The following is a 57,671-nucleotide window of genomic DNA, read 5'->3' as shown; positions in this document are numbered from 1 at the left end:
CAGATTTGAAGTTATCTAAAAATAAAATTAAAAATACAGAAGAAATCGAGGTTTCATTAAACGTGAAAAATTCAGGAAAAGTAGCAGGTGAAGAAGTAGTTCAGTTGTATTTGAGAGACAAAGTGGGTTCTGTAGTCAGACCAATTATTGAACTGAAAGATTTTCAAAAGATAAAACTGAATGCGGGTGAAACAAAAATAGTCAAATTTATCATTGACAAAGAAAAATTATCTTTTTACAATGCGGCATTGGAATGGATTTCTGAGCCGGGAGATTTTGATTTAATGATTGGATCATCCTCAGCAGATATTCGTTTAAAAACGACTTTCGAGTTGGTAAAATAAAAGAAACTCAATTGGTAGTATTTCTAATAATACTCTCGATAGAGTTTTAAAATAAAAAAGTATTGACGCTACACCTATTCCCTAGTGCACTTGTCGCTATGGTTGTCAGATTTCAAAATGCCATCTAGATTTCCGTCTGTGAATTTCCCTCCATATAACAAAATAATTTATTGGCACCAGTAAAGTTATCAACAAGTGACTCGTATGATGTTTATTAATTTTAAGTTTCTTAAATAATGATTCCCTTGTTAGGATTGTTTTTAAAGCTTTCGTAGATTCAATAGCTATAGTTTGTTTTAAAGGTAAAAAGCCTTGTTTTAACACTAGCACTAGCTTTTATATAATATGTTGTTTCAACAGAACGTAGAGGTGTTTTTTCTTTCTGTGTTAGTTGTCTAACTAAATGTATTTAGTATAAAACGCATCTTTTTTTGTAAGTTATTTTAACTATTTTGTGTGCGAATATGTTTTCTTGTTGAATGAATTTGTTTCTTGGAGTAAACATTTTTTGTTTAAACCAAAAGTAAATAATAGGGAACTTTCAAAATTAGGCATTTCTTTATTTTCTTTAAAAAAATGAGCTAAATTGCGTCTTTAAATAATATAACTTAATTACTAGAATAGATCACATGTTAAAAACCATTTTAGATAACAAGGAAGAATATCAACCGGGTTTATCAATAGATTGTGTGATTTTCGGATTTCATGATAATCAGCTGAAGGTATTATTAATAAAAACAAGGTACAGTGATAAATGGGCTTTGCCTGGCGGTTTTGTACCTGTAAATGAAGATATTGATGAGGCTGCGGTTACTGTTTTACATGGTAGAACAGGACTGAAAGGTATTTTTCTGAGGCAGTTTTCTACATTTGGAGCAGCTAGAAGGTGTAGTGTGGCTGTTAGCAATGCTGTTCTGGATTTTTATGGAATACCTTTAGACGAAGGAAAATGGTATGCTAGTCGTTTTGTAACGGTTGGTTATTATGCCTTAGTCGATTTTTTACAAACCGTTCCACAGCCCGAAGGTATAAATGAAATTGTGGAGTGGATTGACCATAATGCGGTACCGGAATTGATTTTGGACCACAGACAAATTCTAGAGACAGCATTGGAAACTCTTCGTATGGAGTTAAATTTAATGCCGGTAGGGTATAATTTACTTCCCGAAAAATTTACTATTCCGGAATTGCAAAAATTATATGAAACGATATTAGGTAGAAAACTCGACCGTAGAAATTTTCTGCGTAAGATAATGGCAATCGGAATCTTGACAAAGTTGGACGAGAAGAAAAGTAATGTAGCTCACAAAGCTCCAAATTTATATAGTTTCGATAAAGATAAATACGAAAAAGTTGTTAAGAACGGATTGACGCAAGGTTGGTAATCTCAAATAATACATCATAAATCTCTTTAGTATGAATAATGATAAAGTAATGAAGCCTGGTGTTGTTTTAAATGGAAATAGCAATAATACGATACGTCATTCGGTCGTTTTTAGATTTAATGAAGGAATGAATGAACTTGAAAAGCAACAATTTTTTTATGCAGTAACAAAATTAACGGCAATCAATGGCGTTGAAAAATTTGAAATACTTAAACAGGTTAGTATCAAAAATAAATTTGAATACGGAATTTCAATGGAATTTAAAAACGAAGAAGGATACCAATATTATAATAATCATCCAGATCATGTTGCCTTTGTGCAAAATATATGGTTGAGAAACGTAGAAGATTTTTTAGAGATAGATTACAAAGCGTTGGATTAAATTTCAAATTATTGAAAATCTAAAGCATAAAAAAACTCCATTATTTCTAATGGAGTTATCTGTGGGCGATGAGGGGTTCGAACCCCCGACCCCCTCGGTGTAAACGAGGTGCTCTGAACCAGCTGAGCTAATCGCCCTATACAATTTGGTCACTTTCGTTTCCGTTATTGCGTGTGCAAATATACATCACTTTTCTAGATTTGCAAGTAAAAATCAAAAAAATTATAAAATTTCTGCTACTACAAAGGTGCTTCCGCCAATGTATATAAAATCAGATTTCCCAGCGTTTTCAATTGCTCTTTTATAAGCTTCTGAAACAGAATTGTATACTTCTCCTTTTAGTTCAAAAGAGGCTGCTTTTTGTTTTAGAATTTGCACATCCAATCCGCGAGGAATATTTGGTTTGCAAAAATAATATTTGGCATTTTTAGGGAATAAAGGTAAGATTTCATTTAAATCTTTGTCGTTTACTACTCCTAAGACAATATGTAAAGCGTCAAAATCTTCTTTTTGTATTTGTTGTAAAACAATTTCCAGCCCGTTTTTGTTGTGTGCGGTGTCGCAAATAACTTTAGGAAATTCATTTATCTGTTGCCATCTGCCTTGAAGGCCAGTATTTATTACAACTCGTACGAATCCTGATTTTATATTTTCTGGAGTAATTTTAAATTTATTTTGGTTATTTAAAACAGCAATAGTCTGTAAAACTGTTTTCTTGTTGTGCATCTGATAATCCCCAATCAAATCTGAGGGATGGTTTTCTGAAATTAAATCGGAAGCAAAATAGATTTCCGAACTGCATTCTTTGGCTTTGGCCATAAAAACAGGCTTGGTCTTAGTGGTGTATTCTCCAATTACTACAGGGATATTGGGTTTTATGATACCCGCTTTTTCAAAAGCGATAGCTTCTAGTGTGTTGCCCAAAAATTGTATATGATCCAATCCTATATTGGTAATTACCGAAACTAATGGCGTAATAATATTGGTGGCGTCTAATCTTCCGCCCATTCCCACTTCTATAATGGCAATATCTACTTTTTCTTTGTAGAAATAATCGAAAGCTAGCCCCACGGTCATTTCGAAAAAACTCATATCGTTTGATTCAAAAAAGTTCTGGTGGTCCTTGATGAAATCAATGACAAATTTTTCAGAAATTTCCTTTCCGTTAATTTTCATACGTTCCCGAAAATCTTTTAAATGTGGGGAAGTGTACAATCCCACTTTATAACCGGCTTCATGAAGTATGGATGCTAACATATGTGATGTAGATCCTTTTCCATTAGTTCCCGCAACATGAATGCATTTTATTTTATCTTGTGGATTTTCAAGATGAGCTAATAATAAATGCGCGTTGGTTAAATCTTTTTTATAGGCTGAAGCGCCCTGAAGTTGGTACATCGGTAGCTGATTAAACATCCAATTTATGGTTTGCTGATAGTTCATTTTAGTAATAAAATAGGGTTGTTTAAAATATTTTTCGTTTTTTTTAGTTTAATAGTACATCGAAAAGTATCTTTAGTGCAAAATTGAAATAATTTTTAGAATTAATGATTAAAATACAATAATATTATATGTTTAGTTTTATACAATTACAGGCCGACACCATTGCCAACGCTGCTTCAAACGTAGTTATTGAAAAAATTGCTCCAAATACCGAAATATCCACTTTAGGATTTCTTTTAAAAGGTGGTGTGTGGTTAATTCCGATTGGGATACTATTATTTTATACCTTTTATCTGATTATTGAGCGGTATTTGTATATCAGTAAAGCATCGAAAATTGATACTCTTTTGATGCGTGATGTACGCGATAATCTAAATTCAGGGAATCTTGATTTGGCGCGATCTATCGCAGAAAGAAACAATACAGCTTCAGGAAATATAGTAAAAGAAGGAATTCTGGTTATCGGGAGACCTATTATTGAAATTGAATCCAATATGGATCGAGCAGCAGATATTGAAATAGGAGGTATGGAAAAGCATTTAGGACATTTGGGACTTATTGCCGGAATTGCCCCTACACTAGGATTTATTGGAACTATTTCTGGAGTTATTAAAATATTTTACAGTATTTCGGTAACTGAAAACATCAGTATTGGTAATATCTCTGGAGGATTGTATGAGAAAATGATCAGTAGTGGCGCTGGATTAATCGTTGGTATTATTGCCTATAGCGGGTATCATTTATTAAACGGTAAGATTGATAATTTTGCTTTAAAAATTCAAAAACAAATATTAGAGTTTGTAAATATTATTCAAAGATCATAATATGTCTATAAAACGAAAAAGGAGATTTCATGCCGAGGTGGCTACTTCGTCATTAAGTGATATTATGTTTTTCTTGTTGTTGTTTTTCTTGATTATATCAACGTTGGCAAATCCTAATGTGATCAAAATGACATTGCCAAAAGCAAAATCCAATGAGAAAACAAACAAGCAATATATTAGTTTATCTGTTACTGAGGATAAAAAGTTCTATATTGACAAGCAAGTAGTTTCCTTTGAAGAACTAGAGACAGCTTTGATGTCAAAAATGAATACGGAGAAGGATCAAACAGTTATTGTTCGCATTCCATTCAATTTGCAAGTACAAGATTTAGTTGACGTGTTGCAAATAGGAGTCAAAAACAATCTGAAATTTGTGATTGCTACCAGTCCAAAGTAAATGTAATTGCGGGTTTTCACGAAGCAATCGCACAGGTTAAGCTTTCTGTATTTTGATTTTAAAATAAAAAAAATGCCTCGAATAGTTCGAGGCATTTTTTATTTAGGATTGTGTAATTTAATTCAAATTGAAATTGTAAACAATTTTACCAACTTGTTTTTCCGGTGCATCGCTGCTGGCATCCCATCTCGTGTTCATAGCGGCAATTCGAGCTTGGTCTAATAAGCATTTTGCAGTATTAGTTGTTCCCTTAACTCCAGCAACGGCGTTTACAGTTCTTCCTGTTCTGTCTACCGATACTTCAACAACAACTTTACCTTGTTCATTACACGTGTATTTTGGTGCGGGTTTAGAAACTGCTTTTCTGTTTCCTAACGAATATCCAATGCCACCACCCGAACCGCTTCCTGTTCCGCCACCGCTTCCAGAACCATAGCCACTGCCAGTACCTATTCCGGTTCCAGTGCCATTTCCACCACCTGTTCCGCCTCCGGAACCTCCCGTTCCATAATAACCGCTAGAACTCAAGCTTCCATTAGTCTTTCCTTTATTTCCGGCGGTTTTATCATCGCCATCGCCACCTTTATTAGAACCTCTTAGAATACTGGATAAGGCATCATTGGTATTATTAGAAACTTTAGGTTTTACAACCACAGGTTTCGTTACTTCTTTTATGACCACTATTGGTTTTTTAGTTTTTTCTTTTGTCGGAATCACAACACTTTCTTCAGTACTGTTTTCTTGAGATAAAATAGCTTCGTCTGGAGTTGATTTTAACGGAGTTTGTTTGGTTTGGTTTTTTACCTCTAAAACTTCGCTTTTGTAATTAACTCCAGAACCTAGATCGCTGTCGCCAAAATTAACCGTAACGCCACCTCCGCCTCCAGCAAGTTCATCCATGTTTGCAGGTGGCCAAAATCGGATAAAAAATAAAATCAACAACATTGTCGCGTACAAAAGAATGGATAGTGCTAAGGATTTCTTTTGATCTGATGAAATGGTGGAACTCATTTGTATTTTAAATTTTAAAAAGTGTATTACTAAAAAACGTTGAAAAGTACTAAAAATTGTTAAGAGTAAAAAGCCACTGCTGGAATATAAATAAGAATACTGCACCTAGAACAGAAATGATAAAAGGGATTAAACAGATTATAAAATCTGCTTAATCCCAGTTCCGATAAATAGAAAGAATACTATTTTATTTTAAGTAAGCTGCTTCAGTGCAATTTCAAAAGCAGTGGCACTGATATTTGTTTTGCTTGGATTTAAAGCGTGTGCTTTTTCAATTGCTTTTTTAATAATTTCCGATGTGTCTTGGAAAATAGCTTCATCCGTCATTTGCACTTTCTTTTCCATAAAGTAAGCAAAAACACGAGCCATCCCACAATTAGAGATAAAGTCAGGAATCAAACTTACTTTATGATCTACATCTTCCATAATAGGTCCAAAAAAGATTGCTGCATCAGCAAAAGGTACATTCGCACCACAAGAAATTACTTCAAGACCATTGGCAATCAAGCTGTCAATTTGAGATTGAGTTACCAATCGAGAAGCGGCACATGGAGTGAATATTTCAGCGCCAATTGTCCATATTTTTTGATTGATTTCTTCAAAAGGAATCATGTTTTCGGCCACCAGTTTGTTTCCGTCTTTGGCAAGAAACAAGGCTCTTATTTCTTCAAAAGTGAATCCTTCTTCATTAATTAATCCTCCGTCTCTGTCGATAATACCAATTACTTTAGCACCCATTTCGGCTAAGTAAAATGCGGCAGCAGAACCTACATTCCCAAAACCTTGTACAATGGCTTTCTTACCTTTTACATCACCACCATAAATCGTGTAATAATTGCGAACGGCTTCGGCAACACCATAACCGGTTATCATGTCAGCAACAGTATATTTTCTAGAAACATCAGGAGAGAATCTTGGGTTTTCGATCACTTTAACGACACCTTGGCGTAATTGCCCAATTCTATTGATTTTATCCGCTTCGGTAGGTTTGAAATGACCGTTAAAAACACCTTCTTGTGGGTGCCATACACCACATTCTTCCGTCATAGGAATAACTTCGTGAATTTCATCCACATTCAAATCACCACCAGTTCCGTAGTAGCTTTTCAATAATGGAGAAACGGCTTTATACCAACGTTGTAAAACGCCTTTTTTTCTTGGATCACTCGGGTCAAAATTAATACCAGATTTAGCACCGCCAATGGCAGGCCCTGAAACCGAAAATTTTACTTCCATAGTTTTTGCTAGCGACAAAACTTCATTCATATCTAACCCTTTTCTCATGCGAGTACCACCACCGGCAGCACCACCGCGTAGCGAATTGATGACTGTCCATCCTTCAGCTTCTGTTTCTGCATCTTTCCAATGGAAAACTATTTCAGGTTCTTTATTTTCGAATTTCTTTAATAAATCTTTCATTTGTTGCGATATGTTTAATTTTGGCAAATATAAAAAATAGAATAATGTGAATTATCTATTTTTAATTTTATTTTGGTGAATAAATAATTCCGGAACTATGATCTTTCTTTGCGCCTGTAACACTACTCAAAACATTGATTTCTCCGCGTAATTTTAAAACACCAAGCAATGCAAAAATCAATGCTTCTTTGAATTCCAAAATTTTAGTTGATGGAATAATAATTTTCATTTCCAGTAAATGATATTGGATGCGCTCTATCAGAAAATCATTATATGCGCCACCGCCAGTTATAAGTATACTGCCTTTTTTTATAGGTAATGCCAGCGCAATTTGAATAGCTATATGTTCAGTAAAAGTGTGTAATTTGTCTTCAATGGGAATAGAATATTTTTCGATAATAGGTAAAACAGTTTCTTTTACAAACTCAAAACCCAATGATTTAGGGTGTTTCTTTTGGTAGAAATCCAAAGCATTTAATTCATTTAATAAATCTTCGTTACAACTTCCAGTTCTTGAAATACTACCTCTGTCATCATAATCCAATCCCAATTGATTGGCGTAAAAATTTAAAACAGTATTTACAGGCGAAATGTCAAAGGCGATTCGTTTCTTTTCTTGCTCAAACGAAACATTCGAAAAACCGCCTAAATTCATGCAGTACTCATATTCAGAAAATAATATTTTGTCGCCAACAGGGACTAAAGGGGCACCCTGACCACCAAGTTGTACATCTTGAACTCTAAAATCACAAACGACAGTTTGGTTAATTAAAGAAGCGATTTCGGGTAGATTACCAATTTGAAGTGTCAATCCGTTTTGTGGTTGATGTAAAATAGTATGTCCGTGGGAACAAACGGCATCAAGGTTTTTTATTTTGTGCTTTTCGATAAAGTTAGAGATAATAACAGCTAGGAGTTGCGTGTAGTCTTGGTTTAATTTTTCGAGTTTATCTTGAGAAAAATCAACTGCTTTTTTTAATTTGTTTAACCAATCAACAGCATAAGATATGGTTTCGGATTCCAGAATTTGGAAGTCCCATTTGTTGTTTTTGACAGTAAAGACAATATGTGCTAAATCTACTCCGTCTAGAGAAGTTCCAGACATGATTCCTATTATAATATACTTTTCTTTAAACATTGGCTAAATTTACGAAATCGTTTGAAAACTAGTTTTTAATAATTACTTTTGTCCTCAAATTTAAGAACATTTAATTTACTATAAAAATATGGATTTTAATCTAACCGAAGAGCACTTAATGATTCAACAGGCAGCACGTGATTTTGCAAATGCCGAATTGTTAGCAGGAGTTATTGAAAGAGATGAACATTCGAAGTTTCCAACTGAACAAGTGAAGATGATGGCCGAATTGGGTTTCATGGGGATGATGGTGGATCCAAAATATGGTGGATCAGGTTTAGATAGTATTTCGTATGTTTTAGCCATGACAGAAATTTCAAAAGTGGATGCATCTGCTGCGGTAATTATGTCAGTAAATAATTCATTAGTTTGTGCGGGGATTGAAAAATATTGTAATGAAGAACAAAAAATGAAGTATTTGGTTCCTCTTGCAAAAGGAGAGGTAATTGGTGCTTTTTGTTTATCAGAACCAGAAGCGGGTTCCGATGCAACTTCTCAAAAAACAACGGCTCTGGATAAAGGAGATCATTATTTATTGAATGGGACTAAAAACTGGATAACCAATGGTTCTTCGGCATCTACCTATATTATAATCGCTCAAACAGATATTGAAAAAGGACACAAAGGAATCAATGCTTTCATCGTTGAAAAAGGATGGGCTGGATTTGATATAGGCCCCAAAGAAAAGAAAATGGGAATTCGGGGTTCAGATACGCATTCATTAATGTTTACGGACGTTAAAGTTCCTAAAGAAAACCGAATTGGAGAAGATGGTTTTGGGTTTAATTTTGCGATGTCAGTTTTGAACGGCGGACGAATAGGTATCGCTTCTCAAGCATTAGGAATAGCAACCGGTGCGTATGAATTGGCGTTGAAATATTCTCAAGAAAGAAAAGCTTTTGGAAAAGAAATTTTTAAACACCAAGCGATCGCTTTTAAATTAGCAGATATGGCCACTCAAATTATGGCTGCAAAAATGCTAGTTCTCAAAGCAGCATCTGAAAAAGATGAAGGGAAAGATATCTCACAATCGGGTGCTATGGCTAAGTTATTTGCTTCACAAACGGCTATGGATACTACAATTGAAGCTGTTCAAATTCACGGTGGGAATGGATATGTGGCTGAATATCATGTAGAGCGTATGATGCGTGATGCTAAAATTACTCAAATTTATGAAGGAACTTCTGAAATACAAAGAATTGTAATTTCAAGAACATTGGTTTCATAAATATATTATATAATATTTTACAAACCCTTTCAAGTTCTGATTTGAAAGGGTTTTGTTTTTTTACTCGTTTTTTCAATACATTTACGAAAAGAATTTTATGTACGAGGATTTAAAATATTGGTATTTGCGCGATCACAAATTATTTAGGACGTTGAGTTTTGGACAAATAAGACAATTGTGCATTATTACTGGTTTTAAAAAAGCACAGAAAGGCGAAATTATCTATTTTTCTACGTCGGATTTGCCGAGAATTTTTCTTTTAAAAAAAGGGAATATAAAAATTGTTGCGGTCGATGAAGATGGAAATGAAACGATTAAAGACATTATTCAAAAAGGAGATTTGTTTGGAGAGTTAGCTTTAGATGTTGATAATCAATCTAATGAATATGCAAAAGTGCTATCCGATGATGTAGCTATTTGTAGTTTTTTGATGTCAGATTTTGAAGATTTATTGTTACGAAATCCAAGTCTGGCGTTGTCCTACACTAAGTTCGTAGGCTTAAAGATGAAACGCATTAAGAACAGTTATTCTAATTTGATTTCTAAAGACGCCAGAACCAGATTGTTTCAGTTCCTAAAAGATTGGGCTGAAAAAGAAGGCAAACAAGTAGCGAATAAAGTTGTAATTGAAAACTACTTAACCCAAAATGATATTGCACAAATTATCTGTACTTCGAGACAAACGGCAACACAATTGATCAATGAAATGGAAACGAATGGTACTATTATTTACAGCAGGAAAGAAATTGTCATACCGGATGTTAGTAAATTATAGTTATTTTAGTTAAACTGTAACATAGCCGACATATCATCTCGATATTACACAGTAGCTTTACAACTTAAAAATGTAACACCATGAAAAAAATAATTTATTTGGCTTTATTAGCTTTGGGAATATCAGTAAATGCTCAAAATAATTTGCCAAAATCAGCTTCAGAAATTGCACCATTACTTATTGGTGAAAAAATTCCGGATGTTATTTTAAAATCTGTTGAAAATAAAGAGGTGAATTTAACCGAATTAATTGCAAAAAAAAGAACCATTTTAGTTTTTTATCGTGGTGGTTGGTGCCCGTATTGTAACATTCATTTAGCTGCGCTGGCAGAAGCCGAAAAAGAATTATTAGATTTAGGATATCAAATTATTGCTATAAGTCCGGATGCTCCAAAAAGTCTGAAAGTAACAGATGATAAAGAGAAATTAAATTATTTGTTATTATCGGATAGTAAAGGCGAATTAGCCAGGGGTGTAGGAATTGCTTTTCAAGCACCAGAAAATTATAAGGCTGTCATAGCAAAAGGTTCTGAAGGTGCAAATAATTCTTTTTTACCTGTTCCTGCAGTGTTAATTTTAAATGTGAACGCTGAAATAGAGTTTGAACACATTACTCCAAATTATAAAAACAGGATATCAAACGAATTGTTAATTGCCGTGGCTAAATCTTTAAATAAGTAACAATGAAAAAAATGTTGTTGATTTTATTTCTATTAGTTACTTTTTCAGGCTTTTCGCAAAAGGACAATAAACGAGTGATTCATTTCAACCTTGAAAAAAACGAGGCTATTCAAGGATATGATCCTGTGGCTTATTTTAAACAGGGAAAAGCAGTTAAGGGAAAGAAAGATATATCAGTATTGTATGAAGGGGTGGTGTATTATTTTTCATTGCAAGTAAATAAAGAATACTTTTTGAAGAATCCTTCAAAATATGAGCCTCAATATGGGGGTTGGTGTGCGTTTGCAATGGGCGATTCTAATGAGAAGGTTCCCATAAATCCGGAGACCTTTAAAATCAGTAATGGAAAATTGTATTTGTTTTACAATGCTTATTTTAATAACACTTTGAAAAGTTGGAATAAAAATGAATCTGGATTGATGAGTAAAGCAGATGTTAACTGGAATAAAAGAGTTAAAGTAAAAGCAGTATCATGAAAACATTTTTGTTTTTCTGGATAATGAGACTCACAGTTGCGGTAATTTTAGTGCAAACGTTGTATTTCAAATTTACGGCTAGTGACGAATCCGTATTTATTTTTGCTGCTTTGGGAATTGAACCTTACGGAAGAATTGGTACCGGAATAGTGGAATTAATGACAGTGATTTTTATTTTAATACCAAGTACTAGGCTGTTTGGGGCTATATTGGGTTGCGGCGTTATGCTTGGTGCGATTTTTGCTCATTTGTTCGTCCTTGGTATTGCAGTGAAAAATGATGGTGGCACACTTTTTATTTTAGCACTAATTACCTTTCTTTGTTGTGTTACTTTAGTTTATAAAGATAAAACGAGAGTAATGAATTTCTTGAATTAAAACTTAAATATGCTACTACCTTCTATAAATAATAGTTTAAATGAATTAATTGATTTGCTGAATCAATTGTCGCAAAAAGAATATTCAAATTCTTGCGTAGAATTAAGTGATGCAACTATTGGAGAGCATACCAGACATATTATAGAGATGTTTCAGTGTTTAGAAAATCAATATGATTTAGGTATTGTAAATTATGATAAAAGAGAACGAAACATTCGAATTCAAACAGATACTGCTTTTGCTATTGAAAACATTGTAACGGTTCAACAGAATTTAGATAAAAAAAATAAAAGTATTGAATTGCTTCAAGTCATTGATGGAGAGGAAATTCGTATTGAAAGCAATTATTTCCGAGAATTACTCTATAATTTAGAACATTGTATTCATCATCAAGCGCTTATAAAAGTAGCTATTTTACAATGTGAAACAGTTACAATTGATCCTAATTTTGGAGTTGCCCGGTCTACAATAGAATATAGAAATCAATGTGCACAGTAAGTTTTGTAGCAACGAATGGTAAAATTATCATTACTTCCAATCGGGATGAAAAAACAATAAGGCCGAGTGCAATACCCCCTAAAAATTATACTGTAAACGGGAAAAATCTTATTTTCCCAAAGGACCCAAAAGCAGGAGGAACTTGGTTTGTAGCTAATGCAGACGGAACCATTTTGGTGCTGTTAAATGGAGCTGACGAAAAGCACGAAGTCAAACTTCCGTATCGAAAAAGCCGAGGTTTGATTGTCTTAGAGATGATCAGCAGTATTTCACCGAAGGATTTCTGGACAGAAATTGATTTGGAAAACATTGAACCTTTTACGTTAGTTTTATTTCAAAACAATGCTCTTTTTCAATTGCGATGGAACGGAAAAGAGAAAACAACAATATTATTAGACGTTCATCAAAACCATATTTGGTCATCATCAACGTTATATCCATCAGCGATTCGTGAAAAACGTGTAAACTGGTTTCATACTTTCATGGATGACAATTTTCAAGTTTCTGAATCAAAGATGTACGATTTTCATCGCTATACTGAAAAAGGAAATGATGAAAATGGTTTAGTGATCAATAGAAATGACGAGATGAAAACATTAAGTATTACTCAATCGGTAATTGAAAAAAATAAAGTAGCTATATTGCATTATGATTTGATTGCTCAACAGGAATATACTACTTCCTTTATTACTCTTTAATACGCACACATTGACCCTACTTATGACGAACAGGCGAATTAAACTATTTTATTATAAAATTACACATTGGGAATATTGGCCTTTCCAGATTGTTTATATTCCTATTTATTTTTTATGGTCCTATTATTCTATTAAAGCAAAGTCAATTTTCTTCTTCAATGCTTCTAATCCCACCATAAAAAATGGAGGATTTATGATGGAATCTAAAAAAGAAATTTACAATTTGATACCGCAACACTATTATCCAAAAACGGAATTAATAAAAGCGGGAACGGCTCTTGAAGATATTTTAGATAGTATTGACAAAGCAAAAATAAAATATCCTTTTATTGCAAAACCTGATGTTGGACTGCGAGGATCAGGAGTTAAGAAAATTAATACCGTGACCGATTTAAAAGGATATGTAAAAAAAGCTAATTTTAATTTTGTAGTCCAGGATTTAATTCCGTATCAGAATGAAGTTGGAATATTTTATGTTCGCTATCCGCATGAAAAAGCTGGTAGAATTACTGGAATTGTTTCTAAAGAATTTCTGATTATTACTGGAAACGGATTCTCGACTGTAGAAGAATTGATTAAAAAAAATCCTCGATACGAACTACAATTAAAAGTCTTGAAAGCGGAATACGGACATGAACTATTTAATATTCTTCCAAAAGGAGAAAAGTTGAATTTGGTGCCCTATGGAAACCATGCTCGCGGTGCAAAATTTATTGATGGAAGTCATTGGATAACGCCAAAATTGACACAAACAATTAACGAAATGTGTTTACAAATCCCAGGTTTCTACTTTGGGAGAATGGATGTCATGTACAATACCATGGAAGAATTGGAACACGGTTTGAATTTTTCAGTTGTGGAGTTGAATGGCGCTGCAAGTGAGCCAACACACATTTATGACCCCAAACACTCTTTGTTTTTTGCTTGGAAAGAACTAGCCCGTCACATAACTTATATGTATGAAATAAGTGTGGCAAATCATAAAAATGGAGTGCCATATTTACGGCATAAAGACGGTATGAAAGAATACAGAATGCATCTCGAACAAAGCAATAAAATTGTAAATTTTTAAGAAGATGAGGGCATTAAAGAATTTTTTTGTTGGTTTTTTAGTGAGTTTTGTCGGATCAATTCCGTTGGGGTATTTAAACGTTGTTGGTTTTGAAATTTATTCAAAACTAGGAATAAACTGTTTGATATTTTTTCTATTAGGAGTTCTATTTGTGGAAATGTTTGTGATTTATTTTACTTTAATTTTTGCAAAGCAATTGGTCAACAATAAAAAATTAATGAGGATTATTGATTTTTTTGCTGTTTTCTTTTTGTTGCTTTTAGGATATTCTTTTTATGCTAATTCTAATCTTACAATGGGGCAACAAGGTATTTTAGAGAAATACGCATTGTACTCTCCTTTCCTTATTGGTGTGATTTTGAATGGTATCAATTTTATTCAATTGCCATTTTGGACTGGTTGGAATCTCTATTTGATGAATGGGAATTATATTTCTATTGGAAATAATACAAAACAATATTATATTGCAGGGACTTTATTAGGTACATTTTTTGGGATGCTAACTTTGATTTTAATTTTAAACACGTTGTCTAGAAATACTACAAGCTTTTCAAAATATGTAATGCCGGTATTAATTCCCTGTTTTTTTGTGATTTTAGCTGTTGTTCAAATGGGTAAAGTTTACAAGAACTATTATCGGAATAAGCCAAAATTATAAATGTCTAATATATTTTTAAGCTAAATAAATCTCAATAATCATGAAAAAAATATTTTTATCTCTTTCTTTGATTGTCATTAGTTGTTTATCAACTTCAACAATCATTGCTCAAACAGCTAATGTAGCACCATTAAAAATCGGAACTGTAACATATAAGGTTAAAGAAAATGATGTTGCTGAAACATTGAAATATTTAGCTTCGGATGAGTTAGAAGGTAGAGAGACAGGAAAAGCAGGAATGGTTAAGGCCGCGGATTACTTGGAACAGTTTTTCAAAAATAACAATGTAAAGCCCTATTTTAAATCGTATCGGGATACGTTGTCAACTTTCAAAGAACCCGCTTTCAATATTGTAGGTTTTATTGAAGGGAATGATCCAATACTTAAAAATGAATTTATTATTCTAAGCGCTCATTACGATCATATTGGCTTGGATAAAAAAGGGGTGAGTGGTGACTTCATAAACAACGGCGCCAATGATGATGCATCAGGAACAACTGCAGTTGCTGAGATGGCGAAATATTTTAGTTTAACTGAAAATAACAAACGGAGCATTCTTTTCGTGTTTTTTGCCGGAGAGGAAAAAGGGTTGTTAGGGTCTAAACATTTGGCCAAAAAACTGAAAGCACAAGATTTTAAATTGTACGCCCAGCTCAATATTGAAATGATTGGTGTGCCAATGAAAAGAGAATATTTAGCATATATTACTGGTTTTGACAAATCCAATATGGCGGGTAAAATCAATCAATATACTGGGAAAAACACGATAGGTTTTCTTCCAAAAGAAGCTGAATATAAATTGTTTTACAGATCAGATAACTTCTCCTTTTATGATGTTTTTAAGGTGCCCTGCCAATCAGTGAGTACCTTTGATTTTGAAAATTTTGAATTTTACCATCATGTTTACGATGATTTCAAAGCGATGGATATTTCGCACATGACATCCTTTATTCAGGAATTATTACCTGCTGTAACACAAATGGCAAACACGCCAACACAAGAAATTACAATGGTTAAATAGTCTAAGGAACGGCCTGAGTCATGTCATAAGCCAAAATATAATAGTCATTAGAATTGAATTGAAAATCACCAATAATGATCCATTTTAGTTTTTCAGTATGAGCTTTCGCTGACGGAATATTAATTTTATTGATGAAAGTTAAGCCTAATGGATATTTGTGGATCATGTTCGTTCTCATAAACTCAAAAAGGGAGGATATTAATCCTTTTCCTCTATATTCTTTGTGAATGCAAATGGGACCATATTGAAAACTCTTGGTTGTGGTAATTTCAAAATCTAAGAAAGTTAAATCGGGAAACAAGGAGCTCATATAATTAAAAATGGGCCATTGTTTGAAAAAATCCCAACTTCCTGTAAAAATGTAAGCAATGATTTTATTGTTGTCTTTTGCAAGAAATAATTCATCTTTTTGAATAACTTGGGTTAGTTGTTCTGACGTAAATGGAGTAGTAACAAATCCGGATATTTTTTCTTCTTCTGATAAATTAATAACAAGATACAATTCCTGCAACGCTAACACTCCTTTAATATCAATTAAATTTGCGATTTCAAATTGTATGTTTTCTGTCATTTTCTGGTCATTTAACTTTTCATTTTCTGTGCCAAAAATAAGTAAAATTATTATATTGTTTGTTTTTAATATTACAAATAATCCTTAGTCTAAAGCATTTTTCCTTTATGATTTTTGTTTATTTTTGTTTCATGAAAAATATCATTATCACAGGAACGAGTCGAGGGATTGGATTTGAGTTGGCATTGCAATTTGCCGAAGCAGGACATCAAGTATTAGCCATTTCCAGAAAAATTCCACAAGCTTTATTGGGTAATAAAAACATTAGCTGTCTTTCAGTTGATCTATCAAATGAATCAGAATTAGACAAAGTCAGCGGTTTTCTTTCCAAGTCTTGGAAACAAATAGATGCCATCATTCATAACGCAGGCAGTTTATTGCTAAAACCTTTTTCTGAGACGACTCAGGAAGATTTTGAAAGTATCTATAAAGTAAATGTGTTTGGAGTTGCTAATTTAACCCGAATTTGTTTGCCTTATTTACAAAAAGGAAGTCACGTAGTAACGATAAGTTCTATGGGCGGAATTCAGGGAAGTTTGAAATTTGCTGGATTGGCGGCTTATAGTTCGAGTAAAGGAGCCGTGATTACGTTGTCAGAATTATTAGCAGAAGAATATAAGGAGCGTGGTATTTCGTTTAATGTTTTAGCTTTGGGTTCAGTCCAAACAGAAATGCTGGCAGAAGCTTTTCCGGGCTATCAAGCACCAATATCAGCAGGTGAAATGGCCAATTATATTTGTGATTTTACGTTGACTGGAAATAAATATTTCAACGGCAAAGTCTTGCAAGTTTCTTCTACCAATCCTTAACTCATAACTACTTTGAGCGAAACCTTATCCAGATACATCCCTGAACATGCGGTTAAACCGGTTTTTGAACTTATTGTTGCACATCATGTGCATCTTAAGATTGTTAACGAGCGGCAGACGCGTCATGGGGATTATCGAAAAGGATTGAGCGGAAAGCATGAAATCACAGTGAATTCAAATCTGAATAAATACAAGTTTTTGATTACGTTGATTCATGAAATTTCGCATTTGGTCGCTTTCGAAAAATTTGGAAGAAATATTAAGCCACATGGAAACGAATGGAAATATTCTTTTCAACGGCTTATGATTCCATACATCCGGCCAGAAATTTTTCCGAATCACTTGTTGCCGTTGTTAGCTCGACATTTCAAAAATCCAACCGCAAGTAGCGATACCGATGCAACTTTAGCATTAGCTTTGAAACAATTTGACCAGCAAAACGATAAGAATTATGTATTCGAAATTCCGTACGGTAGTGTTTTTCGAATCCAAAACGGAAAGATTTTCAAGAAAATAGCCGTCAGAACCAAGCGTTTTGAATGCCTTGAAATGAGTTCAGGGAAAACGTATTTATTTAATCCAAATGCAGAGGTAGAGCTGTTGAAATCAAGTTAGTCTTTACTCTTTCAGATACGCTTCTCGTACTTTTTTGAATAAATTAGAAGAATACACAAAAGCGACTACTGCTTCATTGTCAGTTCTGAAAATTTCATCTTTACTTCCTTCCCAAGCTTTTAAACCATCTTTTAAGAATAAAATCTTCTCTCCTATCTCCATCACTGAATTCATATCATGTGTATTTATTACGGTCGTGATATTGTATTCTTCTGTGATCTCTTTAATAAGATTATCGATTAATATGGCCGTATTAGGATCTAAGCCAGAATTCGGTTCATCACAAAACAAGTATTTTGGATTGTTTACAATTGCGCGGGCAATAGCGACCCTTTTTTGCATTCCTCCTGAAATTTCTGAAGGTAGTTTTTTATGTGCATCTGTAAGGTTTACTCTTTTTAACACGAAATCTACACGTTGCTGGATTTTTGAATTATTGTCTTTAGTGAACATTTTTAAAGGGAAACCCACGTTCTCGGCAACAGTCATTGAATCAAACAGTGCGCTTCCTTGAAAAACCATTCCTATTTCAGTTCGCAAATCGCGTTTTTCATCCGGATTTAATTCAGAATAAATTCGCCCGTCAAAGGAGATTGTTCCAGACTCAGGAGTATGAATTCCTAAAAGACTTTTAAGTAAAACGGTTTTTCCAGATCCGCTTTGACCAATAATTAAATTTGTTTTTCCGGTTTCAAAAACCGTCGAGATGCCTTTAAGAATTTTGATACCACCGAATGATTTTTCTACGTTTTTTACTTCTATCATGATCCTAGTAACAACTGTGTTAATATATAATTGAAAAGTATTATCGAAACTGATGTCCATACAAAGGACACCGTACTGGCTTTACCCACCTCAAGCGCGCCACCTTTCATGTAATATCCGTGAAAAGAAGGGATAGTTGCTAATAACATGGCGAAAATCAATGTTTTTATAAAAGCATACACTATGTGAAACGGAATGAAATCCATTTGAGTGCCATTGATAAATTCCGCGCTAGAGATAAAACCGCCGTAAACGCCAGCCATCCAGCCACCTAAAACTCCCAGAAACATTGCAATACCAATCAGGAATGGGTATAATAACAAAGCAATTATTTTTGGAAAAACCAGGTAATTTAAGGAATTAACGCCCATTACTTCCAGCGCATCTATTTGTTCTGTCACCCTCATTGTGCCTATACTTGACGTGATAAAAGAGCCCATTTTTCCAGCCATAATCACAGAAATGAAAGTGGGAGCAAATTCTAGTATTACTGATTGTCGTGTGGCGAAACCAATAAGATATTTTGGAATTAAAGGGTTTGTCAGGTTAAGTGCGGTTTGAATGGCTACAACACCTCCAACAAAGAAGGAAATGAACGCCACAATACCTAGAGAGCTAATAACTAAATCATCAATTTCTTTGAAAATTAGTTTTTTCATTACAGACCATTTTGTCTGTTTGTTGAAAATTTCTTTTAGCATTAAAAAGTATCTTCCAATTTGCGTGATATAGCGAATGAGCATCATAGTTTTGTGAATAAGGGCTAAATTACAAAAATAGTTATCAGTTATGCCTTTTGACTCCGCAGTTTTTTGATTATCGGAGCTAAAAAAGCTTTTTTTTCATTTTCTTTAAACGGTATTGACGAATGAATTTTGCTTGTTCGGTGTTTACTAATAAAGGAATATTAGCAGCTTTAGCCTTCCAAAAACCCTTGATGTAATCTATGAAAAGTAACGGTTTTTTTTTCATCATTGCCAGTTTTGCCGAAGCTATTGTGGTAATTAAAAGTCCGTATCCTAAAGTATAAAAAGCCTCTCCTTGTTTGTAACGGGCTGTTTTGTTGTAATTTGCTCCAGTGGGTTTCAAATGTTTTACGATTAATGAAGCATCAGTAACGACCTTCCATCCATAAAATTTTGAGAGTAATTCATCAAGGGTATCCCAACCCATAGCTGGTTTTAAATTGCCTATTTGTTGGAAACATGCTTTTCTGTATGCTTTAAATGCACCCCGAATATGGTCTTTGTCGGTTAAGTTTTCTAGAATCCATTCGCCGTTTTTTTCGATATAGGCAAACCCACCGGCCATGCCTATCATAGGATCTCTCTCAAAGAGACTTAGAATAGTTTCGAAATAATTGTGAGGTAGAATTAAGTCAGCATCTAATTTTACAATAACATCATACTCTTCATCTAGTGTTTCGAAGCCTTTATGAAATGCTTGAATCACTTTGCTTCCTGGCAGATGTATCGCGCTAGAAGTTTTGTTTACTAAAGAGATAAAAGGATTATCTTTAGCGAAAGCTATTACTATCTGGGCCGTTTTGTCTGTTGAATTATCATTAACGACAACTACTTTTTTAGGTTGAACAGTTTGCGAAATTAAGGATTGTAAAGTCAAAGCAATAAAGGCTTCTTCGTTGTGAGCGGGAATGACAATGTAATACTCCATTATTTTATTTTTTCAGCGTAAACGATGTAGTATCTTGGGGTAAATTTTCTAAGTAAAGGTCGAATACCAAATTTCCTTACGGGATTGGTCCATTTTTGTTTGTCTATTATTTCCCAACCCGTTTTTTCTAAAAGCCAATCAAGTTGCCAATCTTCAAATTCATGATAATGCCTGTCCCACATATCGGTTTTGCTGCGGTATGCAGGTGAAAACCACAACCGTAGTGGAATGGATATGAAAAGTTTATCTGATTTTATTTCGCTTAAAATGGTATAAGGATTTAATAAATGTTCAAAAATCTCGAAAGCGGTTACTATATCTTTTTTCTCATTTAAAAATACGGATTGGTCTTTGTCTAAATCTTCACCAGTTGTGTTAGTAACGGTAAATCCTTCTGATTTCATGATTTTAGTGAAAGGATTTTCAACACCTAAATCTAATATGGTTTCTGAAGTTGAGATGTGTTTTTTTAAAAATTCTAGGGTATGTTTGAATCTTTTATTGGGAAACGTTTTTTCGTACATGTTTTTTTGATTTTACCACAAGGGACCAAGGCACAAATATAGTGATAAATGTTTTTTTGTTCCTTGTTTTTTAGCCCGGAAGGAAGTGGAACTAGTGGAGCTTCAAAAAAGTTGTTTTTCAAGGTGAAAAAAGCGACCAAAAGAAGCTTTCTGGCACCTTGAAGAACAAGTTTTGTAATGAGGAATTGTTATGAACAGCCTTATTTAGCTATTGATTGCTTAATTCCTTGAATTGATTAATACCGGTATACAAAAGCGTTTATATTCATTCCTGCTCCAACCGAAGCGAAAATCATAACATCTCCTTTGTGTATCTCTTGATTCTCGATTTGACCACGGACTAATAAATCAAAAAGGGTAGGCACGGTTGCTACGCTGCTGTTTCCCAACTCATGAATACTCATAGGCATAATGTCTTTAGGGACAGATCTGTCATATAACTTGTAGAAACGGTGAATTATCGCTTCGTCCATTTTCTCGTTGGCTTGATGTATAAGAATTTTTTTGACATCGTCAATGCCCAGTCCGCTTTTGTCTAAACAGCTTTTCATAGCAGCAGGAACTTGATTTAATGCGAATTCATATATTTTGCGCCCGTACATTTTTATGTAGCGTGTGTCAGGATCTAAATCAGGGTTGTAGGATTTTCCAAAGAATAAATAGTTGGCTTCGTCATTGGCATATGTTGCACTTTCATAGGATAATAATCCTGTTTCATCGTTTGAAGCTTCAATAATAGAAGCACCAGCACCATCCGAATAGATCATGGAATCTCTGTCATGCGCATCAACTACTCTTGAAAGTGTTTCGGAACCAATCACTAGACATTTTTTTGCCATACCTGATTTAATGAAAGCATTGGCTTGAAGAACACCTTCTATCCATCCTGGACATCCAAAAAGAATATCGTAGGCTACACATTTAGGGTTTTTTATTTGTAGTTTGTTTTTAACTCGTGTTGCTAAGCTTGGTAGCATATCTGATTGAGTTGTTCCGTACTTCACATCACCAAAGTTATGAGCGAAAATGATATAATCAATTGTTTCCGGATCGATTCCAGCATTATTTATTGCTTTTTGAGAGGCAAAAAAAGCCAAGTCAGAGGAGGTTAAATGGTCTTCTGCGTAGCGCCTGTGTTCGATACCGGTAATGCTTTTAAATTTTGTAATGACTACTTCGTTTGGATACCCAAAGGCGGTGCCATCTTCATTTAAAAAAACATGTGAGCCAAAATCAGTATTGCTAATTTTTTTTTCAGGAATATAACTTCCTATTCCAGTTATTTTTATTTTCATTGCGTTAATTTCCAAATTTGGGGCTAATTTAAACATTATAAAATTACTACACTCACAATATTTACTATGCATGCATATAATTGTGGAATAGTAGTTTATTGGCAAAAATATTGATTATTTCTATATAAATTTAAAGTTTTGTTATGAATTTTATTTCATAATTATTGAAATAAGAAATAAAAAATATTGATTTTATATTTTTTGATTAAAACTTTCTATAGGTATCTTTTTTTTATTGTAAAAAAAATGTCCCGATTTCTCGAGACATTTTGGAGTGATTTAACTTTCCATGTAAGCTTCAATAGGAGCACAGGAACAGACTAAGTTTCTGTCGCCATAGGCTTCATCTGCTCTGCGAACGGTGGGCCAGAATTTATTTTCAGCAATGTATTCTAAAGGAAAGGCAGCTTGTTCACGAGTGTATGGGAAATTCCAACCATCTGCAGTGACCATCATCAACGTATGCGGAGCATTTTTCAATACATTATTTGGATTGTCTAAAGTGGCAGTTTCAATTTCTTTTCGGATCGCTATCATAGCGTCACAAAAACGATCTAACTCTTCTAGGTTTTCACTTTCTGTAGGTTCAATCATTAGAGTTCCTGCTACTGGGAACGAAACGGTAGGAGCATGAAATCCATAATCCATCAAACGTTTTGCAATATCAGTTACTTCAATCCCTTTTTCTTTAAATGGACGGCATTCTAAGATCATTTCGTGTGCAGCACGTCCCATTTCTCCGGAATATAACGTATCGAAATGACCGCTTAGTTTCTCCTTAATGTAGTTGGCGTTTAAAATTGCATATTCAGTGGATTTTTTCACACCTTCAGCACCAAGCATACAGATGTAGCCATAGGATATCAAGCAAACTAATGCAGATCCCCATGGTGCAGCAGAAATAGCTGTTATGGCAGTTGTACCTCCAGTTTGGATTACAGGATTAGTAGGTAAAAATGGTACTAATTGTGGTGCAACACATATTGGTCCTACACCTGGTCCACCACCTCCATGAGGAATAGCAAATGTTTTATGTAAGTTCAAGTGACAAACATCTGCACCAATAGTTGCCGGATTTGTTAGTCCAACTTGTGCATTCATATTTGCACCATCCATATATACTTGCCCGCCGTTATCGTGAATCAATTGTGTGATTTCTTTAATCGCACTTTCAAAAACGCCATGCGTTGAAGGGTATGTTACCATCAAACAAGAAAGATTGTCTTTGTGTAAAATAGCTTTTTCACGTAAATCGTCCACGTCAATATTTCCATTTTCTAATGTTTTAGTAACCACAACTTTCATTCCAGCCATTGCTGCTGAAGCTGGATTTGTTCCGTGAGCCGATGATGGAATTAACGCAATGTTTCTGTGGTGGTCTCCTCTTGAATGGTGGTACGCACGAATAACCATTAATCCTGCATATTCTCCTTGTGCTCCAGAATTAGGTTGTAATGTTGTTCCTGCAAAGCCTGTAATAACATTTAATTGTTGTTCTAATTTAGCCAACATTTCTTGGTATCCTTGCGCTTGATCTAATGGGGCAAACGGGTGAATGTTGTTCCATTGCGGCATACTCAAAGGTAGCATTTCTGAAGCGGCGTTTAGTTTCATCGTACAGGATCCAAGAGAGATCATTGAGTGATTCAAAGCCAAATCTTTTCGTTCTAACATTTTGATGTAACGCATCAATGCGGTTTCTGAATGGTACTTATTGAAAACATCATGTTGCAAGAATGGTGATGTTCTGTTTAAGTGTTCCGGGAAATGGTTGGTTTCTGATAAACTTTCAATGGTGTTTACGGGAGTACCATTTGCAGAAGCGAAAACAGCAATAATTTTATTTAAATCGGTAATACTTGTTGTTTCGTTTATAGAAATTGAAATCGTATTGTCATCAATATAATAAAAGTTAATTTCGTTTTCTTCAGCAATCGCTTTTACTTTTTTGGCATCAGCCTTTACTACAATAGTGTCAAAGAAAGCCGTGTTCGTTTGTTGCAAACCTGATTTTTCTAATGCGTTTGCCAATGTAACTGCCGAAGCATGTACTTTATTAGCGATATATTGTAATCCCTTTGGTCCGTGATACACACTGTACATTCCAGCCATAACTGACAACAATACTTGTGCAGTACAGATATTTGAAGTGGCTTTGTCCCGTTTAATGTGTTGCTCACGGGTTTGTAACGCCATGCGCAAGGCACGGTTTCCGTCTGTATCAACAGTAACACCGATGATTCTTCCCGGCATGCTTCTTTTGTATTCGTCTTTTGTAGCAAAATAAGCAGCGTGTGGACCGCCATAACCTAACGGAATTCCAAAACGTTGTGTCGTTCCAAGAACAACTGCAGCGCCCATTTCTCCAGGAGGAGTCAGTTTTACTAAACTCATAATATCAGCTGCGACAGCTACTTTTATTTCGTTTTCAGCTGCTTTCGCAATAAATGCGGCATAATCATGAACTTGTCCAAATTTCCCCGGATATTGAAGTATTGCTCCATAATATTCCGAAGAAAAATCGAATTCTTCATGGTTTCCAATTACTAATTCAACTCCAATTGGTGTAGAACGTGTTTGTAAAACAGATAATGTTTGGGGTAATATTTCTTCGGAAACGAAGAATTTATTGGTGTTGTTTTTCTTTTGATCCCGGGAGCGTACATCAAAAAGTAATGCCATTGCTTCAGCCGCAGCAGTTCCTTCGTCTAATAAGGATGCGTTAGCAATTTCCATTCCGGTTAATTCGATAACCATCGTTTGAAAATTCAAAATCGCTTCTAACCGACCTTGCGCAATTTCGGCTTGATACGGTGTGTAGGCAGTGTACCATCCCGGGTTTTCAAATACATTTCTTTGGATAACCGCAGGGATAATGGCCGCATTATACCCTAGGCCAATATACGATTGAAAAACTTTATTTTTATTTCCTAATTTTTGGATGTGATTTGCAAACTCATATTCCGTCATTGCAGGTTCTAAATCTAAATCAGATTTTAAACGAATGTCACTTGGAATAGTTTCATCAATCAATTGATCCAGCGATCCAGCGCCAATTGTCTTCAACATGTGTTCTAAATCATCTTCTCTTGGGCCAATGTGTCTTAATGCAAATGCGTCTGTTTTCATTGTATATAAAATGGGTTGTGTGTTTCTTGTTTTGAGGCTGTAAAATTAAATATTAATATGCTATTAATTGCCTTTTTTAACTTGATTTTCTGTGAATTTTTCAACTAAAAGCCTTTCTTATTAACACTTTGATTAATTTTGTCTAATGAAGTTTTTTAAGCTAATATTCAATTTTTATATAAATAGCAGTATTCACGTGGGTTTGTCTTGTTATGCCTTAGTGAGAATGACACACTACATGTTCCACATTCCTTATGAGGGATCTATAGCAAGCTTTGCGTTTTTTGGGACCATTGTAGGCTATAATTTTGTGAAATATGATGCTTTAGCACGAGCACAAAAGACACAAATGCGGAAAGAACTGATGGCGATTTCTTTATTAAGTTGTTGCTCTCTTATTTTGGTTGGCTATTATTTTTTTCTGCTCGAGCGAATAACTCAAAGTCTAGCAGTGGTTTTTTTGAGTATTACGATGCTGTATACACTTCCCTTTTTTCCCAACAGGAGAAACGCCAGAAATTGGGCCGGTGTAAAAATTTATATTGTGGCTTCGTGTTGGGTAGGAGTGACTTTGGTATTACCACTCTTAAATGCGGGTATTCCTCTTACTTCCGACTTCTATTTGAAATGCATGCAACGCTTTCTCTTGATTTTTATTTTGGTACTAATTTTTGAAATCATTGATTTTGCAGAAGACGACCCACATTTGCAAACCGTGCCACAGCAAATAGGAGTAAAGCGAACAAAAATAGTAGGGTTATTACTTTTGCTGCCATTTTATTTTTTAGAGTTTTTCAAAAGCAATTTTGATAAAAAGCAATTGATTGTCAACTTGATTTTAGTGATTATTATTTCTTTATTTCTGCTTTTTGCCAATAAAAAAAGGACAAAATATTACACCTCTTTTTGGGTAGAAAGCATTCCGATAATTTGGTGGATACTACTTCTTGCTTTAAGATGAAGCTTTCCAAATTATATTTCCTTCAAGAATAAAAGGAATCAGGTGATTTTTGGAAACAAAAATAATAATAAACCAAAGATGTCGTAAGGTAGTTTATAATGAATTTTTATCGTTCATAACGATTTATTACTTTTTTGTATAAAACAAATGGTTGTTTCTTAATGGATTGAATTTTGCTTACTCTATTTAATCTGCAAAATAAATAGACTGTTCATTATAGTTATATGGTTTTTGAGCGTCTGATAAAAATCAAATATTTTCCATGTCATGTTCTCGTTTTATTATAAGTGACCAATCCCTTTGTTGTTCTTTCAATTGCAATTGTAGTGCTTATAGATTGTTGCTGTTCGCTAACCTTTCATGATACATCAAAAACGGTTTGTAGCGGAGCATTTATTTGTATCCGTATTTTTTTTTCGGGTCATTAAATTATATTTTTCTTTTGTCTTCGATGGTTATTTTTGAGCCAACAGCCAGAAAGACGGAGGTAGGTTCTAAATCTTTAATAAAAGCAAATTCTTTACCGTAAACCCCTTCAAAATCAATTACTGATTTGTTCTTGATGACTTCATATTGTTGCCATCTGGGATGCGTAACTTGGTATTCAAAAGTTTCGTTTTTATTGATTTTGGTGTACCCAAAATAATGTTCTGTGATAAATTCTGCTTCAGAATTCGGTTCAATTGCTATGGGTTTTTTATTGGTTTCTACATGAATAGTGTTCCAGTTGTTATTTACTTTCCATTGGTAAATAAATTTGCGAGAATGTTCTAGTACTTCAAGCGTATGTTTCATCGGTAAGGTCTGGTAATGTTCGTTGTAGAACTTATTTGCAATGAACGAAATAGCGTATTTAGGGACAATTTCACTAATAAAAACAGCGCCTCTTTTCCACACTCCATTTTCAAAACGCCTTACGTAAAACCGAAGATTAACTTCCTCGAAATCAGAATGAAATGGAATTTTCATTCCTAAAACACGTACTTTTTCGAAAAGGAATCCAATAAAGCTGACATAACATTTGCCATTCCAGTAATCTATTTCGGTTCCTTTTGGAACATGTTTTTCTAAAATTTCAGGATTGACTTCATAATTAATCATGGCTAAATTATTCCATTCGGCTTTTAAAAAACTCATCGTTGTTTTGGGTTTTAACTTGTGTGAAATATTAAAAGTGTATTGCAAACCAAGAGGGGTTACACTTCTGGTTTGCAATACTTGTGTTTTAAACCAATCCGGCTCTTTTTAATAGCGCTTCTGGTTTGGGTTCTTGTCCTCTAAAGCGTTTGTATAAAATCATTGGATGTTCCGTACCACCTTTAGAAAGTACATTTTCTTTAAATTTGGTAGCCACTTCTTTATTAAAAATTCCTTTTTCCTGAAAATATTCAAAAGCATCAGCATCCAGTACTTCTGCCCATTTGTAGCTGTAATATCCAGAAGAATAACCACCTTGAAAGATATGGGAAAAGGAAGTGCTCATCGCATTCTCTTTTACTTCTGGATACAATTGTGTAGCTGCAAATTGTTCTGTTTCAAAAGCTTTGATGTCTTTGATATTGGAAGGATCTTGTGCATGCCAGCCCATATCTAACAACCCAAAACTCAATTGGCGCATTGTTGCCATGCCTTCTTGAAAACTAGCACTTTCTTTAATTTTATGAACCAATTCCATCGGAATCATTTCGCCAGTTTCATAATGATACGCAAATAAAGCGAGTGCTTCCGGTTCGTAACACCAGTTTTCGAGAATCTGACTTGGTAATTCTACGAAATCCCAATAGACAGAAGTTCCTGAGAGACTTGGATATGTTGTATTGGCTAATATTCCATGTAACGCATGCCCAAATTCATGGAATAAAGTTGTTACTTCGTTGAAAGTTAATAGCGATGGTTTTGTTTCGGTGGGTTTTGTGAAATTGCACACAATAGAAATATGCGGTCTTTCGTTGCTCTCTTTTTTGATGTATTGCGATTTAAATGACGTCATCCAAGCACCGTTGCGTTTGCCTTTTCTTGGAAAGAAATCAGTATAAAACACAGCGACAAGTTGGTTCTCTTCGTCTTTAACTGCGTATGTTTTTACTTCTTCATGGTATTTGTCCACTTCGAAAATTTCTTCGAAAGTGATTCCATATAATTTTTGGGCTACTGCAAAAGCACCGTCTAAGACTTTTTCCAATTGAAAATACGGTTTTAATATTTCATCGTCCAAATTGAATAATTGTTGCTTCAATTTCTCCGAGTAATAGGCGCCATCCCATTTTTCCAGTTGTTCAATACCGTCTAGCGCTGTAGCGAAAGCAGTTAATTGCGCAAATTCTTTTAAAGCTGCTGGTTTGGCTTTCTCCAATAAATCATTCGAAAATGTTTTTACTCTTTCCGGACTTTCTGCCATTCTTTCTTCGAGAACAAAATGAGCGTGTGTAGCATAACCCAAAACCTGCGCTCTTTCAAAACGCAATTGGGCAATTTTAAGCACAATTTGCTGATTGTCAAATTCATTGTTTTGAAAACCTTTGGCGCCAAAAGCAATGGCCATTTTTTGACGCAATTCCCGATTGTCAGCATAGGTAACAAAGGGAACATAACTGGGATAATCCAGCGTGAAAATCCAACCTTCTTTTTCTTGGCTTTTGGCCAAAGAGCGAGCGGCTTCGATTGTACCTTCCGGTAAACCGGCTAAATCCGATTCATTGGTAATGTGTAATTGATAGGCTTGCGTTTCGGCCAAAACATTTTCGCCAAACTGCAAACTCAATTGCGATAATTCTTTGTCAATTTCTCGCAATTGATTTTTTTTGTCTTCTGGCAAATTGGCTCCGTTTCTGGAGAAGCTTTTGTATTTTTTATCCAAAAGCGTGGTTTGCTCTGGATTTAAATTTAGTTTTTCTCGTTGCTCATAAACCGTTTTTACTCGGGCGAATAAATCAGGGTTAAGGCGCACATCATTTCCAAATTCAGATAATAATGGAGAAACTTCCTGAGCTATTTTTTGAATCTCATCATTCGTTTCCGCTGAATTCAAGTTGAAAAATATACTGGAGATTCTGTCCAAAACATCACCGCTGAAAGCCAATGCTTCAATCGTGTTTTCAAAAGTTGGTTTTATAGGGTTTCGTACAATAGCTTCAATTTCAGCTTTTGCTAATTCGATTCCTTTTTGAAAAGCAGGAAGAAAATCTTCGTTTTTAATTTTCGAAAAAGGCGCTGTGTTATAGGGAGTATTGAAATGGTGGGTTAGGATGCTCATTTGTGTTTTTTAGTAAAAAGAATTCAGTGTTTAAAGATATCAAAGGTACGGATTTAATAAAAAAATGTGTTAGTCTAATTAATTGATTTGGTAAAAAATAGCACATTCAATACTGTTATTTAAATGTTATTTATTTCTTCTCACCGGAATAAAGTCTTAAATTGTAAAAAAAGATTGGTTTTTGAAGAAACGAATTAAAAACACACCGTAAAATTAAATAAAAGATGAACTACCAAATTACAATAAATAGGGCGACTACTGTAGATGAAATTGAAGGATACTGGACTGACGAAGATTACATAAAGTTATTGGAGAAATTCGATTACCCAGATGCTTCAGATGCTGATACAGCTAGTTTAAGAGAGTTGTTGTTTATGGCAATTTCTGATTTCGAGCCTAAAGATGCTGCTGCAATCGTATTAGAATATAAATTATCCGAAGATTTGAATGAAGGTCAGATTCAGCAAATTTCGAACGATATGCTTTTAGACAAAGTATGTGAAGAATATCCTGAAATAGGATTACATTCCACTTTATTCCATATTAATCAATTGCTTTTTAAAGCTTACAATGGTAAATTTCCCAATGCAAAAGCTACTATTATTGAATGTAGTTTTACACCAATAGCAGGAGAAAATGAAAACGAATTGACTAAAGAAAATATTTTAAAATTATTAAATAACGGATTGTCGGACAGTACTCTTATCAAAAGATTGTTTGATCTTCCTATGAAGGAAAACGTACCTTTCCCGGAAGCAGAGGATATTCTTTGGGACGCAGAGACTAAAGATAGGTTGAATTATACGCTTACAACCTCTGAATACTGGTTGAGTAAAGATGATATTATTGCTTCAGAATTTGAAGGAGTTCTGGAGATTGTAGTTGAAGCGGAATAAATTAGTGCAAGATTTAAAGTAATAAAAAAAGCTCCATCATGGAGCTTTTTTTATTTTTGTAGACTTTCTGAGGCGATGTTTACCGCTTCTTTTAATCCTGTTTTGTAATGTATCATTTTGTCCATCACACTTTTGTTGTGGCTTCCGAGAATTTGAACTGCCAGAATTCCTGCGTTTTTAGCGCCGTTTAATGCAACAGTTGCTACGGGTACACCTCCAGGCATTTGTAAAATGGATAAGACGCTATCCCATCCATCAATTGAATTGCTTGATTTTATAGGAACGCCAATTACTGGAAGTGGAGACATTGATGCGACCATTCCAGGCAAATGCGCCGCACCTCCTGCTCCGGCGATAACTACCGATATGCCTCGAGTGTGTGCGTTTTTGCTGAAATCAAATAGTTTTTCGGGAGTTCTATGTGCTGAAACAATGTCGACTTCAATTTCTATATCAAATGCTTTTAAAATATCAATTGCTTCTTGCATGATTGGCATATCTGAAATGCTTCCCATTATTACGGCTACTTTCATTTTTTGTTTTTATTTAAAGATTTGAGTATTTAAAGATTTTTTGAGAAATTCAATTTAGTTTGTGTCCTGAATTTTTCAATCTTTTAATTTTTTCAATTAACTTATTACTCTGATTGTATTCTTGACATCTTCGGCAATTCTTCGGGCTTCATTAATATCTTTGTTTACGATAGTGACATGTCCCATTTTTCTAAATGGACGTGTTTGTTTTTTTCCGTAAATGTGCGGGGTAACACCATTCCATCCTAATATTTTCTCAATATTTTCATAAACCACCTCACCTGAAAATCCTTCGGCTCCCACTAAATTTACCATAATTCCGGCTACTTTACTGTCAGTATTTCCTAATGGCAAATCAAGGATGGCGCGCAAATGGTTTTCGAATTGTGAAGTATAACTGGCTTCAATTGAATAGTGTCCTGAATTATGTGGGCGGGGAGCTACTTCGTTCACAAGGATTTCATCGTCTTCAGTTTGAAACATTTCTACCGCTAGCAATCCCACATGGTTGAATTTTTCTGAAACATTCAATGCGATTGCTCTTGCTTTTTCGGCTACTTTATCATCAATTCGAGCCGGACAAATCACATATTCTACTTGGTTTGCTTCTGGATGGAATTCCATTTCTACTACAGGATAGGTTTTTATTTTGCCTGACGGATTGCGGCAAACGATAACAGCCAATTCGTTTTTGAACGGAACCATTTCTTCAGCAATACATTCAACATTGGCTAAATTGTCTAAATCTGAAATTTGTCGTATGACTTTTACGCCGTTTCCATCATAACCAAATTCCGTACATTTCCATACAAATGGCAATTTTAATTTAGAATCCAGAATGTCAACAATTAGGCTTTTTAGGTTGTTGAATCGTTTGTAATTGGCTGTTGGAATGGCATGTTGCGTGTAAAAATCTTTCTGAATTCCTTTGTTTTGAATCAATTTCAATGTTTTTGGCGAAGGATATACTTTTAATCCTTCTTTTTCGAGTTGCAACAAAGCTTCCAGATTTACCAACTCAATTTCGAAAGTCAAAACGTCTACTTTTTTGCCAAAGTTATAAACCGTTTCAAAGTCCATCAAATCGCCTTTGATGAATTGGTCACAGGCAATTTTGCAAGGTGCTTCGTCACTTGGATCCAGAACATAGGTTTGTATGTCAAATTTTCGGGTATCAAACAACAGCATTTTGCCCAGTTGTCCGCCGCCGAGAATTCCTAATTTGAAATCAGAAGAAAAATAATTCATTATCTAGTTGTATGTTTAAGCAAAGATACTTTATAATGATTGAATCCGAAAATGGTATTTTATTTTCTTCGGAATTTCTATTGTATCATTTGTCGCATTCCCTACATTTTAAATTCTTTTTTTGTGAATTTTACTAATAAATACAAATTAATGCCCATTTATCAATTCTCAAACCCGAATTCAGTATCTTTGCACATTATTTTAAATACGAAAATAATGATACAACTTCACGATAAACAATTTGTTCCGTTTATTTCTGCTAAGGAAATAGAATTTGCCTTAACCAAAATGGTTGCCCAAATAGGGGATGATTTTGCTGATGAAACGCCAATATTTATAGGTGTTTTGAATGGCGCATTTATGGTTGTTTCAGATTTTATGAAACTGTATAAAAAACCATGTGAAGTATCTTTCATAAAAATGGCTTCTTATGAAGGAATTTCTTCAACAAACCAAGTGAAACAATTGATAGGATTGAACCAAGATTTGACAGGACGATCAGTTATTATAATAGAGGATATTGTAGATACAGGAAATACTTTGGTAGCATTGAAAGAATTATTCAAACAACAAAACGTAAAACATTTTAAGATAGCCACTCTGTTTTTTAAACCGGAAGCATACACTAAAGACATCAAAATAGATTATATTGGGATTCGAATTCCAAATAAATTCATTGTGGGTTATGGCTTGGACTACAATGGTTTAGGTAGGAATTTACCGGAAGTATATAAATTAAAAGAATAATTACACAACAACATGACTAACATTGTTTTATTTGGAAAACCAGGAGCTGGTAAAGGGACTCAAGCAGAGTTTTTGAAAGAAAAATACAAATTAACACATATATCCACTGGTGATGTATTTCGTTTTAATTTAAAAAACGATACTGAACTTGGTAAGCAAGCAAGAGTATACATGGATGCGGGTGATTTAGTACCGGATGAATTGACTACAAAAATGCTTATTGATGAGGTGAACAAACATCCTGAGACGAATGGAGTTTTATTTGACGGCTATCCAAGAACAATATCGCAAGCTGAAGATTTAGATCGATTTCTAACTTCAATTGGGTCTAAAGTTGCCGCGACAATTGCCCTTGAAGCCGATGATGAAGTTTTAGTTCAACGGTTGTTAGAAAGAGGGAAAACAAGCGGTAGAATAGACGATCAAGATGAAGAGAAAATTAGAAATCGCTATCAGGAATACAACGAAAAAACAGCACCATTAATGGAGTATTATCAAACTCAAGGTAAATTCTATACTGTTAATGGAATAGGTTCCATTGCAGAGATTACCAAAAGAGTTAGTGAAGTGATTGATAATTTATAACAATAAATTCCAGTAGTTCTTACGAGTCCTGGATGGTAAGTGGTTTTTTCAATAAAATTTTACTGCTTTCGGAACTACAGAATAGAAACTACAAACTACCGATTTCAAAAAAAAATTAGAAATCACATTTTAATACATAAACGAATCAACTAAGAAATTGGAAATACTAATAATATTTTTTCTAATACTATTAAATGGGGTTTTCTCGATGTCAGAAATCGCATTGATTTCTGCACGAAAAAACAGATTAGAGACTGCAGCAAAAAAAGGAAATAAAAGTGCAAAAATTGCTTTAGACCTGGCGAATTCGCCAAATAAATTTTTGTCAACTGTACAAATCGGGATTACCTTAATAGGTATTCTTACGGGGATCTATAGTGGGGATAAAATAACCAAAGATGTTGAGGTATTTATAAAAGGATTCGAAGTACTAACTCCTTATGCACATCCTGTGGCAGTAGGATTAGTTGTGGTTGTGCTTACTTTTTTCTCTCTAGTGTTAGGGGAATTATTGCCAAAAAGACTAGGATTGAATCATCCAGAAGCAATAGCAAAAGCTGTAGCTTTACCGATGAAAGTAGTTTCAATCATAACCGCACCATTCATTTGGTTGCTAACACATTCAACTGATTTTTTACTGAATATTTTACAAATTAAGCCAACGGCAGACGGAAAAGTAACCGAAGAGGAAATAAAGGCGATTATTAAAGAAGGTACTGAAGGTGGTGAAGTTCAGGAAATAGAGCAAGATATTGTGGAACGTGTTTTTCACATTGGAGATAGAAAGATAAATTCATTGATGACACATAGGAAATCAGTGGTCTTTTTACCTTTTCATTCGGATAAAGAGCAGGTCAAAGATTTTATGCTCAAAGAGTTGCATTCTATTTATCCGGTTTATGGGGAAAATTATGACGATATTGTAGGAGTTGTTAATTTAAAAAATATTTTTGCTCATTTTGAGAATGAAAATTTTAATTTGGCTGATATAATGACCGAAGCTCCTTTTATGATGGAGCAAACCACGGCTTATATTGCTTTGGAAAATTTCAAAAAAACAGGTATACATTATGCATTTGTATCAGATGAATATGGTGTTTTCCAAGGAATAATTACATTGAATGATATTTTGGAAGCCTTGGTAGGAGATGCGTCTGATTTTTACAAGGATGATTTTCAACTGATAGAAAGAGAGGATGGTACGTGGTTAGTTGACGGGCATTATTCGTTACACGATTTCTTGACTTATTTTGAATTGGATGAATTAATCAATGATTATGAAGTCACTACGGTAAGTGGATTAATAATGACCGAGCTTTCTCATATTCCAAAACAAGGCGAGAAATTAATTTGGCAAAAATTTGAGTTAGAAGTCATAGATATGGATGGCGTGAAGATTGATAAAGTGATGGTGAAAGCACTTAAATAATAATACAAGCTTTTGGAGATAGGATTTGGGATTTAAGTACATGGGTGCTGATGCTAAATACTGCGACTGAATGCTGAATACTAAAAAAAATGACAGAAGGGAATTTTGTAGATTACGTTAAAATATATGTTTCTTCCGGCAAAGGAGGAAAAGGATCTACGCACTTGCATAGAGAAAAATTTATTGAAAAAGGTGGTCCTGATGGTGGTGATGGTGGTCGTGGTGGTCATGTTTTTTTGGTTGGTAACAAAGGTCTTTGGACATTGTTTCATCTTAAATTTGCACGTCATATCAAAGCTGGTAATGGTGGTGATGGGAGCGGAGATAGAAGTACGGGTGCTGATGGAGACGATAAATTTATCGAAGTTCCATTAGGAACGGTAGTAAAAGATAAAGAAACAGGAGAAATACTATTTGAAATTACCGAAGACGGTGAAAAACAAATTCTTTCTCGTGGAGGTAAAGGAGGGTTAGGAAACTGGCATTTTAGAAGTTCAACGAATCAGACACCAAGATATTCACAGCCTGGTTTACCAGGAGCAGAAATGGATGTGATTTTAGAACTTAAAGTATTGGCTGATGTCGGTTTAGTGGGTTTTCCTAACGCAGGTAAGTCAACATTGTTGTCAGTACTTACTTCAGCTAAACCCAAAATTGCAGATTATCCGTTTACTACCTTAAAGCCAAATCTTGGAATCGTTGCCTACAGAGATTTTCAATCTTTTGTAATCGCTGATATTCCCGGAATTATTGAAGGTGCTGCCGAAGGGAAAGGTTTAGGACATTATTTCTTGCGTCATATTGAACGTAATTCAACTTTATTATTTCTAGTTCCCGTGGATACGACAGATATTAAAGCCGAGTATGATATTTTAGTTAACGAATTGACAAAATACAATCCAGAGATGTTGGATAAAGAGCGTTTGTTAGTAATTTCAAAATGCGATATGCTCGATGATGAATTGAGAGCGGAACTTAAAGTAGAATTAGATGTCGCTTTCAAAGATATTCCGTACATGTTTATTTCTTCTGTTGCTCAACAAGGTTTAACAGAATTAAAAGACAAGTTGTGGAAAATGTTGAACGACTAATTTTCTTAAATTTCATAAAAAAAGGTGTTCTAAAAGAACACTTTTTTTGTTGCTATAATTTGAATTAATTGCTATTATAGGTGTCAAATAAGAACTGTAATGTTTCAGGGACTGTATTAGCTTTTATGTTGGGAATAGGAGTATCCGTATTAAGCCAGTTTTCTATAATCAACTCAAAATTATCACCTACTTCGTAAACTACTGGAACCCCCATTTTTTTTAGTGCTGCGGCATTACACTCTTGCTCGTAATGATTTCGTATAGGGATGCTAAGTATTTTTTTTCTAAGATACAATGCTTCTGCGGGTGTTTCAAATCCACCACCAGTTATGATGCCATGACAGTTGATTAAGCTTTGATTGAACTGTTTTTGATTCACAGGATAATAGGTGATGTTGCCAATGGTATGTTTGAGTTTCACATCATTCAAAAACCAGTGAAAATTAATCTCGGTGCGTTTATTAAAAGCCTTTTCTAAACAGTCTTTTTGGAAAGAAGGCAGATAAACAGTTATGTGTTTTAGATCTTTTGGTTCGGCTTCTATAATTTCATCTTTAATAATTGGAGGGAGAATGAAAGAATCATATTTCTCAAAATGCAATCCAATATACTGGGGAGAAGGGGCATAATGTTTTAAAATTATTTCTCCCATAAGGCTTTTTTTTTCTGGTCTGGGGGTTGAGTCTGAAGCAAAACTGGCTTGATGTCCAAGTTGTACGGAATGTACTTTCTGTAATTTACACGCAAGAGAAGTAATGGAATCAAAATCATTAATTACTACATCATAATTTTTTAAAGGCAGGGATTTCGCATCTTTAAACATCTGTAGTGGTCTAATATTTCTAGCAATATCTAAATAATTTAACCCACCACATTTACTATAGTGCAAGCTACACCCGTCGCTTTTGTATTTTATTGGTAAATCAATTTTTAGACTAGCATTATTTCCACTCATGAAAAAATCTACAGTGCCAAATTTTTGTAAATATGGGTAAAGTTGCATAGCCCTACTGATATGACCGTTGCCAGTTGCTTGAATTGCATAAAATATTTTCATGTGCTTTATTTAAATTGGATTAAATAGTAGTTTTTTTAAATTGATCTTTAAAATGAAATAGATTTTTATAAAGTAGCTGAATTAATTAGGACAGAATTTTGGTTACAATGTCATTCATAATTAATTCTTCTTTGTTATCATGGTGTATATAGTCCGTTTTATTGTATTGATAAATACTCCATTTTTCTTTTTTGTATTCCAATGCGGTAAGGTTTTCGACCCAGTCACCACTGTTTAAATACATAACTTTTCCATATTCGTTTTCTACTTCCCTCATTTGTGGTTTGTGTATGTGTCCGCAAACTACATAACTGTATTTTTTTTGGATGGCAATTTCGGCGGCTGTAGTTTCAAAATTTGACACAAAAGAAACGGCTTTCTTTACACTGTCCTTAATCATTTTAGAATAGCTTCTTTTTTCTTTTCCTAAAAGGACTAAAACCCAATTGATAAAACTATTTATCAAAATCAATAAATCATAGCCTTTTCCGCCAAGTTTGGCCAATATTTTTGCATAGCCTTTTGTAGAAGAATCGAAAACATCTCCGTGAAAAATCCAGGTTTTTTTTCCGTCTAAGTCCAGAATTAATTTATCTGCCAATTCAAAATTCCCTAAAATAAAATCGGAATATTTTCTTAAAGCTTCATCATGATTTCCAGTAATATAAATAACCCGGGTTCCTTGATTGGACATTTTTATGATTTGTCGCAATACATTCATGTGTGAAGCGGGAAAATATCTTTTGCTAAAACTCCACATATCAATGATGTCTCCATTTAAAACCAGCATTTTTGGCTGAATCGATTTCAAATATTGCAGTAATTCGTTGGCTTGACAGCCATATGTTCCTAAGTGTACATCGCTTAATACGACTAAAGGAATTTTTCTCTTTCTTTTCATAATTTGTTTTGACGAAATTAATTACTCTGTGTTATGGTAATGTTTCTTATGTATTATTATTACACGTTACACATATTGATTTGTTAACTTTTTTTAAGATTAAAAAAGCTGTTTAATACTTTAAATTTTCCTTATTTTTGAAGAATGAAACATTTTATACTAGTCTTTTTATTATTCCCTATTATGATTTGGTCCCAATCCAATTTTGAAAAAGCGGAAAAACTCTTCAAAGAGGAAAAGTATGAGCAGGCGCAAACCATATTTGAATCGGTTCTAAAAACGAATCCATCGGATCTGAAAACGATAGAGTATTTAGGAGATATTGCAGGCTTTTATAATTCTTGGGATAAAGCAATTGTTTATTATAAAAAGTTAAAAATAGTGAAGCCATCTGAAGCCAATTATTATTATAAATATGGAGGTGCGATGGGAATGAGAGCTAAAGAGAGCAGTAAATTTAAGGCGCTTGGGATGATTGCTGAAGTCAAAGCATCTTTTGAAAAGGCTATAAGTCTTAATCCAAAACATATAGACGCGCGCTGGGCTTTAATAGAATTGTATATTCAATTACCAGGTATTATTGGTGGGAGTGAAACTAAGGCGGTGAAATATTCTAATGAATTATTGCGATTATCTCCTGTTGATGGTTATTTGTCCAGAGGACATATTGAGGAATATTTCAAACGATATAAAGGTGCGGAACAGCAGTATAAAAAAGCAATCCTTGCCGGAGGTTCGAAAATAAGTTACCAAAAGCTGGCTAGCTTGTATAAGAATAAAATGAATGAAACTGAAAAGGCAAAATCTCTTTTAGAATCCTATAATAACAAAAAAGTTCAAAGTAATTTTTAATTCACTTGGACTATAAAACCTTAAATTAAAACAATTAATGCGTACACATTTTATAGCTATCGGAGGAAGCGCCATGCACAATCTGGCTTTAGCATTACACAACAAAGGATATCAAGTTACGGGAAGTGACGACGCCATTTTTGAACCATCAAAATCAAGATTAGCTAAAAAAGGAATCTTGCCTTTAGAGTTGGGTTGGTTTGCTGAAAATATTACACAAGATATCGGAGCTGTTATTCTAGGAATGCATGCTAAAGCCGATAATCCAGAATTGCTGAAAGCACAACAACTAGGATTAAAAATATATTCTTATCCAGAATTTTTATACGAGCAATCCAAAAATAAAACTCGTGTCGTAATTGGTGGTTCTCATGGGAAAACAACCATAACCTCAATGATTTTGCATGTGATGCATTACCATGGTATAGCCGTAGATTACATGGTAGGAGCCCAACTGGAAGGATTTGATACGATGGTACATCTTACCGAGGAAAATGATTTTATCGTTCTAGAAGGGGATGAATATTTGTCTTCGCCGATAGACAGAAGGCCAAAGTTCCATTTGTATCAACCTAATATTGCTTTGATTTCTGGAATTGCTTGGGATCATATTAATGTTTTCCCTACCTATGAAAATTACGTAGAACAATTTGAAATTTTTATTGGTAAAATTACTAATGGAGGAATTCTCGTTTACAATGAAGATGATGCTGAAGTAAAACGTGTTTCCGAATCGGCTACGAATCCAATACGTAAATTAGCGTATCATACCCCAAAGTATTCTGTAAGTGATGGAATCACACTCCTTGAAACACCAGAGGGCGATATGCCAATTGAAGTTTTTGGGGCACATAATCTTAATAATTTAGCTGGAGCCAAATGGATTTGCCAGAATATGGGCGTTGATGAAGCTGACTTTTACGAAGCGATTGCTAGTTTTAAAGGCGCATCAAAACGATTGGAAAAAATTGCGGAGAGTAAAACAAAAGTTGCCTACAAAGATTTTGCACATTCCCCAAGTAAAGTAGCAGCAACTACCAAAGCGGTTAAAGAACAATATCCAAACCGTACCTTAGTTGCTTGTTTAGAACTCCATACCTATAGTAGTTTGAATGCGGAATTCTTGAAAGAATATGAAGGCGCATTGGAGTTTGCTGATACCGCAGTGGTTTTTTATTCACCGGATGCAGTAAAAATTAAGCAATTGGAAGAAGTTTCGTATGAACAAATTGCAACGGCTTTCAATAGAAAAGATTTAATAATTTATACTAATCCCAAAGATTTCAAAGATTATTTATTTCATTTAAATTTAGAGAATTCAGCTTTATTGTTGATGAGTTCCGGGAATTATGGCGGGCTGAATTTTGATGAGGTTAAGGTATTGATACAATAATGAATTTATGAAGGACACCCTAAAAATTTTTAAAACCACCAGTGAAAATCCAGATTTTGTCAATTTGATAGCTAAATTAGACAAGAGCTTATGGGACCGATATCCAGAATTAAAAGTGGATTATTGGGGTAATAATATTTTGGAATTAAATCCAAATGTTATTGTTGTTTATGTCAAGGACAAGCCTGTAGCCTGCGGTTGTTTTAAGAAGTACGATAAAAGTTCAATTGAAATAAAACGGATGTTTGTTTCTCCAGAAGTGCGAGGAAAAGGTTTGGCTCAAGCTATTTTGAAAGAGTTAGAACTTTGGGCACAAGATTTTGGGTATTCGTTTTCTGTTTTGGAAACGTTATACAAACAAGAAGAAGCTATTGCGCTGTATCTAAAGGTCGGGTATGCTATAGTTGATAATTACGAACCCTATGTAGGTTTAAAAAACAGTATTTGTATGCGTAAACAATTTTAAACACTAAATGAATGGCCGAAAATCCCTTTTTTCCTATTACGAATTGGTCCGAAGAGGATAAGCCACGGGAGAAACTCATGCTAAAAGGCAAAAGTGTTTTGAGTGATGCGGAACTTATTGCCATCTTGATAGGTTCAGGAAGTAGGAACGAATCGGCGGTGGATTTAAGTAAACGCATTTTAGCAAGTGTCGATAATAACTTGAATGCACTGGGTAAATTATCCCTTTCACAATTGATGAGTTTTAAAGGAATAGGGGAAGCAAAGGCAATTTCTATCCTAGCAGCTATGGAATTAGGTAGGCGAAGGCGTTCGGAAGGAGTAGTAGAATTAAAGAAAATTACTTCTAGTAAAATAATTTTTGATATTATGCAGCCTATTATTGGGGAACTGCCACATGAGGAATTTTGGATTATCTATTTAAATAATTCCAATAAAGTGATTTCAAAATCACAATTAAGTAAAGGTGGAATTACGGGAACATTAGTTGATGTTAGGATAGTTTTCAAAACGGCACTCGAAATGGGGGCCACAGCATTGGTATTGTGTCACAATCATCCTTCAGGAAGTTTAATTCCCAGTGATGCAGACAAGCATATTACAAGAAAGTTGAAGTTAGCAGGCGATAGTTTAGAAATAAAAGTATTGGATCATCTTATTATTACTGAAAACAGTTATTTCAGCTTTGCGGATGAAGGAATATTTTAAAATAAAAAAATGAAACACACACACATAAAAGACGTTTTTTTCGATTTAGATCATACGCTTTGGGACTTTGATAAAAATTCAGAGTTGACATTTGAAACGATTTTCAATAGTAAGCATCCAACCATTGAGACCAAAGAATTTATTGATAAATATGTGCCTATAAATCAAGCGTGTTGGAAATTATACCAATACGATAAGATAACGCATGAAGAGTTGCGCTACAACCGATTGAAGTACTCTTTTGATGCAATGGATTATTCTATTTCTGATGAGGATATAGAAACGATTGCCACAGATTATATTCGTTTTTTACCGGATAATAATCATCTTTTTGATGGGACAATTGAAGTATTAGAGTATTTGAAACCGAAATATAACTTGCACATTATTACAAATGGTTTTGCAGAGGTTCAATTTAGAAAATTGAATAATTCAAAAATCGGAACTTATTTTCAGACTATAACTAATTCTGAAATGGCAGGAGTAAAAAAACCAAACCCTATTATATTTGATTACGCTTTAGATTTGGCTAATGCCCAAAAAGCCAATAGTATCATGATAGGAGATAGTTTAGACGCGGATGTTCAAGGCGCACTTGATGCGGGATTGGATGCTATTTATTTTAATGAGAGTAAAATGCTGGTTGAAGATCACATCAAACAAATTAATCATTTATTAGAACTTAAAAAATATTTGTAAATATGAAAAAGTTATTTATTACCCTATTAGTATTCGTTATTAATTATTCTTATGCTCAATCAGTGAATGAGTATAAAGCTTTAATTGTTCCTTTAAAGTATGATTTTCTAAAAGGGGAGAATCAATATCGTTTGAATACATTAACCAAGTTTAATTTGAATAAAGCCGGTTTTAATTCGTTTTATAATAATGAGATAATTCCAACTGAATTTAATGATAGATGTAGTTTGTTATATGTGGATGTGGTAAAGGAAAAGTCTTTTTTAACAACAAAACTGTATATTACTTTCAAGGATTGTAATGGTAAAATGATTTTTCAATCAGGAACTGGTATGAGCAAAGAAAAAGAATACCAAGCTGCTTATACTGAGGCATTAAATAAAGCGTTTCAATCAGTCAATGATTTACAATATACATATACTGGAACTGCAGTTACAAAAATTCAGCCAAAGGCGTTGCAAGAAGCAAGTACAACCGTAACGGCTTCACTTGCTGAGATTGAAAAAACGTTACGAACGGGGACTAATGTAATAAATAAGACAGATGTTAACGTGCTTTATGCGCAACCTACTACTACCGGCTATCAATTAATAGACAGTACGCCAAAAGTTATTATGAAAGTATTTAACACTTCTAATAAAGAATGTTACATCGCATACAAAGGAAATATTCAGGGAGTTTTAGTCAGTAAAAATAGCCAGTGGTATTTTGAATATTTTCAAAACGATAAATTATGGTCTGAAAGTGTCACCATAAAGTTTTAGAGTTGAAACGTTAAATAATTAAAATTTATAGAAAGAAATTGTATTGATTTCCCCCATGATTTCTTTTGAATTATTAATATCCATATTTATTTTTCCAGCGATTTTTAAGAAATTCTCGTATTGTATTTTCTCTGGAATTAGTGCCGGGAGTATATATTGGTTTATTAGTTAATCCTTCAGGCAGGAATTCCTGCTCTGCAAAATTATTGTTATAATCATGTGCGTATTTGTATTCTTCGCCATATCCTAATTCCTTCATTAATTTAGTTGGCGCATTTCGAAGGTGAATAGGGACAGGTAAATCTCCAGTTTGTTTTACGAGTTGTTGTGCGGTTCCAATGGCTAAATAAGAGGTATTGCTTTTAGGAGATGTCGCTAAGTATATGGCACATTGACTCAATATAATTCTACTTTCAGGATAACCAATAATTGCAACGGCCTGAAATGTATTGTTGGCCATAATAAAAGCAGTAGGATTTGCATTTCCAATATCTTCACTGCTAAGAATAAGCATTCTTCGGGCAATAAATTTTACATCTTCGCCACCTTCAATCATTCTGGCAAGCCAATATATAGCGCCGTTAGGGTCACTACCGCGAATCGATTTTATAAAAGCAGATACAATGTCATAATGTTGTTCGCCTGTTTTGTCATATAAAACTGTGTTTTGTTGTACTAAAGCAAAAACTAGATCGTTAGTGATTACAATTTCGTCTTCATCAGATGCATTTACCACAAGTTCGAAAATATTTAATAGCTTACGTCCATCTCCACCGGAAAGTCGTAATAAGGCTTCTGTTTCGTTCAGTTTAATGTTTTTTCTCAACAAATAGGGGTCTGTTTTCATAGCTCGGTCAAGCAATAATTCTAAGTCTTTTTTGGTAAAAGCATTTAAAACATAAACTTGACAACGGGAAAGTAAAGCAGGAATAACTTCAAAACTTGGGTTTTCTGTAGTGGCACCGATAAGTGTAATCCACCCTTTTTCAACGGCTGCTAGCAGTGAATCTTGTTGTGATTTGCTGAAACGATGAATCTCATCGATGAATAAAATAGGATTTTTAGCGGTAAATAAACCACCGCTTTGCTTGGCTTTTTCAATCACATCACGAATATCTTTAACCCCGGAATTGATAGCACTTAAAATATAAAACGGTCGCTTTGATTCCTGTGCGATAATTTGTGCCAAAGTTGTTTTCCCCGTTCCTGGTGGCCCCCAAAAAATTAAAGACGGAATGATTCCTTTTGCAATTTGTTGTGTCAAAGAGCCATTTGGTCCTACCAAGTGAGATTGACTGATGTAGTCTTCTAATTTTTGTGGTCGTATGCGTTCTGCAAGTGGTGCTTCCATGGCGTAAAATTACTATTTTTCAAACTGAACTTGTTTTAGTTTCTAATTTTTTTTGCAGCTATTTCCAGCTGTTCACTATATCTTTTTATCTCGTTAAAAAAAAACGAGATAAAAAGGATGTCGTTTCCATCTGGGCTAGGCATACTAATTTAAAAATATTTTTTTAATTTTAGTATGACAAAAATAGCTTTAGATTACTTTTGGAGAAGTTTCTAATTTTAATTAAGCTAGAACACGAAATCTAACACTTATAATGGATAATCATTTCAAATTTACTAATTCAGTTATCGGACTTCCGCTGTTTTTTGTGGTGTTGCTGTGGTTTGTTTTTTGGCTGGAAATCCGATTCGATTTTGACTTTGTGCAAAATGGTATTTATCCAAGAACTTTTTCAGGTTTACAAGGTGTTTTTCTAAGCCCATTTATTCATGCTGATATGGAGCATCTGTATAATAATTCAATTCCGTTATTAATTTTATTGGCTGCAGTACAATTTTTTTATGCAAATCTGTCTGTTAGGATCATTGTTTTTGGAATTTTATTTTCAGGAATGATAACTTGGGTTGTTGGTAGGGAAAATTTCCATATTGGTGCTAGCGGTTTGGTTTATGTTTTGGTGAGTTTTATTTTTTTTAAAGGCATTCAAACAAAATATTATCGCTTGGTTGCTTTATCGCTATCAGTGATTGTAATTTATGGTGGTTTAATTTGGTATGCTTTTCCGGAAGTAGATGATAAAGTTTCTTGGGAAGGTCACTTAGCTGGATTGATTACGGGTTTTTGTCTTTCTTTAATTTATAAAACACCAGAGTACAAAAAGATAATCAAATACGATTGGGAAAAAGCAGAATACAATCCATGCGAAGATAAATTCATGCAGCGATTTGATGCCAATGGAAACTTTGTTAATTTACCAAAAGTTGAAGATGTTGACGAACAGCAGGGATTGTAAACATAATATATTTCAATTTTAGATAAATTACCAAGTTGATGCAAAAAAAATGAACCATAACCGAAGTCATAATTCATTTTATAAGAAGTTAATGTAATAAAATTCTAAGCTCGCTGTCTGACCGCTTCATATAAAAAAGCGCCACAAGCCACTGATACATTTAAGGAGCCAATGGTTCCAAACATAGGAAGTTTTGCTTTTTCATCCACAATTTTAAGAACGGAAGGATTTACACCGCGATCTTCAGATCCCATAATTATCGCTACAGGTTCATTTAATGAAATGTCATATATAGTTTGATCTGTTTTTTCCGTTGCAGCTACAGTTTTTATACCACTAGCTTGTAAAAGAAAAATAGCATCTTTGATGTGTTCTACTTTGCAAATAGGAATGTTGAATACGGCGCCTGCGGATGTTTTTACAGTATCGCCATTGACAGGAGCTGATCCTGCTTTTTGAACAATGATTCCATTTACTCCAGTACATTCGGCTGTTCGAATTATTGCACCAAAATTACGGGCATCCGATATTTGATCCAAAATTAAAAACAATGGTTTCTTTCCATTCTCTATTACGGATTCAATCAAAGATTCTAAATCAAAAAAGGAAATTGGCGAGATAGTCGCCACCGCACCTTGGTGATTATTTGGGGTTAATCTATTTAGTTTTTCAACAGGAACATACGAAAAGTTAATATTGCCACGCTTCATTACTTTCATCAAGTCTTTCATTAGCTCGCTGCTCGCTTCCTTTTGAATATAGACTTTATCCACTGTTGCGCCTGCTTGAATAGCTTCAATAATTGCTCTAATCCCGAATATTTGATGTTCTTTTTCCATGCTGCAAATATATAAAAAAAAACCACCCCAAAAAATGGGATGGTTTTTAATAACAGAATTCTGAAATTAATTATGTACAGGCGTTTTCGTGATAATAGAAGGTAAAGGTTTCGGAGTATTTGGATTCGCATTGACTTCTACTTGAGGGTATAAGAAACGTTCTGGTGTTCCCGTATTACCCGTTTTTAATTGAATTTGAGCCAAATTATTGGATCTTCCAAAATCATTATAACTTTCATAATTAGCCATAAAATAAATGTATCTTTCTTGGAATATTTCTCTTAATAATGCATTTTGAGCAGTAAGAGTTCCGGAAGTATTCTCTATGCCTGTAGGAGCAAAATCAAGTGCTGTGTAAGGTGCGTAGCTAAATCCTTCGCCGTCATAGCCATCATTAGCTACCCCAATTGAATAACCGGTGTTTAGTAAAGTTCTATAATTATTATAGGAAACTAATCCAGTCACAAAGGATGTTCTTGCGTCAACTTCAGCAATTATTAGTAGCATTTCTCCATAGGTTACCATAGGTAATGGAGAGTCACTTCCGAATTTTCCGTTAGTTCCTCCATAATCTGAACCATAGATATTTAAGCCATATGGATCGAAGTATTCTTGATTGTATGTAAATGCATATCTTGCTGATTCATCAGTTTTTGCATTACCTCTATATAAAGACGAAGAAGGATCTAATATTCTAGCAGCATAACTGTCTCCAGACATATAATCATCTCTGTCGTAAACTAGGAAGGAATAGAATGGGTTAAAATTTTGAGCATATGAATTTCCAAATATAGCTTTGAAATCATCACTAGCAGTATTGATACCTAAAAGTGCATTTGCTTTAGCTTTTGCATAATCTTTTACGTGAATATAGTATCTGGCCTTTAGTGAATAGGCTAATCGCAACCATTTTGATGCATTTCCAGCGTAATAGATATCTTTTGCAGTAGGAATTCCCTTTCCTTTAGTTGAACTAAGATTAGTTATAGCGTTATCTAATAAAGTTTGGATATTACTATAAATAGCAGCTTGCGAATCGTATTTTGGGGTTAAATTATTTCCTGTAATGTCCAGTTCAGAATACGGGACGTCACCCCATAAGGCAGTTACGGTTCCTATACAATGTGCTTCTATTACCTGGGCGGCCCCTTTTAGTTTGGGATTCAATTCTTTGTCCGCTTTAGCTACAGTTATTTTTGCTTGAGTGATGCAATTTACATATGCATTATTCCAAGTGTCATCAAATGCAGATGCAGTGGTATTATTCCAGTTATTTAGAGCAATATATTGTCTGTTTTCTCCTTTAGCTTGGTTTAACCAAATCATTACTTCTCTGGTACTTGAACTGGTTTGAAAAAATTGATTGGCTAAAAGTACTCCTTGAAATAAGTTTGTAGCGTCACTATCAGACAAGTTATCTGGATCTACATTAATGTTGTCTACGTAATCAGTACAACTAAATATAGTTGTAATTAGTACGCATAGACTTGCTGTTTTTAAAAATATATTTTTCATTTTTTTAGAATTTTAAGTTTACGCTAAATAACAATGACTTAGAGTTTGGACTATTGAAATATTGTAATCCTCTTCCGTTTGAACCTCCTGTAAGATTAGTTTCCGGATCTTGGCCTAGGTCTTTTGCTTCTGTCCATAACCATAAATTTCTACCTGTTCCAGAGAAAGTAATACTTTCAACTCCTATTTTAGTGTCTTTAAATTTCAATAAATAAGATAAAGTTAATTCCCTCCATTTTACCCAAGATGCCGATTTGATAAATTGTTCAGAAACGGGACCAAAACCACCTCCAACACTCTGATACCAGGTTTGATCAAGGAAAACGGGTCCTGCTCCAAAATCACGGATATTTCCCCTTACTGTACCTATAGGTATAGTAGCCCCATTGTAGTTTACCAATGGAGTTGTTAAAGTAGACTCGTTTGCGGTTTCCCAAGTTCTACCAAAGTTGTTTAAGGCACCATTAGTTCCGTCCCATAATTCTCCTCCAATTGAAGCATCAAATAAGGTGCTCAATTTAAAGTTTTTGTATGATACTGAAGTTCCAATTGCTCCTCTCCAATTTGGGTTAGGATCTCCTATTACACCTTCAGATAAAGCAACTGTTGGGAAACCATTGGCGTCTAATATCATAGTTCCATTTGTGTCTCTGTCAAATTTCCCGCCCCAAAGCACACCAAGGGGTTGTCCTAATACGGCACGAGAAGAGGATCCTGTAAAACCATTTAAAAACAATGATTCAGTACCTTCTAGTTGTGTTACTTCATTCCTATTCATACTCCAGTTACCAAAAATATTCCATTTTACAGCTGAATTAGAAGACAGGATATTAGCATCAAAATCAATTTCAATTCCTTTGTTTTGGATTGTTGCAAAATTACCATACAGCGTGCTAAAAGTTGAACTACCATTCAAAGGAACGTCTACGAGTAAATCTTTAGTTTCATTTGTATAATAGGTTGCGTTTAATTTAATTCTATTAAAGAATTCTAAATCGGTACCAATTTCAAATTCTGTTTTTATTTCAGGTTTTAAGTTCGGATTTCCTCCTGTAGCAGATCTTTGAAAAGAACCGTTGTATACTCCTGAGTCATAAGCGGGTCCATATCCTTCAGCTCCAACAGCAGAGTTGAAATAAGTTATTCCTGCATATGGTCTTGGTATAGATGCTATTTGTCCAAATGTTAAACGAAGTTTTCCATCGGTAAGTACTTTGTTTTCTAAATTTTTTGTGAATTTATATCCAAATTCTGCTGTAGGATAAAAATAAACTTTCAAATTTGGGTCATAACTAGAAGAGGTTTCAAAACGTCCACCTAAAGTTAAGAATAGATAATCCTTATAATCAAAGGCTGCAGAAAAATAAGCACCACTAAGTTTTGAGTATGTTCTATCTAAAAATGTTGTTTTGTCATTAATCAGTGCGTTGTCGTATGAAAACGTATTGGTGTCAATTAAAAAGTTTTTGTATGTTCCGCCTCTTTGATCATATTTCGTTTCAGCAAAATTAATTCCAGCTAAGTAGTTAAGGCCTACATTGTCATTCACTTTTAAGTCTCCTAACGCCATAAAGTCCACATTGTATTGTTGGAAATCAGTAACACTTTCGCTAGCGCTACCATTTCCTGCATTTTCAGAGGAGTTCATTGGAAACATGGTAATTCTTTTGTCGCTATACCCATCTAAACCAACCCTTGCTAGTAAAGATAACCAGTCTTTAACCTCATGCTTTAATTCGAATCCTGCTATGTAGCGATCAACAGTATTTGGATTTTTTTGTATATCCGTTGTCCAAAGTGGATTGTTATAACTAGGATTTAAATCCGTGTCAAAAGTTCCCGTATCTTGTCGATAGGCTCTTTGGCTGTTAAATGATGGAACTCCAGTAGCACTAAAATTAGTCCCTATAAAATCCCTATTGTCAAAATCAGCAGGGGTTCTGTATAGTCCTAAATATAGCCCACTTAAATTAGAACCTGTTTGAATTCTATTCGAATTGGAAGACGAATAACCAAATTTACTTTTAAACGTAGTTTTGTCTCCAATTTTAGACTCACTTGTAAAATCTATACTTGTTCTTTCATAATCAGAATTTCTAACGATACCATCTTGTTTGGTACTTCCTACTCCTAGGTAAAAGTTAGTGTTCTCTCCACCACCACTAATTCCTATGTGATTGTCTATAGAAAATCCATCTCCAATAACTGAATCCATGTTGGAGTCATTAAAGTTGGCAGTACTTCTTTTACCACCTGAAGCTATTGGATAAATAGTATTTCCATTATTAGAAAGAAAAGAGCGTGCTGTAGTATTAAATACATCAAGTCCACCTGCTCTTGCAGAAATTTTGTCCCCAAAAGAGTTGGCATTGTTTCTCGTCCAAGCACCATTTGTACCTTGTCCAAAACGATCTTGAAGGCTCATTCGGATGTTAACTTTATCAAAAGAAACAGTTGAATTTACATTTACAGATATTTTCCCTTTTTTTCCTTTTTTAGTTTTAATAAGCACTACGCCATTGGCTGCTCTATATCCCCAGAGTGCTGCTGCAGAAGCACCTTTTAGTACTTCCACTGATTCTACATCATTTGGGTTGATATCGTTCATCCTACTTTGTTGTCCTACACCATCTACCGTACTTCCTATTTCGTCACTTGAAATCGGTATACCATCGATAACGAATAAAGGTTGTGTTGAACCAGTTATGGAATTTTGTCCTCTAATTTGGATATAAGCTCCAGATCCTGGATCACCAGAATTAGAAACAATACTGACACTAGATGCTTTAGCCGATAATCCTTTTAAAAGTGAGGTTTCACCAGAATTTGTTAAGGCAGTACCTTTTACTTTTGAGTAGGCAGATGCAGATTGATTTTTCTTTACTTCCACTCCTAAAGCATTGATAACAACACCTTCTAGTTCTACTGAATCATCTGCCATCTTTACATTCATCGTAGCTGAACTAGCTGTCATTTCTTGGGTTTTCATCCCAATGTAGCTGAAGATTAAAACTTGGGAAGAGGTTGCTTTGATAGAATATTTTCCGTCAAAATCAGTTTGTGTCCCAGATTTAGTCCCTTTTACTAATACACTCACACCTGGTAAAGGCATTCCTGCATTGTCAGAAACAACACCTGAAACAGATCTTTCTTGCGCAAAAGTTAATTGCACAATCAGTACTAAAAGAAGTACTAGGAATCCATTGAACTTTAGTTTCATTTTGTATAATTTTTGATTAGTTGTATCAAAAATCATAATTAATTGTTAATATTCCTAATGTTTCAGTAATTATTACTTAATGTTTAAACTTTTAACATAATTTTTTTTAAATAAAACTGTATTTCTAATTTAAACTTCTATTCAAATTAAATATTTTTAATACTATCTCAATTAAAAATGGATAAAAAAAAACAGTAGTAAACTTTTGTTTACTACTGTCTGTATTTTTAAGAATCTATCTCAATTTTTTAAGTACTGAGAAGTGATTTAATGATAATTAGAATTTATCCCAGAAGATTTTTGATGTTAATTTATCTCCACCTGTAACGGTTGCAGCAGCAGCATTTAAATTGGTTGCATTAACTGTTGCTTCACCAGCAGGATAAGTTAATCTTGTAGGAACAGATTTTATATCGTTGTAAGTTGTTGCTGGAACTACTAATACTGGAAAATCTAATCTTCTCCATGAATTCCATGCTTCAAAGCCTCTGTTGTATAAAGCAATCCATGCTTGCTCTCCAATACTTTTTTTCCAAGCTGCAGTTGATGTGCCGTTATACGGATTAGCTATTAAATAAGCTGTAGCATCAGTAGAGGTGACACCCCAGCTATTCATAGAAGCTGAAACAGCGTTATTGTAATGCGCTGCGGCTACTCCAGCGGCAGCAATACCTCTTGCAGCTGCTTCTGCTAACAAAAATTCTTGTTCACTGTATGCAAGTATAGTTCCTGGGAATGTTGGTGCTAAAAGCGTATTGTTCACTGTAGAAAAGTTAGTATAGCTATTAGATGATCCGTATATTCCTCCTTTATATATAGTTGTACCTGGAGCAAATGTGAAATATTTAGCTCTTCTAGGATCAGATAATGCTTCTAATTTATTAACAAAAGTATCGGCAATAACAAAATCTTTTCTTCCACTTGCAACTAAATCAACAAATAATGGATTTGCATTAGGTTGCGCTCCTAAATAAACCAAATTAGCATCATCACTATTACTTATCATAACTCCAGCATTAATAGCAGCTGTAGCTTGTGTAGATGCATAAGTAGCATCTACATCAGACATGTTTACAGCAAGTCTTAATCTTAGCGTATTTGCAAATTTTTTCCATTTTGAAGTATTACCTCCATATATTAGATCTGCAGAACCAAAGCTACCTTCTGAGGTGTTTAATAAAGCCTGAGCAGCAGTTAATCTAACAATAAGATCTTTGTATATAGTTTGTGCATCATCGTACTTAGGTAATGGATGCCCTTCTATGTCTAGAGCTTCTGTGTACGGAACATTTCCAAAACTATCTACTAGCACACTAAAAGTGTAAGCATTCATAATTTCAATGATAGCTTTTTTATTGGCTAAAACAGCTCCTTCACTTGGTCCAGCAGTAACAACCTTATTAAGTAGTACAGTCGACTCTTTAAAATCTCTTAGTACATCTCTATATAATGCTGTAAAGTGAGTATCAGGAATAGGTCTGGTAGTCAAATTATACTGACTTTCGTCTGGATAAGTAGTCTCTGTCCATTGTTGAACTAACATTCTGAAAACATTTCTGTTTACAGAAGCGTTTACCATTTGGTCTACTAAAGCCTTTTGTGCATTTGTAAATAAATACTCGGGTTTAGCAGTTGTTGGATTTTTCGTGTCTGTATTTAGACCAGTTATATCATCAGTACATGATACGGTTAGTGCTAAAAACGTGAATAATAAAACTATTTTTTTCATGATTTAAAATTTAAATGTTACGTTAACACCAACGTTTCTTGTTGTTGGTAATGAACCTACGGAGTATCCAGAAGATGAAGCATTTGCACTTAATCCACTTTCAGGGTCAGCGTATGGAAGGTTTTTGTCTATTATCCACAAATTTGAACCTACAATACTAAACTTCATTTCTTGAAGATTCATTCTTGTAACTAGAGTAGTTGGTAATGAATAAGTAATATTTACTTCTCTTAACTTGATGAACGAAGCATCATATACGAAAGCTTTGTTTGGAGCTCTTCTATATCCTGATACGTTACCGTACTGGTCCGGAGAAGGAGTGCGTGTAGTATTTATAGAACCATCTGCTTTCACACCTGGTAAGATAACCCCACCACCATTGGCAATCGTATTTCTAATCGGGTTGCCCAGTTCGTTATTACCTGCGGTAACATCATATAAACCTGTAGCTAAACCATAAGATTGGTCAAGCGAGAAAATATCGCCTCCTTTTTTCATGTCGATTAAGAATCCAAATGATAAGTTTTTGTAAGTAAACTTATTACGGATTCCACCTAACCAATCAGGATTTACATCTCCAATAACATTGTTTGCAGATGCATTTAAGACATATCTACCATTTGCACCTACAATTCTTTCTCCGTTTAAATAAGTGAAGTCAGTTCCTTTAAGTACACCATATGGTTGTCCAATAGAAGCATTTAGAGTTACCCCACCTTGGAAAATGTTCAATCTTAAATTTTCAATCCCTTCAGCTAACTTAGTAACCTCATTTTTATTTTTAGACCAGTTTACAAAAACATCCCAAGCGAAATCTTTTGTCTTAATTGGAGTAGCATTAAATTGAACCTCTAAACCTTTGTTCTCTACAGTAGCTGCATTAATATATCTTGCACTATTACCCGTTGCAGTAGAAAAAGGTACTTGAAAAGCTTCTCCGTTATTTACGTTTTTGTACGCACTTACTTCAAATCCAACTCTTCTGTTTAAAAATTGCATTTCTAAACCAATTTCTTGAGTATTAGTTTTTACTGCTTGTAAGTTTGGATTGTTTTTGGTTCCAGAAACAGAATATTGTTGATTAGATCCAAAAGGGTCATTCTTAACATAGGTATCTACTAAAGATAAATTTGGAGTACCTAATGGGCTTTCAGAATATCCAGCTCTAATTTTACCAAAACTTAACCATGGTTGGTTAATATGGTTGGTAAATACATAACTCCCAGAAGCAGAATAACTCCAAATTGCATTTTTTCCAGCAGGTAAGCTCGAAAATGCGTCTCTTCTGGCCGTTGCATCTACGAAAAAGTAATCTTTGTATCCTAAAGAAGCCGATCCATAATAACTATTAATTCCTTGATTAACTTCTGATTCTAAAGGAAAAGGAACAGTTTGAACTGAATTTGATAAGCTGAATAAGTCTGGTACAATTAAGCCACCTTGAGTAGAGTTTAAAGTTGATATAACCCTAGTTCTTACTGCTGTACCTCCAGCTAAACCACTAAAACTAATGCTTTCAGAAATATCTTTTTTAAAGGTTAAAATGAAATCATAATTTTGTTCAGAAAAAGATCTTTGGTATTTTTGATATCCAGAAGTTTCATCCAATCTATTTATGCCAAAAAGACCAGCAATAGATCCAAATGCTCTTCTTTCTTCACGTAATTCACTATATGAATCAGTTGATATCTTCGCTGTTGCAGTTAACCAATCAGCAACTTTATAATCCAATTTCGAGTACCCGATAAAACGGTTTCTTTCATCAGATTGAAAGTTTTTGTTTCTTATAAAATAAGGATTATCCCAGTATATCTGTCTTAAGTCAGAAGGGTCAGTATAATTCCAATTGATATTTTGTCCTCCAGATCTTTCGTACACTTGTTTTAATTCTTGAACGTCAACGTTAGTCTGCCACCACTGACGAAAATTTGACATAATATTTTCATTATATCCAGTTGAATTTCTACCTACTGTGTTTTGAGCATTGTAATTTGCAAAAACACTAGCAGTTAATTTATCAGTAAATTGATGATTAATTTTAGCACTTACGCTATTTTTTTTCATTGAACTGTTTGGAAGGATACCTGTTTGTTTTGAATTAGTGTAATTTAATACAAAATTTGTTTTATCATTACCATCTTCAATAGAAACGGAGTTGTTAAAAGAAGTACCTGTTTCAAAGAATGTCGTTGGGTCATTCTTAGCAGCTGTCCATGGAGTAGCCTTTTGATAATTGTCAGACCAAGGAGTAAATGCATTCCAGTTATAAACCATTAAATTAGGGTCAAATGCAGCGCCATAAGATGCATCTTCTGAAGTAGGTACAACTAAGTCTTCTACACCATCTCCATTTACATCTCTAGATAAGAAAAAACCTGAAGCATCTTCATAAAAAGGACCATAACCTGCTCCATATTTATCTTGGTATTTAACAAATGTAGATTTGTCAATAGTACTTCCGACAAACTCAGAAGATACGGTTATACCCATTCCTTTTTTTGCTCTACCTTTTTTAGTAGTGATCATTACTACACCATTACCACCTAAGTAACCATACAATGCAGATGCTGCCGCACCTTTTAGAATATTTACACTTTCAATATCTTCAGGATTGATGTCCATTGCGGTATTACCATAATCATATGTCCCACCTGCTCCACCTGCTTGGTTTCCTGTACCACCAGTTACTAAAGAGTTGTTGATAGGCATTCCGTCAATTACAATAAGCATTTCATTGCTACCTGTTAAACTTTTAACCCCTCTAGATACAATACTAGATGAACCACCAAAATTATTGTTTCTTTTGATGTTAACACCTGCTACTTTTCCAGAAAGTTCATTAATAAAGTTTCCACTTCCTGCTCCTGAATTTAAGTCCTCGGCTTTTACCTCTTGAGTAGCATACCCTAGAGATTTTTTTTCTCTTTTAATCCCTAAAGCCGTTACAACAACACCTTCAAGTTCTAAAGCATCACCTGCTAATTTAACACTTACAGTTGATGAACTAGCTGCTATTTCTTTGGTTTTCATACCAATGTAGCTAAATACCAAGACTTGGCTTGGAGTTGCTCGGATAGAATATTTTCCGTCAAAATCAGTTTGAGTTCCAGTTTGAGTTCCTTTAACTAACACACTCACACCTGGTAAAGGCAGTCCTGCATTGTCAGAAACAACTCCTGTAACAGCTCTTTCTTGCGCAAAGGTAATCTGCGCCACAAGTACTACTAATAGTACTAAGAATCCATTAAACTTTAGTTTCATTTTTTAATATTTTGAATTAGTTTCGCAAACTTCTTAATAATTTGTTAACTTTCCTAATATATAAAACGCTATTTTATAGTCGATTTAAAATTTAACATTGTAGCTTATGTGGATAATAGTATTGTAAATCTCAAATTGTTGTTTTTTTGTGTTGCCGTTTGCTACCGCTAGTTTTAACAGCCCATTTTTAGTCTGCAATCCTATTCCTAATCCTACACCTATTAAGTTAACCGTCGTGTCAGCTTTTTCTACTCCACTTTTGTGTTTAAATAAACAATAATCTAGAATCGAGTGCATGTACAGATCAGGAGAGAGAGAGTAGCGGTATTCCGTGAGTATTGAAGTTGTAAAATAGGCTTGAAGGCTATTTTCAGTAAAACCTCTTATGCTATTGAAGCCTCCAAAACGAAATAATTCATTGGTAACATAAGTTTTACTTTTTAAATAATAATTTTGGCTATTTATGTTAATCGAATTTTTTTTATTTAAATAAAAATTATGCATTGCATCTATGGTAACTGCTAGCTGATTGTTTTTTGAGTCTGAACTTATCTTGTTAATAATTCTTTTGCCTATTCCTAAAGAAGCGAAAATTTTTGTTTTTATTGGAAAAGTATAATTAATTGGATCTGATTTTGAGTGCTCAAAACTGGATGTTAAGAAGGAATTGTTGAAATCGCTCAGAGAAGTACTGTTTTGATTTTGAATGTCACTAGATGTTGTTGCTTGGTATCCCAAATAGAATCGAGTATTATAATTTGAAAAATAGCTCAAATCAATAGCAGTTTTTGTGTTTTGAAAAGTAGTGTCTTGTCTGAAAAGATGCAGTTGGGCTTTTAGACCTATTGGACTTTTTAATAAATATGGAAGTTCAAGACTTGTTTTAAATATTTTCTGGTCATTCCCATCGCTTTTCCATTGTATCAAAAACTGTTCGCCAGTGCCTAAAATATTTTCTAACTTTAGGTTTAAATATCCTGTTAGTGCTATTTTCTCTTTTTCATTAGTATAAAACCCTATAAAACCGTCAAAGGTATTTGCGTTTCTCTTTTCCAAGTATACGTATACTTTCGTGGTGTCTCTAGTGAATAAAATTTCAGGATATTTTATTTGAGTGACAAATCCGAATTTTTCAAAATCATTATGAATTTGATCTACAATTTTTTGATTAAAAATAGTGTTTTTGTATTTTCTGTTAATTTGTGCTAAATGGCCAAGAGGGAATTTATTTGACTTGGGGTTTTTTGCGTAATTTATTATAATAGAATTTAATATTCTTTTTTTGTCTGATTCTAATTGTAAATCAGCGTAAATTACGGTGTTCATTCTTTTAATGTTTGTTAGCTTCAATCGTGATAATGCAAATCCGTTTTGCTCTAATCTTTGTATGGTTTGTTTTAAAAAAGAATCAATTTCTGAATAAGGCAGTACTAAAGTGTCTTTTTTATTGTCTAAGTCTAACAAGTCGTCAAATAAATTATTCCTACCTATATATATATGTATTGATTTTATTTTTCTTCCAAGTGTAAAAGAGGTCACATAGGTAGAATCATTTTTTTTAATGAAGTCAAATGTGGTATTGTCAATGTATCCCATTTGGGATAGTTTGTTTGTTATTTTGTTAATCTCTTCGGTAATTGATTTTGTGTTTTTGTGTTCGGTATTGTATTTTAGAGAATCTATCGTTTTTGTTTCTATTGTACTACTTCCAGTTAGTAATAACTTGAAATTTTGCGCAGAACAAGTAAGGCAAAAAAATAAAAACAATATTAAAATAATAGAAGATTTCAAAAAGGTAAATTTTTTAATAAATGTAACGCAAATATCTATCGTTTTGAATAAAAATCAAATGATAAAATAATCTTATTGAAAATTAATAGATTAACGTTTGTAGAGTAAAAAATATTTTCTACATTTGCAACCCCGTAAAAAGCGGGAATTTAATATAATAAGAAATTTTTAGTATTAATTATGCCAACAATTCAACAATTAGTAAGAACAGGAAGAACTCAGA

At 34.1% G+C, this 57,671-nt stretch carries 55 protein-coding genes and 1 tRNA gene (2 of these 56 only partly in view); 31 read left to right on the top strand and 25 right to left on the bottom strand.

Annotation, left to right across the window (positions count from 1 at the left end; genetic code table 11):
• From ACNQF9_RS13025 to ACNQF9_RS13015, 3 genes are all read left to right on the top strand, one after another.
• A protein-coding gene (locus tag ACNQF9_RS13025) for a glycoside hydrolase family 3 N-terminal domain-containing protein (RefSeq protein ID WP_417990345.1) crosses the window boundary here: on the top strand, nt 1-344 show its final stretch. Its footprint begins 1,882 nt before the window's first position; 344 of the gene's 2,226 nt are visible here — the last part of the coding sequence; the start codon falls outside the window, past its left edge; the stop codon is at nt 342-344.
• Between the two features lie 629 nt (nt 345-973).
• Nucleotides 974-1,729, top strand: a complete 756-nt coding sequence (locus ACNQF9_RS13020) for an NUDIX hydrolase (RefSeq protein WP_417961202.1) — start codon at nt 974-976, stop codon at nt 1,727-1,729.
• A gap of 31 nt (nt 1,730-1,760) precedes the next feature.
• Nucleotides 1,761-2,111 (top strand): Dabb family protein, encoded by a 351-nt coding sequence (locus ACNQF9_RS13015; RefSeq protein WP_417990344.1) that lies wholly within the window; start codon nt 1,761-1,763, stop codon nt 2,109-2,111.
• Nucleotides 2,112-2,173: 62 nt separating this feature from the next.
• Here ACNQF9_RS13015 and ACNQF9_RS13010 read toward each other — a convergent pair.
• Nucleotides 2,174-2,248 (bottom strand) — tRNA-Val (locus tag ACNQF9_RS13010).
• Nucleotides 2,249-2,333: 85 nt separating this feature from the next.
• The gene (locus ACNQF9_RS13005; protein ID WP_417990343.1) at nt 2,334-3,554 is read right to left on the bottom strand and encodes a bifunctional folylpolyglutamate synthase/dihydrofolate synthase; all 1,221 of its coding nucleotides are present in this window, start codon (nt 3,552-3,554) and stop codon (nt 2,334-2,336) included.
• Between the two features lie 128 nt (nt 3,555-3,682).
• On the opposite strand from ACNQF9_RS13005, the gene ACNQF9_RS13000 reads away from it, so the two are divergent.
• Together ACNQF9_RS13000 and ACNQF9_RS12995 are read left to right on the top strand one after the other, a co-directional pair.
• Nucleotides 3,683-4,378: a MotA/TolQ/ExbB proton channel family protein gene (locus ACNQF9_RS13000; protein ID WP_417961198.1), complete on the top strand. Its 696-nt coding sequence runs from the start codon at nt 3,683-3,685 to the stop codon at nt 4,376-4,378.
• Nucleotide 4,379: 1 nt separating this feature from the next.
• On the top strand, nt 4,380-4,775 hold the full coding sequence (locus ACNQF9_RS12995) for an ExbD/TolR family protein (protein WP_417961196.1): 396 nt from the start codon (nt 4,380-4,382) through the stop codon (nt 4,773-4,775).
• A 117-nt stretch (nt 4,776-4,892) separates the two neighbouring features.
• Here ACNQF9_RS12995 and ACNQF9_RS12990 read toward each other — a convergent pair whose 3' ends face one another.
• From ACNQF9_RS12990 to ACNQF9_RS12980, 3 genes are all read right to left on the bottom strand, one after another.
• A complete protein-coding gene (locus tag ACNQF9_RS12990; RefSeq protein WP_417990342.1) occupies nt 4,893-5,786 on the bottom strand; it encodes an energy transducer TonB in 894 nt (297 codons plus the stop codon).
• 192 nt (nt 5,787-5,978) lie between these two features.
• Nucleotides 5,979-7,205 (bottom strand): Glu/Leu/Phe/Val dehydrogenase dimerization domain-containing protein, encoded by a 1,227-nt coding sequence (locus ACNQF9_RS12985; protein WP_417961192.1) that lies wholly within the window; start codon nt 7,203-7,205, stop codon nt 5,979-5,981.
• Between the two features lie 67 nt (nt 7,206-7,272).
• The gene (locus ACNQF9_RS12980; RefSeq protein WP_417990341.1) at nt 7,273-8,343 is read right to left on the bottom strand and encodes an anhydro-N-acetylmuramic acid kinase; all 1,071 of its coding nucleotides are present in this window, start codon (nt 8,341-8,343) and stop codon (nt 7,273-7,275) included.
• Between the two features lie 88 nt (nt 8,344-8,431).
• On the opposite strand from ACNQF9_RS12980, the gene ACNQF9_RS12975 reads away from it, so the two are divergent.
• The 10 genes from ACNQF9_RS12975 to ACNQF9_RS12930 all read left to right on the top strand — a co-directional run bounded on the left by ACNQF9_RS12975 (nt 8,432) and on the right by ACNQF9_RS12930 (nt 15,826).
• A complete protein-coding gene (locus ACNQF9_RS12975; protein ID WP_417961188.1) occupies nt 8,432-9,571 on the top strand; it encodes an acyl-CoA dehydrogenase family protein in 1,140 nt (379 codons plus the stop codon).
• Nucleotides 9,572-9,668: 97 nt separating this feature from the next.
• Nucleotides 9,669-10,346, top strand: coding sequence for a Crp/Fnr family transcriptional regulator (locus ACNQF9_RS12970; RefSeq protein ID WP_417990340.1), 678 nt, complete (start codon nt 9,669-9,671; stop codon nt 10,344-10,346).
• A gap of 80 nt (nt 10,347-10,426) precedes the next feature.
• On the top strand, nt 10,427-11,026 hold the full coding sequence (locus ACNQF9_RS12965) for a peroxiredoxin-like family protein (protein ID WP_417961184.1): 600 nt from the start codon (nt 10,427-10,429) through the stop codon (nt 11,024-11,026).
• A gap of 2 nt (nt 11,027-11,028) precedes the next feature.
• The gene (locus tag ACNQF9_RS12960) at nt 11,029-11,502 is read left to right on the top strand and encodes a YHS domain-containing (seleno)protein (protein ID WP_417990339.1); all 474 of its coding nucleotides are present in this window, start codon (nt 11,029-11,031) and stop codon (nt 11,500-11,502) included.
• Nucleotides 11,499-11,879, top strand: a complete 381-nt coding sequence (locus ACNQF9_RS12955) for a DoxX family protein (RefSeq protein ID WP_417961180.1) — start codon at nt 11,499-11,501, stop codon at nt 11,877-11,879. The genes ACNQF9_RS12960 and ACNQF9_RS12955 overlap by 4 nt, the downstream gene beginning before the upstream one ends.
• A gap of 9 nt (nt 11,880-11,888) precedes the next feature.
• Nucleotides 11,889-12,377, top strand: coding sequence for a DinB family protein (locus tag ACNQF9_RS12950; RefSeq protein WP_417961178.1), 489 nt, complete (start codon nt 11,889-11,891; stop codon nt 12,375-12,377).
• A complete protein-coding gene (locus tag ACNQF9_RS12945) occupies nt 12,365-13,075 on the top strand; it encodes an NRDE family protein (protein ID WP_417990338.1) in 711 nt (236 codons plus the stop codon). Before ACNQF9_RS12950 ends, ACNQF9_RS12945 begins: the two co-directional genes overlap by 13 nt.
• Before the next feature lie 22 nt (nt 13,076-13,097).
• Nucleotides 13,098-14,147 carry an ATP-grasp domain-containing protein gene (locus ACNQF9_RS12940; RefSeq protein WP_417990337.1) on the top strand — a complete coding sequence of 350 codons (1,050 nt, stop codon included), beginning with the start codon at nt 13,098-13,100 and terminating at the stop codon, nt 14,145-14,147.
• A 4-nt stretch (nt 14,148-14,151) separates the two neighbouring features.
• Nucleotides 14,152-14,805: a hypothetical protein gene (locus ACNQF9_RS12935; protein ID WP_417961172.1), complete on the top strand. Its 654-nt coding sequence runs from the start codon at nt 14,152-14,154 to the stop codon at nt 14,803-14,805.
• Nucleotides 14,806-14,845: 40 nt separating this feature from the next.
• Nucleotides 14,846-15,826 carry a M28 family peptidase gene (locus tag ACNQF9_RS12930; protein ID WP_417961170.1) on the top strand — a complete coding sequence of 327 codons (981 nt, stop codon included), beginning with the start codon at nt 14,846-14,848 and terminating at the stop codon, nt 15,824-15,826.
• A 1-nt stretch (nt 15,827) separates the two neighbouring features.
• Here ACNQF9_RS12930 and ACNQF9_RS12925 read toward each other — a convergent pair whose 3' ends face one another.
• Nucleotides 15,828-16,397: a GNAT family acetyltransferase gene (locus ACNQF9_RS12925; protein WP_417961168.1), complete on the bottom strand. Its 570-nt coding sequence runs from the start codon at nt 16,395-16,397 to the stop codon at nt 15,828-15,830.
• Nucleotides 16,398-16,528: 131 nt separating this feature from the next.
• Here ACNQF9_RS12925 and ACNQF9_RS12920 point away from each other — a divergent pair, with 131 nt between their 5' ends.
• Together ACNQF9_RS12920 and ACNQF9_RS12915 are read left to right on the top strand one after the other, a co-directional pair.
• Nucleotides 16,529-17,206, top strand: a complete 678-nt coding sequence (locus ACNQF9_RS12920) for an SDR family NAD(P)-dependent oxidoreductase (protein WP_417961166.1) — start codon at nt 16,529-16,531, stop codon at nt 17,204-17,206.
• Between the two features lie 12 nt (nt 17,207-17,218).
• The gene (locus ACNQF9_RS12915) at nt 17,219-17,821 is read left to right on the top strand and encodes a SprT-like domain-containing protein (RefSeq protein WP_417961164.1); all 603 of its coding nucleotides are present in this window, start codon (nt 17,219-17,221) and stop codon (nt 17,819-17,821) included.
• A 3-nt stretch (nt 17,822-17,824) separates the two neighbouring features.
• On the opposite strand, the gene ACNQF9_RS12910 is transcribed toward ACNQF9_RS12915, so the two are convergent.
• The 6 genes from ACNQF9_RS12910 to gcvP all read right to left on the bottom strand — a co-directional run bounded on the left by ACNQF9_RS12910 (nt 17,825) and on the right by gcvP (nt 25,208).
• Nucleotides 17,825-18,586, bottom strand: a complete 762-nt coding sequence (locus ACNQF9_RS12910; protein WP_417961162.1) for an ABC transporter ATP-binding protein — start codon at nt 18,584-18,586, stop codon at nt 17,825-17,827.
• The gene (locus ACNQF9_RS12905) at nt 18,583-19,332 is read right to left on the bottom strand and encodes an MlaE family ABC transporter permease (protein ID WP_417961160.1); all 750 of its coding nucleotides are present in this window, start codon (nt 19,330-19,332) and stop codon (nt 18,583-18,585) included. Before ACNQF9_RS12905 ends, ACNQF9_RS12910 begins: the two co-directional genes overlap by 4 nt.
• Nucleotides 19,333-19,411: 79 nt before the next feature.
• Nucleotides 19,412-20,260 carry a glycosyltransferase family 2 protein gene (locus ACNQF9_RS12900; protein ID WP_417961158.1) on the bottom strand — a complete coding sequence of 283 codons (849 nt, stop codon included), beginning with the start codon at nt 20,258-20,260 and terminating at the stop codon, nt 19,412-19,414.
• A complete protein-coding gene (locus ACNQF9_RS12895; RefSeq protein ID WP_417961156.1) occupies nt 20,260-20,784 on the bottom strand; it encodes a class I SAM-dependent methyltransferase in 525 nt (174 codons plus the stop codon). The genes ACNQF9_RS12900 and ACNQF9_RS12895 overlap by 1 nt, the downstream gene beginning before the upstream one ends.
• A 236-nt stretch (nt 20,785-21,020) precedes the next feature.
• On the bottom strand, nt 21,021-22,079 hold the full coding sequence (locus ACNQF9_RS12890; protein ID WP_417961154.1) for a 3-oxoacyl-ACP synthase III family protein: 1,059 nt from the start codon (nt 22,077-22,079) through the stop codon (nt 21,021-21,023).
• A gap of 279 nt (nt 22,080-22,358) precedes the next feature.
• A complete protein-coding gene (gcvP, locus tag ACNQF9_RS12885; RefSeq protein ID WP_417990336.1) occupies nt 22,359-25,208 on the bottom strand; it encodes an aminomethyl-transferring glycine dehydrogenase in 2,850 nt (949 codons plus the stop codon).
• Nucleotides 25,209-25,353: 145 nt separating this feature from the next.
• Between gcvP and ACNQF9_RS12880 the strand changes: the two genes are divergently transcribed.
• Entirely contained in the window at nt 25,354-26,169 is an 816-nt protein-coding gene (locus tag ACNQF9_RS12880) for a hypothetical protein (protein WP_417990335.1), read from the top strand.
• 429 nt (nt 26,170-26,598) lie between these two features.
• Here ACNQF9_RS12880 and ACNQF9_RS12875 read toward each other — a convergent pair whose 3' ends face one another.
• Together ACNQF9_RS12875 and ACNQF9_RS12870 are read right to left on the bottom strand one after the other, a co-directional pair.
• A complete protein-coding gene (locus ACNQF9_RS12875) occupies nt 26,599-27,306 on the bottom strand; it encodes a YqjF family protein (RefSeq protein ID WP_417990334.1) in 708 nt (235 codons plus the stop codon).
• A gap of 88 nt (nt 27,307-27,394) precedes the next feature.
• On the bottom strand, nt 27,395-29,422 hold the full coding sequence (locus tag ACNQF9_RS12870) for a M3 family metallopeptidase (protein WP_417990333.1): 2,028 nt from the start codon (nt 29,420-29,422) through the stop codon (nt 27,395-27,397).
• A 224-nt stretch (nt 29,423-29,646) separates the two neighbouring features.
• Between ACNQF9_RS12870 and ACNQF9_RS12865 the strand changes: the two genes are divergently transcribed.
• Nucleotides 29,647-30,318: a hypothetical protein gene (locus ACNQF9_RS12865; RefSeq protein WP_417990332.1), complete on the top strand. Its 672-nt coding sequence runs from the start codon at nt 29,647-29,649 to the stop codon at nt 30,316-30,318.
• A gap of 50 nt (nt 30,319-30,368) precedes the next feature.
• On the opposite strand, the gene purE is transcribed toward ACNQF9_RS12865, so the two are convergent.
• Complete coding sequence (gene purE / locus ACNQF9_RS12860) at nt 30,369-30,851, bottom strand: 5-(carboxyamino)imidazole ribonucleotide mutase (RefSeq protein ID WP_417961143.1); 483 nt, start codon at nt 30,849-30,851, stop codon at nt 30,369-30,371.
• A gap of 96 nt (nt 30,852-30,947) precedes the next feature.
• Nucleotides 30,948-32,099 (bottom strand): 5-(carboxyamino)imidazole ribonucleotide synthase, encoded by a 1,152-nt coding sequence (locus ACNQF9_RS12855; protein WP_417990331.1) that lies wholly within the window; start codon nt 32,097-32,099, stop codon nt 30,948-30,950.
• Nucleotides 32,100-32,315: 216 nt separating this feature from the next.
• On the opposite strand from ACNQF9_RS12855, the gene hpt reads away from it, so the two are divergent.
• From hpt to obgE, 4 genes are all read left to right on the top strand, one after another.
• Entirely contained in the window at nt 32,316-32,846 is a 531-nt protein-coding gene (gene hpt / locus ACNQF9_RS12850; protein WP_417990330.1) for a hypoxanthine phosphoribosyltransferase, read from the top strand.
• Nucleotides 32,847-32,858: 12 nt separating this feature from the next.
• The gene (locus ACNQF9_RS12845; RefSeq protein ID WP_417990329.1) at nt 32,859-33,431 is read left to right on the top strand and encodes an adenylate kinase; all 573 of its coding nucleotides are present in this window, start codon (nt 32,859-32,861) and stop codon (nt 33,429-33,431) included.
• 157 nt (nt 33,432-33,588) lie between these two features.
• Complete coding sequence (locus tag ACNQF9_RS12840) at nt 33,589-34,860, top strand: hemolysin family protein (RefSeq protein ID WP_417961135.1); 1,272 nt, start codon at nt 33,589-33,591, stop codon at nt 34,858-34,860.
• An 89-nt stretch (nt 34,861-34,949) separates the two neighbouring features.
• Nucleotides 34,950-35,951 carry a GTPase ObgE gene (obgE, locus tag ACNQF9_RS12835; protein WP_417961133.1) on the top strand — a complete coding sequence of 334 codons (1,002 nt, stop codon included), beginning with the start codon at nt 34,950-34,952 and terminating at the stop codon, nt 35,949-35,951.
• A gap of 64 nt (nt 35,952-36,015) precedes the next feature.
• On the opposite strand, the gene ACNQF9_RS12830 is transcribed toward obgE, so the two are convergent.
• Nucleotides 36,016-37,008 (bottom strand): glycosyltransferase family protein, encoded by a 993-nt coding sequence (locus tag ACNQF9_RS12830; RefSeq protein WP_417961131.1) that lies wholly within the window; start codon nt 37,006-37,008, stop codon nt 36,016-36,018.
• A gap of 85 nt (nt 37,009-37,093) precedes the next feature.
• Nucleotides 37,094-37,909 carry a UDP-2,3-diacylglucosamine diphosphatase gene (locus ACNQF9_RS12825; RefSeq protein ID WP_417990328.1) on the bottom strand — a complete coding sequence of 272 codons (816 nt, stop codon included), beginning with the start codon at nt 37,907-37,909 and terminating at the stop codon, nt 37,094-37,096.
• A gap of 144 nt (nt 37,910-38,053) precedes the next feature.
• On the opposite strand from ACNQF9_RS12825, the gene ACNQF9_RS12820 reads away from it, so the two are divergent.
• The 6 genes from ACNQF9_RS12820 to ACNQF9_RS12795 are packed head-to-tail and all read left to right on the top strand — an operon-like array spanning nt 38,054 to nt 42,790.
• Complete coding sequence (locus ACNQF9_RS12820; protein ID WP_417961127.1) at nt 38,054-38,761, top strand: tetratricopeptide repeat protein; 708 nt, start codon at nt 38,054-38,056, stop codon at nt 38,759-38,761.
• A gap of 37 nt (nt 38,762-38,798) precedes the next feature.
• On the top strand, nt 38,799-40,154 hold the full coding sequence (locus ACNQF9_RS12815; RefSeq protein WP_417961125.1) for a UDP-N-acetylmuramate--L-alanine ligase: 1,356 nt from the start codon (nt 38,799-38,801) through the stop codon (nt 40,152-40,154).
• A 7-nt stretch (nt 40,155-40,161) separates the two neighbouring features.
• Complete coding sequence (locus ACNQF9_RS12810; RefSeq protein WP_417990327.1) at nt 40,162-40,620, top strand: GNAT family N-acetyltransferase; 459 nt, start codon at nt 40,162-40,164, stop codon at nt 40,618-40,620.
• An 11-nt stretch (nt 40,621-40,631) separates the two neighbouring features.
• The gene (gene radC, locus ACNQF9_RS12805) at nt 40,632-41,327 is read left to right on the top strand and encodes a RadC family protein (RefSeq protein WP_417990326.1); all 696 of its coding nucleotides are present in this window, start codon (nt 40,632-40,634) and stop codon (nt 41,325-41,327) included.
• 9 nt (nt 41,328-41,336) lie between these two features.
• Nucleotides 41,337-42,026, top strand: a complete 690-nt coding sequence (locus tag ACNQF9_RS12800) for a YjjG family noncanonical pyrimidine nucleotidase (RefSeq protein ID WP_417990325.1) — start codon at nt 41,337-41,339, stop codon at nt 42,024-42,026.
• Nucleotides 42,027-42,028: 2 nt separating this feature from the next.
• On the top strand, nt 42,029-42,790 hold the full coding sequence (locus ACNQF9_RS12795) for a hypothetical protein (RefSeq protein WP_417990324.1): 762 nt from the start codon (nt 42,029-42,031) through the stop codon (nt 42,788-42,790).
• A gap of 73 nt (nt 42,791-42,863) precedes the next feature.
• Here the strand turns inward: ACNQF9_RS12795 and ACNQF9_RS12790 are convergent, their stop codons facing one another.
• Nucleotides 42,864-44,141 (bottom strand): replication-associated recombination protein A, encoded by a 1,278-nt coding sequence (locus ACNQF9_RS12790; protein WP_417961116.1) that lies wholly within the window; start codon nt 44,139-44,141, stop codon nt 42,864-42,866.
• 253 nt (nt 44,142-44,394) lie between these two features.
• Between ACNQF9_RS12790 and ACNQF9_RS12785 the strand changes: the two genes are divergently transcribed.
• Nucleotides 44,395-45,093 (top strand): rhomboid family intramembrane serine protease, encoded by a 699-nt coding sequence (locus tag ACNQF9_RS12785; RefSeq protein WP_417961114.1) that lies wholly within the window; start codon nt 44,395-44,397, stop codon nt 45,091-45,093.
• Between the two features lie 104 nt (nt 45,094-45,197).
• On the opposite strand, the gene rlmB is transcribed toward ACNQF9_RS12785, so the two are convergent.
• From rlmB to ACNQF9_RS12755, 6 genes are all read right to left on the bottom strand, one after another.
• A complete protein-coding gene (gene rlmB, locus ACNQF9_RS12780; protein ID WP_417961112.1) occupies nt 45,198-45,932 on the bottom strand; it encodes a 23S rRNA (guanosine(2251)-2'-O)-methyltransferase RlmB in 735 nt (244 codons plus the stop codon).
• A 66-nt stretch (nt 45,933-45,998) separates the two neighbouring features.
• Nucleotides 45,999-47,447: a SusD/RagB family nutrient-binding outer membrane lipoprotein gene (locus tag ACNQF9_RS12775; protein WP_417961110.1), complete on the bottom strand. Its 1,449-nt coding sequence runs from the start codon at nt 47,445-47,447 to the stop codon at nt 45,999-46,001.
• Between the two features lie 4 nt (nt 47,448-47,451).
• Entirely contained in the window at nt 47,452-50,667 is a 3,216-nt protein-coding gene (locus ACNQF9_RS12770; protein ID WP_417961108.1) for a SusC/RagA family TonB-linked outer membrane protein, read from the bottom strand.
• A gap of 277 nt (nt 50,668-50,944) precedes the next feature.
• The gene (locus ACNQF9_RS12765) at nt 50,945-52,396 is read right to left on the bottom strand and encodes a SusD/RagB family nutrient-binding outer membrane lipoprotein (RefSeq protein WP_417961106.1); all 1,452 of its coding nucleotides are present in this window, start codon (nt 52,394-52,396) and stop codon (nt 50,945-50,947) included.
• Nucleotides 52,397-52,399: 3 nt separating this feature from the next.
• Nucleotides 52,400-55,657, bottom strand: coding sequence for a SusC/RagA family TonB-linked outer membrane protein (locus tag ACNQF9_RS12760; protein WP_417990323.1), 3,258 nt, complete (start codon nt 55,655-55,657; stop codon nt 52,400-52,402).
• An 84-nt stretch (nt 55,658-55,741) separates the two neighbouring features.
• A complete protein-coding gene (locus ACNQF9_RS12755; RefSeq protein WP_417961102.1) occupies nt 55,742-57,253 on the bottom strand; it encodes a BamA/TamA family outer membrane protein in 1,512 nt (503 codons plus the stop codon).
• Nucleotides 57,254-57,628: 375 nt separating this feature from the next.
• Here ACNQF9_RS12755 and rpsL point away from each other — a divergent pair, with 375 nt between their 5' ends.
• Nucleotides 57,629-57,671 carry the 5' portion of a 30S ribosomal protein S12 gene (gene rpsL / locus ACNQF9_RS12750; RefSeq protein ID WP_007136570.1) on the top strand. 341 nt of this gene lie beyond the right edge of the window, so 43 of the gene's 384 nt are visible here — the first part of the coding sequence; it begins with the start codon at nt 57,629-57,631; its stop codon lies off the right edge, out of view.

Origin of the sequence: Flavobacterium amylolyticum, from assembly GCF_048284335.1 — a bacterium.
Lineage (GTDB): Bacteria > Bacteroidota > Bacteroidia > Flavobacteriales > Flavobacteriaceae > Flavobacterium.
The sequence above is the reverse complement of the archived record's forward strand: the minus strand, read 5'-3'. Positions and strand labels throughout refer to the sequence as shown.

Bases quoted from the DNA above. Each gene is read 5' to 3' on its own strand.
- ACNQF9_RS12770 (WP_417961108.1), bottom strand. From the start codon at position 50,667: ATGAAACTAAAGTTCAATGGATTCCTAGTACTTCTTTTAGTACTGATT.
- ACNQF9_RS12985 (WP_417961192.1), bottom strand. From the start codon at position 7,205: ATGAAAGATTTATTAAAGAAATTCGAAAATAAAGAACCTGAAATAGTT.
- ACNQF9_RS12815 (WP_417961125.1), top strand. From the start codon at position 38,799: ATGCGTACACATTTTATAGCTATCGGAGGAAGCGCCATGCACAATCTG.
- ACNQF9_RS12880 (WP_417990335.1), top strand. From the start codon at position 25,354: ATGAAGTTTTTTAAGCTAATATTCAATTTTTATATAAATAGCAGTATT.
- ACNQF9_RS12960 (WP_417990339.1), top strand. From the start codon at position 11,029: ATGAAAAAAATGTTGTTGATTTTATTTCTATTAGTTACTTTTTCAGGC.
- purE (WP_417961143.1), bottom strand. From the start codon at position 30,851: ATGAAAGTAGCCGTAATAATGGGAAGCATTTCAGATATGCCAATCATG.
- ACNQF9_RS12940 (WP_417990337.1), top strand. From the start codon at position 13,098: ATGACGAACAGGCGAATTAAACTATTTTATTATAAAATTACACATTGG.
- ACNQF9_RS12870 (WP_417990333.1), bottom strand. From the start codon at position 29,422: ATGAGCATCCTAACCCACCATTTCAATACTCCCTATAACACAGCGCCT.
- ACNQF9_RS12855 (WP_417990331.1), bottom strand. From the start codon at position 32,099: ATGAATTATTTTTCTTCTGATTTCAAATTAGGAATTCTCGGCGGCGGA.
- ACNQF9_RS12875 (WP_417990334.1), bottom strand. From the start codon at position 27,306: ATGAGTTTTTTAAAAGCCGAATGGAATAATTTAGCCATGATTAATTAT.
- ACNQF9_RS12970 (WP_417990340.1), top strand. From the start codon at position 9,669: ATGTACGAGGATTTAAAATATTGGTATTTGCGCGATCACAAATTATTT.
- ACNQF9_RS12895 (WP_417961156.1), bottom strand. From the start codon at position 20,784: ATGTACGAAAAAACGTTTCCCAATAAAAGATTCAAACATACCCTAGAA.
- ACNQF9_RS12910 (WP_417961162.1), bottom strand. From the start codon at position 18,586: ATGATAGAAGTAAAAAACGTAGAAAAATCATTCGGTGGTATCAAAATT.
- ACNQF9_RS12905 (WP_417961160.1), bottom strand. From the start codon at position 19,332: ATGATGCTCATTCGCTATATCACGCAAATTGGAAGATACTTTTTAATG.
- ACNQF9_RS12935 (WP_417961172.1), top strand. From the start codon at position 14,152: ATGAGGGCATTAAAGAATTTTTTTGTTGGTTTTTTAGTGAGTTTTGTC.
- ACNQF9_RS12965 (WP_417961184.1), top strand. From the start codon at position 10,427: ATGAAAAAAATAATTTATTTGGCTTTATTAGCTTTGGGAATATCAGTA.
- ACNQF9_RS12785 (WP_417961114.1), top strand. From the start codon at position 44,395: ATGGATAATCATTTCAAATTTACTAATTCAGTTATCGGACTTCCGCTG.
- ACNQF9_RS12975 (WP_417961188.1), top strand. From the start codon at position 8,432: ATGGATTTTAATCTAACCGAAGAGCACTTAATGATTCAACAGGCAGCA.
- ACNQF9_RS12765 (WP_417961106.1), bottom strand. From the start codon at position 52,396: ATGAAAAAAATAGTTTTATTATTCACGTTTTTAGCACTAACCGTATCA.
- ACNQF9_RS12810 (WP_417990327.1), top strand. From the start codon at position 40,162: ATGAAGGACACCCTAAAAATTTTTAAAACCACCAGTGAAAATCCAGAT.
- ACNQF9_RS12790 (WP_417961116.1), bottom strand. From the start codon at position 44,141: ATGGAAGCACCACTTGCAGAACGCATACGACCACAAAAATTAGAAGAC.
- ACNQF9_RS12920 (WP_417961166.1), top strand. From the start codon at position 16,529: ATGAAAAATATCATTATCACAGGAACGAGTCGAGGGATTGGATTTGAG.
- ACNQF9_RS13005 (WP_417990343.1), bottom strand. From the start codon at position 3,554: ATGAACTATCAGCAAACCATAAATTGGATGTTTAATCAGCTACCGATG.
- ACNQF9_RS12760 (WP_417990323.1), bottom strand. From the start codon at position 55,657: ATGAAACTAAAGTTTAATGGATTCTTAGTACTATTAGTAGTACTTGTG.
- ACNQF9_RS12800 (WP_417990325.1), top strand. From the start codon at position 41,337: ATGAAACACACACACATAAAAGACGTTTTTTTCGATTTAGATCATACG.
- ACNQF9_RS12845 (WP_417990329.1), top strand. From the start codon at position 32,859: ATGACTAACATTGTTTTATTTGGAAAACCAGGAGCTGGTAAAGGGACT.
- ACNQF9_RS12995 (WP_417961196.1), top strand. From the start codon at position 4,380: ATGTCTATAAAACGAAAAAGGAGATTTCATGCCGAGGTGGCTACTTCG.
- ACNQF9_RS13015 (WP_417990344.1), top strand. From the start codon at position 1,761: ATGAATAATGATAAAGTAATGAAGCCTGGTGTTGTTTTAAATGGAAAT.
- ACNQF9_RS12820 (WP_417961127.1), top strand. From the start codon at position 38,054: ATGAAACATTTTATACTAGTCTTTTTATTATTCCCTATTATGATTTGG.
- ACNQF9_RS12890 (WP_417961154.1), bottom strand. From the start codon at position 22,079: ATGAAAATAAAAATAACTGGAATAGGAAGTTATATTCCTGAAAAAAAA.
- ACNQF9_RS12775 (WP_417961110.1), bottom strand. From the start codon at position 47,447: ATGAAAAATATATTTTTAAAAACAGCAAGTCTATGCGTACTAATTACA.
- ACNQF9_RS12825 (WP_417990328.1), bottom strand. From the start codon at position 37,909: ATGAAAAGAAAGAGAAAAATTCCTTTAGTCGTATTAAGCGATGTACAC.
- rlmB (WP_417961112.1), bottom strand. From the start codon at position 45,932: ATGGAAAAAGAACATCAAATATTCGGGATTAGAGCAATTATTGAAGCT.
- ACNQF9_RS12990 (WP_417990342.1), bottom strand. From the start codon at position 5,786: ATGAGTTCCACCATTTCATCAGATCAAAAGAAATCCTTAGCACTATCC.
- ACNQF9_RS12755 (WP_417961102.1), bottom strand. From the start codon at position 57,253: ATGGGATACATTGACAATACCACATTTGACTTCATTAAAAAAAATGAT.
- ACNQF9_RS12980 (WP_417990341.1), bottom strand. From the start codon at position 8,343: ATGTTTAAAGAAAAGTATATTATAATAGGAATCATGTCTGGAACTTCT.
- ACNQF9_RS12950 (WP_417961178.1), top strand. From the start codon at position 11,889: ATGCTACTACCTTCTATAAATAATAGTTTAAATGAATTAATTGATTTG.
- obgE (WP_417961133.1), top strand. From the start codon at position 34,950: ATGACAGAAGGGAATTTTGTAGATTACGTTAAAATATATGTTTCTTCC.
- ACNQF9_RS12955 (WP_417961180.1), top strand. From the start codon at position 11,499: ATGAAAACATTTTTGTTTTTCTGGATAATGAGACTCACAGTTGCGGTA.
- gcvP (WP_417990336.1), bottom strand. From the start codon at position 25,208: ATGAAAACAGACGCATTTGCATTAAGACACATTGGCCCAAGAGAAGAT.
- radC (WP_417990326.1), top strand. From the start codon at position 40,632: ATGGCCGAAAATCCCTTTTTTCCTATTACGAATTGGTCCGAAGAGGAT.
- ACNQF9_RS12865 (WP_417990332.1), top strand. From the start codon at position 29,647: ATGAACTACCAAATTACAATAAATAGGGCGACTACTGTAGATGAAATT.
- ACNQF9_RS12945 (WP_417990338.1), top strand. From the start codon at position 12,365: ATGTGCACAGTAAGTTTTGTAGCAACGAATGGTAAAATTATCATTACT.
- ACNQF9_RS12900 (WP_417961158.1), bottom strand. From the start codon at position 20,260: ATGGAGTATTACATTGTCATTCCCGCTCACAACGAAGAAGCCTTTATT.
- ACNQF9_RS12925 (WP_417961168.1), bottom strand. From the start codon at position 16,397: ATGACAGAAAACATACAATTTGAAATCGCAAATTTAATTGATATTAAA.
- ACNQF9_RS12830 (WP_417961131.1), bottom strand. From the start codon at position 37,008: ATGAAAATATTTTATGCAATTCAAGCAACTGGCAACGGTCATATCAGT.
- ACNQF9_RS13020 (WP_417961202.1), top strand. From the start codon at position 974: ATGTTAAAAACCATTTTAGATAACAAGGAAGAATATCAACCGGGTTTA.
- ACNQF9_RS12795 (WP_417990324.1), top strand. From the start codon at position 42,029: ATGAAAAAGTTATTTATTACCCTATTAGTATTCGTTATTAATTATTCT.
- hpt (WP_417990330.1), top strand. From the start codon at position 32,316: ATGATACAACTTCACGATAAACAATTTGTTCCGTTTATTTCTGCTAAG.
- ACNQF9_RS12930 (WP_417961170.1), top strand. From the start codon at position 14,846: ATGAAAAAAATATTTTTATCTCTTTCTTTGATTGTCATTAGTTGTTTA.
- ACNQF9_RS13000 (WP_417961198.1), top strand. From the start codon at position 3,683: ATGTTTAGTTTTATACAATTACAGGCCGACACCATTGCCAACGCTGCT.